54 protein-coding genes are annotated in these 56,499 nt (G+C 62.4%); 29 read left to right on the forward strand and 25 right to left on the reverse strand.

Features of this window, described 5'->3' with window-relative positions; translation table 11 throughout:
- Positions 1-91 precede the first annotated feature (91 nt).
- Entirely contained in the window at positions 92-1,438 is a 1,347-nt protein-coding gene (locus tag ASG79_RS03995) for a ParB/RepB/Spo0J family partition protein (RefSeq protein ID WP_056388627.1), read from the forward strand.
- Positions 1,439-1,764: 326 nt separating this feature from the next.
- Here the strand turns inward: ASG79_RS03995 and ASG79_RS04000 are convergent, their stop codons facing one another.
- Positions 1,765-1,992, reverse strand: a complete 228-nt coding sequence (locus ASG79_RS04000; RefSeq protein WP_056388633.1) for a DUF2188 domain-containing protein — start codon at positions 1,990-1,992, stop codon at positions 1,765-1,767.
- A 162-nt stretch (positions 1,993-2,154) separates the two neighbouring features.
- Complete coding sequence (locus tag ASG79_RS04005) at positions 2,155-2,769, reverse strand: helicase associated domain-containing protein (protein ID WP_235509727.1); 615 nt, start codon at positions 2,767-2,769, stop codon at positions 2,155-2,157.
- A 540-nt stretch (positions 2,770-3,309) separates the two neighbouring features.
- Here ASG79_RS04005 and ASG79_RS04010 point away from each other — a divergent pair.
- The 7 genes from ASG79_RS04010 (at position 3,310) to ASG79_RS04040 (ending at position 6,386) form a co-directional block, all read left to right on the forward strand.
- Positions 3,310-3,576, forward strand: a complete 267-nt coding sequence (locus tag ASG79_RS04010; RefSeq protein WP_056388636.1) for a glutaredoxin family protein — start codon at positions 3,310-3,312, stop codon at positions 3,574-3,576.
- Positions 3,577-3,581: 5 nt separating this feature from the next.
- The gene (locus tag ASG79_RS23800; protein WP_200953140.1) at positions 3,582-4,496 is read left to right on the forward strand and encodes a single-stranded DNA-binding protein; all 915 of its coding nucleotides are present in this window, start codon (positions 3,582-3,584) and stop codon (positions 4,494-4,496) included.
- Between the two features lie 58 nt (positions 4,497-4,554).
- Positions 4,555-5,160, forward strand: coding sequence for a DNA-binding protein (locus ASG79_RS04020; RefSeq protein ID WP_056388638.1), 606 nt, complete (start codon positions 4,555-4,557; stop codon positions 5,158-5,160).
- On the forward strand, positions 5,153-5,413 hold the full coding sequence (locus ASG79_RS04025; RefSeq protein ID WP_056388641.1) for a ParB family protein: 261 nt from the start codon (positions 5,153-5,155) through the stop codon (positions 5,411-5,413). Before ASG79_RS04020 ends, ASG79_RS04025 begins: the two co-directional genes overlap by 8 nt.
- Before the next feature lie 2 nt (positions 5,414-5,415).
- Positions 5,416-5,712, forward strand: a complete 297-nt coding sequence (locus ASG79_RS04030; RefSeq protein WP_056388642.1) for a helix-turn-helix domain-containing protein — start codon at positions 5,416-5,418, stop codon at positions 5,710-5,712.
- 49 nt (positions 5,713-5,761) lie between these two features.
- Positions 5,762-6,013 carry a DUF6225 family protein gene (locus ASG79_RS04035; RefSeq protein ID WP_056388643.1) on the forward strand — a complete coding sequence of 84 codons (252 nt, stop codon included), beginning with the start codon at positions 5,762-5,764 and terminating at the stop codon, positions 6,011-6,013.
- A 61-nt stretch (positions 6,014-6,074) separates the two neighbouring features.
- Entirely contained in the window at positions 6,075-6,386 is a 312-nt protein-coding gene (locus ASG79_RS04040) for a tudor domain-containing protein (protein ID WP_056388646.1), read from the forward strand.
- Positions 6,387-6,950: 564 nt separating this feature from the next.
- On the opposite strand, the gene ASG79_RS04045 is transcribed toward ASG79_RS04040, so the two are convergent.
- Entirely contained in the window at positions 6,951-7,256 is a 306-nt protein-coding gene (locus ASG79_RS04045) for a hypothetical protein (protein WP_056388648.1), read from the reverse strand.
- Positions 7,257-7,286: 30 nt separating this feature from the next.
- Positions 7,287-8,003: a hypothetical protein gene (locus ASG79_RS04050; protein WP_056388650.1), complete on the reverse strand. Its 717-nt coding sequence runs from the start codon at positions 8,001-8,003 to the stop codon at positions 7,287-7,289.
- 244 nt (positions 8,004-8,247) lie between these two features.
- On the opposite strand from ASG79_RS04050, the gene ASG79_RS04055 reads away from it, so the two are divergent.
- The 4 genes from ASG79_RS04055 to ASG79_RS04070 all read left to right on the forward strand — a co-directional run bounded on the left by ASG79_RS04055 (position 8,248) and on the right by ASG79_RS04070 (position 11,819).
- Positions 8,248-8,640: a MobC family plasmid mobilization relaxosome protein gene (locus ASG79_RS04055; protein ID WP_235509728.1), complete on the forward strand. Its 393-nt coding sequence runs from the start codon at positions 8,248-8,250 to the stop codon at positions 8,638-8,640.
- A 3-nt stretch (positions 8,641-8,643) separates the two neighbouring features.
- On the forward strand, positions 8,644-10,281 hold the full coding sequence (locus ASG79_RS04060; protein ID WP_056388654.1) for a relaxase/mobilization nuclease domain-containing protein: 1,638 nt from the start codon (positions 8,644-8,646) through the stop codon (positions 10,279-10,281).
- Between the two features lie 30 nt (positions 10,282-10,311).
- Positions 10,312-11,544 carry a hypothetical protein gene (locus ASG79_RS04065; RefSeq protein WP_056388656.1) on the forward strand — a complete coding sequence of 411 codons (1,233 nt, stop codon included), beginning with the start codon at positions 10,312-10,314 and terminating at the stop codon, positions 11,542-11,544.
- A gap of 68 nt (positions 11,545-11,612) precedes the next feature.
- Positions 11,613-11,819: a hypothetical protein gene (locus tag ASG79_RS04070; RefSeq protein ID WP_056388659.1), complete on the forward strand. Its 207-nt coding sequence runs from the start codon at positions 11,613-11,615 to the stop codon at positions 11,817-11,819.
- Positions 11,820-12,632: 813 nt separating this feature from the next.
- Here ASG79_RS04070 and ASG79_RS04075 read toward each other — a convergent pair.
- From ASG79_RS04075 to ASG79_RS04090, 4 genes are all read right to left on the reverse strand, one after another.
- Entirely contained in the window at positions 12,633-13,733 is a 1,101-nt protein-coding gene (locus ASG79_RS04075) for an ATP-binding protein (RefSeq protein ID WP_321165367.1), read from the reverse strand.
- 161 nt (positions 13,734-13,894) lie between these two features.
- Positions 13,895-14,797, reverse strand: a complete 903-nt coding sequence (locus ASG79_RS04080; protein ID WP_321165418.1) for a diguanylate cyclase — start codon at positions 14,795-14,797, stop codon at positions 13,895-13,897.
- Entirely contained in the window at positions 14,797-18,093 is a 3,297-nt protein-coding gene (locus tag ASG79_RS04085) for a PAS domain-containing hybrid sensor histidine kinase/response regulator (RefSeq protein ID WP_156400156.1), read from the reverse strand. Before ASG79_RS04085 ends, ASG79_RS04080 begins: the two co-directional genes overlap by 1 nt.
- A 375-nt stretch (positions 18,094-18,468) precedes the next feature.
- Positions 18,469-19,158: a hypothetical protein gene (locus ASG79_RS04090; RefSeq protein ID WP_056388661.1), complete on the reverse strand. Its 690-nt coding sequence runs from the start codon at positions 19,156-19,158 to the stop codon at positions 18,469-18,471.
- An 801-nt stretch (positions 19,159-19,959) separates the two neighbouring features.
- On the opposite strand from ASG79_RS04090, the gene ASG79_RS22970 reads away from it, so the two are divergent.
- Together ASG79_RS22970 and ASG79_RS04095 are read left to right on the forward strand one after the other, a co-directional pair.
- Positions 19,960-20,508, forward strand: a complete 549-nt coding sequence (locus ASG79_RS22970; protein ID WP_156400157.1) for a GNAT family N-acetyltransferase — start codon at positions 19,960-19,962, stop codon at positions 20,506-20,508.
- 879 nt (positions 20,509-21,387) lie between these two features.
- Positions 21,388-21,597 (forward strand): hypothetical protein, encoded by a 210-nt coding sequence (locus tag ASG79_RS04095; protein ID WP_056388663.1) that lies wholly within the window; start codon positions 21,388-21,390, stop codon positions 21,595-21,597.
- 227 nt (positions 21,598-21,824) lie between these two features.
- On the opposite strand, the gene ASG79_RS04100 is transcribed toward ASG79_RS04095, so the two are convergent.
- Positions 21,825-22,379 carry a hypothetical protein gene (locus ASG79_RS04100; RefSeq protein WP_056388665.1) on the reverse strand — a complete coding sequence of 185 codons (555 nt, stop codon included), beginning with the start codon at positions 22,377-22,379 and terminating at the stop codon, positions 21,825-21,827.
- A gap of 206 nt (positions 22,380-22,585) precedes the next feature.
- Positions 22,586-22,969: a hypothetical protein gene (locus ASG79_RS04105; RefSeq protein WP_056388667.1), complete on the reverse strand. Its 384-nt coding sequence runs from the start codon at positions 22,967-22,969 to the stop codon at positions 22,586-22,588.
- Positions 22,970-23,551: 582 nt separating this feature from the next.
- On the opposite strand from ASG79_RS04105, the gene ASG79_RS23420 reads away from it, so the two are divergent.
- Both ASG79_RS23420 and ASG79_RS04110 read left to right on the forward strand, forming a co-directional pair.
- Positions 23,552-23,698, forward strand: coding sequence for a lmo0937 family membrane protein (locus ASG79_RS23420; protein ID WP_110543403.1), 147 nt, complete (start codon positions 23,552-23,554; stop codon positions 23,696-23,698).
- 796 nt (positions 23,699-24,494) lie between these two features.
- Positions 24,495-25,169: a PAS and ANTAR domain-containing protein gene (locus tag ASG79_RS04110; protein ID WP_056388669.1), complete on the forward strand. Its 675-nt coding sequence runs from the start codon at positions 24,495-24,497 to the stop codon at positions 25,167-25,169.
- Positions 25,170-25,281: 112 nt separating this feature from the next.
- Here ASG79_RS04110 and ASG79_RS04115 read toward each other — a convergent pair whose 3' ends face one another.
- Entirely contained in the window at positions 25,282-25,632 is a 351-nt protein-coding gene (locus ASG79_RS04115; RefSeq protein ID WP_056388671.1) for a hypothetical protein, read from the reverse strand.
- Between the two features lie 509 nt (positions 25,633-26,141).
- On the opposite strand from ASG79_RS04115, the gene ASG79_RS04120 reads away from it, so the two are divergent.
- The 4 genes from ASG79_RS04120 to ASG79_RS04135 all read left to right on the forward strand — a co-directional run bounded on the left by ASG79_RS04120 (position 26,142) and on the right by ASG79_RS04135 (position 28,299).
- Positions 26,142-26,480: an ArsR/SmtB family transcription factor gene (locus ASG79_RS04120; RefSeq protein ID WP_056388673.1), complete on the forward strand. Its 339-nt coding sequence runs from the start codon at positions 26,142-26,144 to the stop codon at positions 26,478-26,480.
- A 1-nt stretch (position 26,481) separates the two neighbouring features.
- Complete coding sequence (locus ASG79_RS04125) at positions 26,482-27,126, forward strand: dihydrofolate reductase family protein (protein WP_056388675.1); 645 nt, start codon at positions 26,482-26,484, stop codon at positions 27,124-27,126.
- A 10-nt stretch (positions 27,127-27,136) separates the two neighbouring features.
- Positions 27,137-27,607 (forward strand): SRPBCC domain-containing protein, encoded by a 471-nt coding sequence (locus ASG79_RS04130; protein WP_056388677.1) that lies wholly within the window; start codon positions 27,137-27,139, stop codon positions 27,605-27,607.
- Positions 27,608-27,735: 128 nt separating this feature from the next.
- Positions 27,736-28,299, forward strand: a complete 564-nt coding sequence (locus ASG79_RS04135; RefSeq protein WP_056388678.1) for a GNAT family N-acetyltransferase — start codon at positions 27,736-27,738, stop codon at positions 28,297-28,299.
- Positions 28,300-28,722: 423 nt separating this feature from the next.
- On the opposite strand, the gene ASG79_RS04140 is transcribed toward ASG79_RS04135, so the two are convergent.
- On the reverse strand, positions 28,723-29,226 hold the full coding sequence (locus ASG79_RS04140) for a DUF1772 domain-containing protein (RefSeq protein WP_162256814.1): 504 nt from the start codon (positions 29,224-29,226) through the stop codon (positions 28,723-28,725).
- 421 nt (positions 29,227-29,647) lie between these two features.
- A complete protein-coding gene (locus tag ASG79_RS04145) occupies positions 29,648-30,544 on the reverse strand; it encodes a LysR family transcriptional regulator (RefSeq protein ID WP_056388682.1) in 897 nt (298 codons plus the stop codon).
- 415 nt (positions 30,545-30,959) lie between these two features.
- On the opposite strand from ASG79_RS04145, the gene ASG79_RS04150 reads away from it, so the two are divergent.
- From ASG79_RS04150 to ASG79_RS04170, 4 genes are all read left to right on the forward strand, one after another.
- Positions 30,960-32,282, forward strand: coding sequence for an MFS transporter (locus ASG79_RS04150; protein ID WP_056388684.1), 1,323 nt, complete (start codon positions 30,960-30,962; stop codon positions 32,280-32,282).
- 55 nt (positions 32,283-32,337) lie between these two features.
- Entirely contained in the window at positions 32,338-33,705 is a 1,368-nt protein-coding gene (locus ASG79_RS04155; protein WP_056388686.1) for a carboxylesterase family protein, read from the forward strand.
- Positions 33,706-33,726: 21 nt separating this feature from the next.
- Positions 33,727-34,818 carry a tartrate dehydrogenase gene (locus ASG79_RS04160; RefSeq protein ID WP_056388688.1) on the forward strand — a complete coding sequence of 364 codons (1,092 nt, stop codon included), beginning with the start codon at positions 33,727-33,729 and terminating at the stop codon, positions 34,816-34,818.
- A 2,127-nt stretch (positions 34,819-36,945) separates the two neighbouring features.
- A complete protein-coding gene (locus tag ASG79_RS04170; RefSeq protein ID WP_056388691.1) occupies positions 36,946-38,844 on the forward strand; it encodes a DUF262 domain-containing protein in 1,899 nt (632 codons plus the stop codon).
- 165 nt (positions 38,845-39,009) lie between these two features.
- Here the strand turns inward: ASG79_RS04170 and ASG79_RS04175 are convergent, their stop codons facing one another.
- On the reverse strand, positions 39,010-39,480 hold the full coding sequence (locus ASG79_RS04175) for a sensor histidine kinase (protein ID WP_056388867.1): 471 nt from the start codon (positions 39,478-39,480) through the stop codon (positions 39,010-39,012).
- A gap of 844 nt (positions 39,481-40,324) precedes the next feature.
- On the opposite strand from ASG79_RS04175, the gene ASG79_RS04180 reads away from it, so the two are divergent.
- From ASG79_RS04180 to ASG79_RS04190, 3 genes are all read left to right on the forward strand, one after another.
- Positions 40,325-41,071 (forward strand): EAL domain-containing protein, encoded by a 747-nt coding sequence (locus ASG79_RS04180; protein WP_162256815.1) that lies wholly within the window; start codon positions 40,325-40,327, stop codon positions 41,069-41,071.
- Positions 41,072-41,205: 134 nt separating this feature from the next.
- The gene (locus ASG79_RS04185) at positions 41,206-43,665 is read left to right on the forward strand and encodes an EAL domain-containing protein (protein WP_056388694.1); all 2,460 of its coding nucleotides are present in this window, start codon (positions 41,206-41,208) and stop codon (positions 43,663-43,665) included.
- Positions 43,666-43,695: 30 nt separating this feature from the next.
- Entirely contained in the window at positions 43,696-44,388 is a 693-nt protein-coding gene (locus tag ASG79_RS04190) for a hypothetical protein (RefSeq protein WP_056388697.1), read from the forward strand.
- 336 nt (positions 44,389-44,724) lie between these two features.
- Here ASG79_RS04190 and ASG79_RS04195 read toward each other — a convergent pair whose 3' ends face one another.
- On the reverse strand, positions 44,725-44,958 hold the full coding sequence (locus ASG79_RS04195; RefSeq protein ID WP_056388698.1) for a hypothetical protein: 234 nt from the start codon (positions 44,956-44,958) through the stop codon (positions 44,725-44,727).
- A 149-nt stretch (positions 44,959-45,107) separates the two neighbouring features.
- On the opposite strand from ASG79_RS04195, the gene ASG79_RS04200 reads away from it, so the two are divergent.
- A complete protein-coding gene (locus tag ASG79_RS04200; protein ID WP_056388700.1) occupies positions 45,108-45,587 on the forward strand; it encodes a hypothetical protein in 480 nt (159 codons plus the stop codon).
- Positions 45,588-45,652: 65 nt separating this feature from the next.
- Here ASG79_RS04200 and ASG79_RS04205 read toward each other — a convergent pair whose 3' ends face one another.
- From ASG79_RS04205 to ASG79_RS04225, 5 genes are all read right to left on the reverse strand, one after another.
- Positions 45,653-45,877, reverse strand: coding sequence for a histone-like nucleoid-structuring protein Lsr2 (locus ASG79_RS04205; RefSeq protein WP_056388702.1), 225 nt, complete (start codon positions 45,875-45,877; stop codon positions 45,653-45,655).
- Positions 45,878-45,987: 110 nt separating this feature from the next.
- The gene (locus ASG79_RS04210) at positions 45,988-46,440 is read right to left on the reverse strand and encodes an STAS/SEC14 domain-containing protein (RefSeq protein ID WP_056388704.1); all 453 of its coding nucleotides are present in this window, start codon (positions 46,438-46,440) and stop codon (positions 45,988-45,990) included.
- Positions 46,441-46,646: 206 nt separating this feature from the next.
- Positions 46,647-47,996, reverse strand: a complete 1,350-nt coding sequence (locus ASG79_RS04215) for an EAL domain-containing protein (RefSeq protein ID WP_056388706.1) — start codon at positions 47,994-47,996, stop codon at positions 46,647-46,649.
- A gap of 143 nt (positions 47,997-48,139) precedes the next feature.
- Positions 48,140-49,678, reverse strand: a complete 1,539-nt coding sequence (locus ASG79_RS04220) for a signal peptidase I (protein WP_056388707.1) — start codon at positions 49,676-49,678, stop codon at positions 48,140-48,142.
- Positions 49,679-49,773: 95 nt separating this feature from the next.
- Positions 49,774-50,154 (reverse strand): hypothetical protein, encoded by a 381-nt coding sequence (locus tag ASG79_RS04225; protein ID WP_056388709.1) that lies wholly within the window; start codon positions 50,152-50,154, stop codon positions 49,774-49,776.
- A gap of 397 nt (positions 50,155-50,551) precedes the next feature.
- Here ASG79_RS04225 and ASG79_RS04230 point away from each other — a divergent pair, with 397 nt between their 5' ends.
- Positions 50,552-51,013, forward strand: coding sequence for an Hpt domain-containing protein (locus ASG79_RS04230; RefSeq protein WP_235509729.1), 462 nt, complete (start codon positions 50,552-50,554; stop codon positions 51,011-51,013).
- A gap of 22 nt (positions 51,014-51,035) precedes the next feature.
- On the opposite strand, the gene ASG79_RS04235 is transcribed toward ASG79_RS04230, so the two are convergent.
- From ASG79_RS04235 to ASG79_RS04255, 5 genes are all read right to left on the reverse strand, one after another.
- On the reverse strand, positions 51,036-51,818 hold the full coding sequence (locus tag ASG79_RS04235) for a response regulator transcription factor (protein WP_056388870.1): 783 nt from the start codon (positions 51,816-51,818) through the stop codon (positions 51,036-51,038).
- A 736-nt stretch (positions 51,819-52,554) separates the two neighbouring features.
- Positions 52,555-52,986, reverse strand: coding sequence for an SRPBCC family protein (locus ASG79_RS04240; RefSeq protein WP_056388711.1), 432 nt, complete (start codon positions 52,984-52,986; stop codon positions 52,555-52,557).
- A gap of 535 nt (positions 52,987-53,521) precedes the next feature.
- Positions 53,522-54,229, reverse strand: coding sequence for a hypothetical protein (locus ASG79_RS04245; RefSeq protein WP_056388713.1), 708 nt, complete (start codon positions 54,227-54,229; stop codon positions 53,522-53,524).
- Positions 54,230-54,496: 267 nt separating this feature from the next.
- The gene (locus tag ASG79_RS04250) at positions 54,497-54,829 is read right to left on the reverse strand and encodes a YegP family protein (RefSeq protein ID WP_235509738.1); all 333 of its coding nucleotides are present in this window, start codon (positions 54,827-54,829) and stop codon (positions 54,497-54,499) included.
- A 533-nt stretch (positions 54,830-55,362) separates the two neighbouring features.
- Positions 55,363-56,070, reverse strand: coding sequence for a hypothetical protein (locus tag ASG79_RS04255; protein ID WP_056388717.1), 708 nt, complete (start codon positions 56,068-56,070; stop codon positions 55,363-55,365).
- Positions 56,071-56,499 lie beyond the last annotated feature (429 nt).

Genomic DNA, 56,499 nt, shown 5'->3' on the forward strand with positions numbered 1-56,499 from the left:
CCAGCAACCAAAAAACAACGGGGGGAGAAGGGGAGCTGGCCGGTCACCTAAGCCGCCCCACACCCCTCACGTCTCTGCAAGGACAAAAACCATGAACGCAGCACCCACGCTTGAAATGCTCGACCCGGCAACCCTCACCGTTGACATCAACGTCCGGAAGGACGCCGCCCTGACCGCTGACTTCATCGCCAGCATCAAGGAACACGGCGTGATGGAACCCGTGATCGCCCACCGCAAGGACGACGGCACCGTGCACGTCCTGATGGGTCAGCGCCGCACCCGCGCCGCCGTCGAAGCCGGACGGCCCCTGATCCCGGTCATGATCATCGACTCACCCGAGGAAGCCGAACGCATCGTCACGCAGGTAGTGGAGAACATTCAGCGGGCCGAACTGACCGAAGCCGACGAGGCCGACGCCTACCACCAGCTGTCCCTGATCGGTGTCTCGGCCGCCGCGATCGCCAAAAAGACCGGACGCACCAAGACCACCGTCGAATCCGCCCTGAAAGCCAAGTCCACCGACACCGGAGCCGCCGCCCTGGGCAAGGGATACACCATCGAAGAAGCCCTGATCCTCGCTGAGTTTGAGTCAGACGAGGAAGCGACCGCCGAGTTGGAGTCGGTCATCATGGACGAACCCGACATGCTCCTGCACGTCACCCAGCAGCTGCGCGACAAGCGCGACCGCGCCGCCGCGCTGGCCGCGCTCACCGCAGAGCTGGAAATAGCCGGAACCATCGTTGTTCCCGAATGCGGGTACGGGGAGGACAGCGAAACCCTCCGGGTCACGTCCCTGAAAAGGGCAGACGGGGAACCGGCGACCGCCGAGGACGGAAACGCCGTCTACATCGAGACGGACTATCGCGGCGAGCACTCCACCGTCGCCGTCGTCACCGGCTGGAAGGACCTGGGCTTCACGCTCCGCTACTACAGCGGCTACGGCACATCATCGGCCCCCAAAGGCCCCATGACCGAGGAGCAGAAGGCCGAACGGAAGACCCTGATAGAGAACAACAAGCTGATGCAGTCCGCAACTGTGGTCAGGCGTGAATGGGTCAAGAACCTGCTGGCGAAGAAGCAGGTCCCCAAGGGCTGGCAGTACTTCACCCTCCATGCGATCACCCACCACGCCGAAACCGCCAGCGGTTACGAGGGCAAGGTGGCCGCTGAAATGGTCGGGGCGAAGGTCGAAGAATCCAACCAGTGGGCGTGGAACCCGCTCAGGGACCACGTCGCCAAAACCACCGCACGCCCGGAGTTCGGACTGATTGCGCTGGTCTGCGCCGGGTATGAAAAGACCATCCAGAAAGACTCGTGGCGCTCACCGAGCCAAACCCACCGGGACTACCTGAATCAGCTGGTCGCATGGGGATACACCGCATCGGAGACTGAGCAGATCATCATCGACAGCGGCGAAAAGACCGAGAAGGCCGGATAGACCACGGTTCCTGTGCCGGGCGGCGGATCCCGAACCCCGCCCGGCACAGGCCCCAATCACCGAAGGAAGGCCAGGAACCTACCAGAGGTCGGGCGGTCCGCCGCCCAGGGCGAACCACAGCAACCACTCACCAGCGGCGGACCGCCGTCCTGCGCCGGCAACCAGGAACACAAAGCAGGAGCCGCGCTCCAGCAACGAGGCTGGGAAAGACCACGGCCATCACTTCAGTTAGACTGACCCTAGATTTCTTGCAGAGAAACCCGAAAGGAGCCGGCACATGCCGGCTCCTTTCCGGGTTAACAAGAGAACCCGAGTCTCAGCGCGATTCAGCCCGGGACGTTCCTCGGATCGTTGCCATAGCTGTTCTTCTCAGCGATCTGGCCGTCCTGATTCTTGATGACGTGCTCGACCTTGTCCGCTTTCGCGGCGTCGCGGCCGGCGGCCACCGCCTCGTCCTTGGTGCCGTAGCCGGCCCCGAAGGCGCGGCCAGTGCCTTCGCGCTTGTTCTTCCACGCACCGTCTTCGTAGTACGTCTCGATGTCACCCTGAGCCATTTCACACTCCCTCTGCCGTTCGGTTCCAAGACACCTGCTGCGCAAGCGCGGATAGCGAAAAACCCCGCAGGACGTTCATCGTCGTGCGGGGCCTTCCTGGCAACCACTCCGCCTGATGGGGGACAGGCGGAGAAGCTGACACCAACCTAAGAGAAAGCATGCTTAGTTTTCAAGCGAGGGAGGTTTTGGGCGGCCGCCCCGCCGGGGCCGGCCCTGCCGCCAGCCCGGCAACTCCGCGTCCAGCCTTGCCTGCCTGGCAGGGGCCAACGTGCCTTGGCGGTAGGCGATTCTTTGGCCGTGGATCCACACCCCAAGGACACGCTCCTGCTCGGTGCCGGCCTTCTTATGCAGCGGCCAGTCCTTGCCCTCCGCGCGGTAGGCGATGAGTTCGACCAGGCGCTGATTCCACAGCGCTTCGCGTCTTTCTTTTTGCCGGCGCGGTGCGTCCCAGCCTGGGATTTCCTCGAGCCGGGTTTTGACGGTGGGGGAGAGGGTGCCGTTGTCGGCGTCCTGGCGCCTGCGCCCAAGCCAGGAGCTCAGGGCCCGCTCCCGCGCGGACTTCGCCCTGGGGTTGGGCAGCCGGCCTTCGGCCCGATACAGGGCAATAACGTCCTCGAGGTTTTGCAGGCTCCGGCTGTCCATCTTCGCCGGAGGGCGCGGCGCCGCACGTCGATGCTCGGCCCGGAGGGACGGTTCTTCCCGGGCAGCGATCTGCAGGTGATACCGGACCGTGGACTCCGCGGCCGCCGACAACGACGCGATCCTGGAAGCAGGCATGCCCGCCCGATACATCTGCACCCACTCCGCGTCCGGTGCATCACGCCGCGCCCCGCCCATACACCAACACCCCCCGCTTCCCCTGCCTGGGACCTCCGGCCCTCACACACACCTCACCGTAGGCTACCCACAGCCGGGCATCCCGCCCGGCCGGACACCTTCCCCATGGGCCCACACTGACGCTGCCGGGACACCCAAACACCAGGGCACGCATTCCTCCAGCAGGGACGCCACCTATTCACATCGCCCATTACCCAAGGACCCGTACGTCACCACAGCCGGCACGAGCCTTCCAAGGCGCATGGGGGCTGCCGCCGTCGGAGCCTGCGGGGATGACCACAGTCGCCAGCGGCGGGACTCGCCATCCGCAACCGAAATCGGCGGCAGGGGGAATTGCACATTTGCGCGTAAAAAGGTTCCCCAAAAAGCCTAAGAATAAGCGGCAAAACCTCTATTCATTCAGTTGAATGATTGCTAAAATTGAGGTAGCAAGTCAGCCAGACGAACGAAACTTATTTGATACGAAACCAGGTGCTGAAAATGACTGCAACACCGGCCGCTTACACGGTCTACACCAAGCCCAACTGCCCGAACTGCGAGAAGACGAAGGACTACTTCGACGCCAAAGGCATCACCTACACGACCGTGGACATCACCGAAGTCCCGGCAGCACTGGAGTACATCACCGCCGAACTCGGCTACTCCCAGGCGCCCGTCGTCGTGAACAACGCGGACGACGAGGACCACTGGTCCGGCCTGCGCCGCGACAAGCTTGTCCAGGCGGCCATGAGTCACAAGGCAGCGTGAGGACCGTGACCACCCCGCGCCCGGTCATCGGGTACAAACTCAGCCCACGGATCCCCTTGGAGGTGGACCTGTTCCGCCAGGTCAACCCCAGCGGCAGGATCCACCCCGACATTGTGGACCCCTACGTTATAGAACCCGCCATTGTGGAACCCCTCATTGAGGACCTGCACGACGGCTTCTACGCCGTCCCGGACAAGGGAGTGGATGACCGGTACCTGGAGACGATCAGCCGTGCCCCGCTCGGGGAGGGCGGGCTCTGCGACGCGCACACTGCGAACCAGTACCAACCCAACGACCTGACCCACGACGAACCGGGTGGGACCGAACCTCAGAACGAACCCACAACACATACCGAGAACATCACCAGCACACGAGGAAAAGGAACCATCATGGCCGGCGAAACCACGATTACTGTCATTGGAAACCTGACATCAGATCCAGAGCTGCGCTTCACTCCGAGTGGGTCTGCCGTAGCGAACTTCACCATCGCTTCAACGCCCAGGACCTTCGACCGTCAGTCTAATGAGTGGAAGGACGGCGAGACGCTTTTCCTTCGGGCCAGTGTGTGGCGGGAAGCGGCTGAGAACGTGGCCGAGTCCCTGGCCAAGGGCATGCGCGTGATTGTCACGGGCCGGCTGAAGTCCCGTTCCTACGAGACCAAGGAAGGCGAGAAGCGCACCGTGATCGAGCTCGAAGTGGACGAGATCGGCCCCTCCCTCCGGTCGGCCAACGCCAAGGTCAACCGTACCCAGCGCGGCAGCGGCCAGGGCGGACAGGCGGGTGGTGGCTTGGGCAACCATGCCAGCCCGGCAGGACGACCTGCCGGGCAGGACGACCCGTGGGCGACCCCGGTGAGCAGCAACGCCGGCAGCGGCTGGGGCACCGGCCCGGACTCCGAGCCGCCCTTGCTAAAGCGTTGAAAAGTCGTAGTAGGAGTAGTAACGTTACTACTCCTACTACTTGCATGGAGATGCCGCCATGATCACGAGTGTGAAAGACCGCGTGTTTGCTGCCGCCGAGCAGATCAGCGCCGAGCGCCGCCCGACCGTCTCCACGGTCCGTGCCGCTGCGGGTGTCAGCAACGCGGACGCTACCCGGTACCTGAAGGAATGGAACGAGGAGAAGCTCGCTGCCGGGGGGCGGGTGGCCGCGACGCCGCCCGCCTTGCTCGAACAGGCGACGCGGCTCGCGGCAGGCTGCTGGGCGGAGGCCTCCGCCCAGGCCGCCGAACAGCATGCCGCCGTCGAGACGGTCTGGGTGCAGGAACGTAAGGACAAAGATCAGGAAATCTCCGAACTGGTGGCGGACCTGGACAAGGCCGCCGTTGAGAAGGAATCCGCGGCCGCGGAATTCCAAGCCCGCATCACCGCCTTGGAGTCCGGGGTGAAGGCTTTGGAGCAGCGGCTGGCCGCTCTGGGCTCGGAGCTCGAAGAAGCACGTGCGTCAGAACGGGCTGCCGCTGGCGCGGCATCGGAGGCGGAGAAGAAGCTCGCCAGCGCCGAGGCGCGCAGCGCCACTCTGGAGAAGGTACACAACGCGTTGTTGCAACGCGTCGCCCCGGAGGGCAAGGCTCCCGGTGCCTAAGAAGAGCAAATCCTTTTCGCCCTACTTCACTGAATCCGACGCCGACCAGGTGCGCGCGGCCGTCCAGGAAGCCGGCCATCTCGAGGGGTACGCGTCCATCACCGATCTGATCGAGGCGGCGACGCTGCGGGAAGTGAAGCGGTTGCAGCGCAAGTACAACGGCGGCAGGAAATGGCCGGGGGTCCCCGCGGGGGAACTCCGCCCCGGGCAGCGCACCCGCGAAGAAATCCGTCACCGGAACGAGGGCAAGTAAGCATGCCTAAGTGGAGCGAGGACATCGAGCAGATGCCAGCACTTGAACCGGAACATACGAGGTTCCCGCGGCTGCTGACGCTCGCCCAGGTCAGGGAGATCCTGAACGTGGGCATGCCAACCGTATACGCTTTGGTTTCATCGGGGGAGCTGCGCGCCCTGCAACTTAGTGGAGGCCGCCGCATGTGGCGTGTCAGTGAGGATGACCTGGAGGCCTACCTGGAGCGCTGCTACCTGGAGACCCAGGAACGCATCGCCGCCGGAACCATCAAGGCTGAAGCCCTCGACGGCGAGGACTGAGGCAATGGTCATCGCCTTGGCTGTCAGTGCCAGGTGAAAGGATCTGACAATGGACTTCGAACACGCCGTTCAGGCCTGGACCGTAGGGCGGTTGCGTGATGCCCTCGCTGGGCTGCCGGACGACCTGCCAATCATCGTCGACGTCGCCGAGGAACCGGGTGGCGATACCGTTCAGGAGCAGGTTGTCGTCCATGCTGGCTTTGGTCACGGTGTCGATGGCCGGGGGGAGCCGTTCGTTGGAAGGGATTTTCGGATCGGCTGCGAGTTCCCATCGGGAACCTATCTGCAACCCGACCGATAACGGCCACCTGGCGACAGAGTCTTCCCGGCCTAACAACAACGGATCGGAGCAGCGACAAGCCATGAGCGACAACGAGACGAACTACGTAGCTGGCCTTGCAACTCGCTGGGCTGGAACCGACCCCATGGAGCAGTGGGTGAATGCGGCCCCCGAGGGCGGGCGAACACCGCTTGAGGAGACCATCCGCGAGTACCTGGGTAGCCACAACCCGTTCCCTGACGAGAGCGCCGTTGAAGTTTTGCGGGGCGATGGGTCCAGCTGGGAGCAGGCTGTCATCGTTGAACGCGTTGGCGTGGACGAGTGGACCGTGGAGTACAAGGACGGCGAGCAAGCATGGCGCGACCATCACGAGCTGCGGCCGGCGGCCCGGTAGGATCCGGCCATCCCGGCCGGCGATGTCCCTGCCGACGGTTAGAGGATCCAGGCCCAAAGCAGCATGAAGGCCGGCACCCGATGGGGTGTCGGCCTCTTCGTCGTAGCGGATGTTTGTGATGACGGCCTATGCGGTTGGTGCCCTTGCTTGGATCACGCGGGCAAGCGGTACCAGGTGGTGATGAGCGCCGCCCTGCAGCTTGTGGTTGTCACGCAGGTGACCCCGGCTGGAGCCCCCTGCGTGCCTTAGAAGCCCGCTCACTGATCACGATTCCGTCGCTGCCCAACCTCGCCCCGCGTGGACGGTGTGTGTCGTCCCTGCTGAAAGAAACCTGACCCCCGCGGCAGGTAGGCCGGCAACGCCGGTCTTGGTCCATGGGGAAGGGCTCCGTTGGTGAGTTCAGCGGTCCCAGGCTGTGCACATTCGCCCGATCGCGGTGGTGACATTTGCGCTCATGGTGTCCTGGCGGTTGTGTGCAGTCGGTCAGGTGGGTCCCGTCGTCCATCATGTGTGCGGGAAAAGCAGCGGAGTGGGTGGGCTTTTGCCGTGCCCGTGTGCGAGGGGCTAGTTGTTGTCCTGGGCGCTGCTTGGCGCGGAAGGTACGGCTGCGTCGGCGGTCTTGGTTTGGGCCTTGCGCCGGCGTCCTGCGGCGGCTGGTTCCAGCCCAAGTTTCTTGAGTTCTTCGGGGCTCCAGCCGTCGCGGGTTGCTTTGACGTAGGCGCGCTTGTCGTCCCGTTCGGCGGCCGCGAGCTGTTCTTTCAGGTCGGATACGCGCTGGCGTGCGTGGACGAGTTCTTCGACGGACTTGATGCGGGTGTTGAGGAGTTCGCGTGCCTGGTTTTTGGTGGCTTCGATGTTGATGGTAGCCATGCTGGTTCTGTTCCTTTTCAGGTGGTGTGGTTAGCGATCGAAGGCGTGGCCGACGCTTGCGCCGGCAGGGGCACGATGGCTTTCGGCTGCAACAGCGGGCGTTGTGCTGCGGACCGCTTCGGCTGCCGGATGCGGGAAGGAGAGCTGGGCTGTCTTCATCGCCTTTTGGTGTTCCGGGGAGAGCAGTTCGGGTTGGCCGAACTGGTCGATTTCCTCGAGCACTTCCGGGATTGAGGTTCGCTGGTAGGCCCGCAACAGGTCTGCCCGGGTGGGGATCTCCTGGGCGACCAGGTGGGCGATGTCCTCGACGTGCGGGTGAAGCGCCGGCGGAACCATATTGCGGACTGATTCGGTCACGTCCGGCAGTATGGCCGCCTGGAAGTCGGTCAGAACCCTGGGTTCCTCGGTGCCCAGATATGCGGGCTCATCCCCGTACACGGGTGGACGTTCGGCGAGGGGAGTCGGCAGGAAGACATGCGCGTTAAGGTGCTGTCCGTCCTGGCGAATGAAGGCGGTAGACCCAGTTGCCTCTCGGAGGTGCCGTTCTGCAACCTGATCCACGAGGTAGCCGACGAATTCGAGCGATTCGTCGGACTGCAGACGGTGTGCTGCCGCCTGCAGGTGAAAGCGCGGATTCGGCGTATCGACGGCGAGGTCGATGACGATCTTTCCGGCGAAGAATGAATCGGGTTCGTAGGTGATGCTGCCTGCTGAAAACTGGTCCGTTCCTTGAATGTCCTGACGCATTGTCTCCCCCTGAGCGTGTGTCGTACGGTCCTTCGACCCTAGCCCGTCATCCGGGCCGGTCCGATGCAACACGCCGACAGACCGCCCAACGGCGGAGCAAGCTATACATTTACACGGGTGTAAATGGCGTGTCGCTCACAGCCCGGTGGTTGTTCGCTTGACACACTGGTCGTGTGGTCCCCGGTTTCGGGGTCGCTGCGCTGGGCTTTTGAACCGCTGAGCCGTTGAGGGATTGGGGGAGTGCGTGTCTGAAGAGGATGAGAAGCCGCGCTCCAGGCTGTCGAGGCGGCGCCGCGCGAATTCCCCGGCGGGGACGAAGAAGCGCCGGGATGTGTGGGTGACCGCGGAGGAGGAAGCGGCCCTGGTTGCCCGGGCGGCGGGGGAGAAGGTCACGGTCCCAAACCTGCTGCTTACGGCTGCCTTGTCGGAATCGTCGGAGACCCCGACGCAGCGGAAAGCTGCGATGGCTGAACTGATGGCGATCCATACGTTGTTGGCACGGGTGTCGAACAACGTGAACCAGATCGCCCGGCACGCAAACGCCGGCGATGAGTTCCCGCAGGATGCCAAGGCTGTGCTGGCGTATGTGCGTGAGGTGGCGATGCGGATTGACCGGACCATTGAGGGGTTGATGTAGGGAATGATTCCGAACATCACCCGCGGCTCGAGGATGGCCGGCTTGATGGTGTACCTGGCGTCGACGGATGCGGATAAGACGAAGAACGCGCACGCCGACCCGCACTTGGTCGCCGGTGATGCGGCGATCATGGCCTGGTACGACGACGGTGTCCTGGATAAGGACGATGCGGCGGCGATCGCGAAGCATCTGGATCAGCCGCGGAGGGTGTTCGGTGTCGAGGTGTTGCAGAAGGATTTCCGCTGGGACCCGGTGACGAAGGAACGGGTGCCGAACGGGCACAAGCACGCGGACGTGTGGCACTGCTCGTTGAGCCTCCGCGCTGAAGAAGGCGCCCTGACGGATCAGCAGTGGGGCGACATCGCGAACGACTTCGTGGACGCGATGGGCTTCACCGAAGCCAGCGGCAAAGCCCAGTGCCGGTGGGTCGCGATCAACCACGGCACGAGCGAGAACGGCAACCACCACATCCACATCGCTGTGTCCCTGGTGCGGGAAGACGGCACCAAGGCCTCCACTCACGGTGACTACAAGCGTGCTCAGCAGACCTGTCGGCAACTGGAAAGCAAGTACGGGCTCGAAGAGCTCTCCAGTGTGCACGCCACGCGCGGGTATGACCGGGCCGAGAAGGCCACCGCCGCACGGGACGAACGGGAAATGCACCGTGCCTCCCTGGCCAGGAAGGTGCGTGCCAGCGCCACGGCGTCGGGCAGCGAAGCGGAGTTCATCCGCCGCGCCAGAGACACCGGCCTGCTGGTGCGTCCCCGGTATGTGAAGAACACCACCGACGTCATCGTCGGCTACTCCGTAGCCGAGCGCCCGAAGCCGGGGGAGCGGCCGATCTGGTTCGGCGGCGGCACCCTCGCTACCGATCTCCGCCTCGGCCAGTTACGGCAGGAATGGACAGACACCCCGCAGGCCGCGATGGAGGCAGCTGCCGAGTGGAACGCCGCCGCACGGAACAAACGCAAAGCCAACCCCCGCGGCCCGGAGAAGGCCACACCGGACCCGCAGCTCTGGGTTGACTACACCCGGAACGCCACCGTCCTGGCGGACGAGCTTCGCAAGATCCCGCGAGATGATCACGCTACCTGGGCCAAGGCAGCACGCGATGTTTCCGGCGCCTTCGCAGCCTGGTCTTACAGGCTCGAACCGACCCCCGGGCCACTGGCCGCAACAGCAGCCGAACTGTCCCGCACTGCCCAGCTCCGCGCCCCGCGGCAACACGGCAAACCCGTCGCTCTGCCGTCCATTGCCGGTACCGCCATGTTGTTCATGGCAGCCTCGAGCAAGAACAAGACAGCAGCGCAGACAGCCCTCATGGTGCAGCTGATCAACACCGCGTTTGCGGTATACGAAATGCACGCCCAGTCCGGCCGTACCCGCGAAGCCCAACGCATCCGGGCAGTAGTCGAAAACCAGCTGGCCCCGTTCACCGCAACCATGCCCAAGACCGTTCCGGTAGGAGCAGAACAGGAACCCGCCCGCGAGGCTGTGACCCCGCCTCGTGCGGTTGATATTGCACGCCGCGGCGTGGCTCCAATTCGTCCCGGTTCGGCGGTGCCCACAACACCCACGCCGTCCACACCAGCGAAGACCTATCAGCCCAACCGGGGGACCGGGCCGGGACTCGACCGATAAAAATGACACAACTAGTGCAAGGGGACCACCATGAGTGAATCAGACGGCATCGACGACTTTCTCGACAACGGAATGCGGCAATCCCTGATGGTCGCCTCGCGTATTGCCGAGACGCTGGCCCGCCGCCGGCAGGAAGCCCAGCGACAGCAGGAACACCTCGACTCCCAGGCTGCACGGGAAGCCCAGGCGCGCCTCGCGGCTGAACGCAGCTCAGCCCGTGCGGTCCTCGCAGCTGTCCAGAAAGATGAGTGGTGGGACAGCGCGCAGCCGGCCGACATCGCCACGGCACACGCCGTCGCTGAAGGATGGAAAGACCACGACCCCACCGCCCTTGAAGCCTCCGCGAGGATCCGCGAAGAAGTCCTCGCCCGATACGGCATCGACACACACGACGTCGGCACGGACACCGCCTACCTCGAATCGGGAATCGCGACCATCGCAACCGAGCAGGCCGGGCTGGACGAGCTGGCACGCAGCCAGCAAGAAGCACGGAAAGCCGCCGCCGAATACGAGAAAGCCATGCAACTGATCTCGGCTGCACAGGCGGAAGAACTTCGAGCCCAGGCGACAAAGCTGGCACCCGAAATGGAGCGCCACCACGTACCCGTCGAGTACCTGGCAAACCCCGAGCTGACACAGGCCCTGCAGCGCGCCCACAACGCGAAAACACCCAAAGCTGCTGCGGCTGCAGACACCGACATCAAAGAGCGGCTGTTCCTCATAGGCAAGGACGGCATCAACGGCCCCGACATCGAGCAGCTGCGCAAAGAAACCACCGCCAACATCAACGGTGCCAGCGAATCCCACTTCAACGATCCCCGGTTCGTGAAAGCAGCCAAAGAGATGCACGAAGCCAAGCTCTTGGCCGAGGGCGGATTCCCGGGCTCCGAATTTGCATCAACGGAACAACGGTATGAGCGGGCCGAAAAGGAACTCTTCGCCCGCCTCGACGGCGTCGGCCGCGAAATCGAAAACCGCGTCACAGGCAACGACAGCACTCGCCTTACCGATCAGGGACTCAAAGCAGAAACCGCATCAGCTGCCGGCTACGGATCAGCCGAACACCACACAAAATTCGCCGAGTCCCTGGAGGAAACCGGGGCCAGCGACGCGCAGATCCGCGGCCGGCTCACCGCGGCACGCAGCGAGGGGACGCACCCCGGCGCTGCCATCACCATCGGCAAGGGTGCGACGAGGGCACGCAAAACCCGGACGGGTGCAGCCCTCGGCACGGAGCGGGCGAAAAACGGTCTAAGCCGCTGACGGCGGCACCACCAATGACGGGCGGCCCAGGCGGCTCCGCCGAAACCCACCCGGCAAGCGAGGAACCCATGACAGACGAGCCCGATATCCCAAAACGCCCACAGATCTACGAGAGCGATCAGGAGGTCATCGAACAGGCCATCAGGTTGCTGGCGGAGTTGGACGATGCCCCGCTGAATCAGATGACCCCTCTGTACTATCAACACGGGTTCGAGGAATTACGGATGTTGGTCGGCGATCTGCTCCGGATCCTTCGACGCAATCCCGCGGAGTGAGCCAGCCCAGTTGCAGCTGCGGGCCGATGTGAACGCCGTTTGTCCAGGAAGTGTCCGGGCAAACAGCTGCCCGGAGCCTGTGGCGGTGACAGCAGAGACGCGCGACGTGCTCACCTTCGACGCTGGAGACTGCGTCCATGCCCGTTGGGCCAAGTTGGAGCCGGGCCTGCGCCTAAGGCCGGGGCTCCGGGCCATCGGTTCGGGCGCAACGTTTGGCATGACGGTTTGCAACGCGGATACTCGACGATTCACTTCACCGCCCGACTGACCTCGGCCGCTGTGCGCGCGGAGTGGGGCCAGCCAAGAATTCACTGTGGCGGGCCGACGGTGGGGCCCACCGAAGTTGATGGATGACCCAGCCGCCGGCCCTTCCCCACATCAAGACCCCACCCCCCAATCGGCGGGAACTTGGTTCAAGGCTAGGACCGGTTACCAAACGGCAGCCCCTGTTAGGCACAATGTTCGCTCAAGACTGTCCCAACCCCGGCCCTGCTATTTTCCGGGGGAGCATGCCCCTGAGCGACGGCCATCAGGTTACTCCAGGCAGCTTTCGGGTGGGAGTACGCGCATTTGTACCGGTTCCTCGCCAGCGACCCGCTTGCGCCCCGGCGCCCCATCGTGAGGACATATGGAAGCCGTGGCAGACCCGTCGCGCCCCGGACCACGGCGAACACGCCTCATGGGTGGCCGGTATGACCGGTTCCGACTCGCCTTTGGAGCCGGCGTTCCTGGACATTCCTGCGCTGAACCCGTGTGCTGGCCGGGGAGTTCTGACTCTGGTCCCGGGGCCTGCACTGTTCCGGTTGGGTGGTTTTAGTCGGCGTTGAGCTTGCGCAGGTACTGGCGAAGGCCTGGTATCGCGAAGTCGATTTTGCCGTGGCCGGCTGGTTCGACCAGGCCTGCGGCCAGCAGGCGTGAGCGGTAATTGGCAATGAGGTTGGTCTTCGCTTTGAGGCGCTGTCCGATGTCGCCAGCGATGGACGGTCCGTCATCTTGGGCCATGGCGCGCAGGAAATCGAGGTCCTTTCCGGACGCGGTTGAGAGGGCGGCTTCGATGACGGTGCGGGCGTTGCGCCGGTGTGCGGCCTGTACCGCCCGGTCCGCCTCGGCAGCGGTCACTGCGCCGTTGTTGTTCTCGGCTTCGCGCCAGAGGAAGTAACCGACGAGCTGGATCAGGAAGGGGTAGCCGCCGGTAGAGGCGGCTGCTTCCTGGACGAGATGCGGCGGTATGTCGAAACCGGCCGCGGCAAAAATGGAGGTGAAGGATCTTTCGACGTCGCGGATGCCCGCTGCGTGGAGGTCTATTTTGTCGGCCCGGCGCAGGAACGTCGCAACGCCTTCGTTGAGCAGGTCCGATACCGCGGCGGGCAGTCCGGCGAAGACCAAACCGATCGGCAGCCGGTCCTGAATGAAGTGTTGAACGCTCGCTGCCAACTGCGCCAGTTCGTTGCGGTCCGCGGCGTGAATCTCATCCACTGTGATGATCAGGCCGGTGTTTCTGTCGTTGAGGAGTTGGAGAAGTTCTTCGCCGAGCCTGCGCCATGCCACCTGGCGTTCGGGTGCCAACTGGGTGGTGATGCTGAAGCCTGCCGCGCCGATGGCGGTTATGCGCCGGTTCTGCGGGCCGCTGCCAAGTTCCTCGGTCAGAGTGCGCATCGCCTCGCCGATGCGGCCCATGAAGCCTTCCGTTGCGGTCTCGGCGATGACTGCCCAGCCTTCCTGGCGGGCGGCGTCGTGGGCTGCCCCGAGCATCACCGTCTTGCCGATCCCGCGGGCGCCGGTGAAGATGGTGAGCAGGCCCGGGGCGCCCGAGCCAAGCCGGAGGCCGTACTGGAATTCGTCAAGGAGGCCTGCCCGGCCGACGATCTCCGGTGGAGTCGCTCCCGCCGAGGGTCTGAATGGATTTTCAATCACAGACCCATCCTATGAGTTTCTGTGAGTTTTGTGAGTTAGGCGGCCCCGGTGAATCCTGTGAGTTTTGTGAGTATCGTTCTCGGGTGAAGCGCCGGGCGGTCCACAATGCGATGTTGGCACCGCAATCCGCGGGAGTGCGTGGGGCGCGGTGCGCACGCGGTTTAGGGTGTGATTTCTACCCGGTTCCGGCCGGTTGCTTTCGCGGCGTAGAGGGCCGCGTCGGCCTCACGCAGAACGTTGTCGGCCTCGGCGTGATAGTCGGCGAAGGCTGAAATACCTGCGCTGAGTGTCAGGTGGCCGGTCGGGTCTCCGGAATGGGTGATGTTCAGCGTCTGGACCGCGTGAAGCGCCCTTTCCAGCATTTCCTTGGCTCCTTGTAGCGTTTGCCTTGGCAGGATGAGCAGGAATTCCTCGCCACCGTACCGGTACACGCCGTCGCTGGCGCGCGCGACTGTGGCGAGGGCGGCACCAACGGCCTGCAGGGCGAAGTCGCCTGCCTGGTGCCCGTAGATGTCGTTGTAGCTTTTGAAGTTGTCCACGTCGCGCATGGCGAGGCAATATTCCTCGCCGTACCGGAGGCTGCGTGCGTGCAGTTGTTGGAGGTCTTCGGTGAGCTTAAGGCGGTTGCTCAGGCCAGTCAGAGGATCGGTGCGGGCTTGGTGGGAGAGCATCGTCCGATAGTGTGCCAGGTCGGCGTGGAGTGTGGTCACGCGCTGTGCCACGAGCAGCCGGGTATGCAGGACGAAGGGGTCCAGCGGCTTGGTGACGTAGTCGTCGGCGCCGGCCTCGAGGCCGGCGAGGACGTCGTCCCGGGATCCTTGCGACGTAAGGAGCATGATGTAGGTGTACAGGTCGGTGGTCCGTGCCCGGATGGCGCGGCACAGCGCTAGTCCGTCCAGGCCGGGCATCATCCAGTCCGTGACCACCACGTCCGGCTGGTGTTCCAGAAACAGGGCCCACGCCTCATCGCCGTCACTGGCGGTGAGGCAGCTATGGCCGGAGCGTTCGACGGCGGCCTTAGCCACCATCAGCGAGCCCGGGTCGTCATCTGCCACCAGGACCATCATGGGGCGACGTCCAGGGCACGATCGAGTTCGATATCCACCTGCTCAAGCTCCGTTTCCAACCTGCGGACCAGCTCCGCAGCGTCGTCGTACTGCCCGGCCGATCCCAGAGTTTCCAGGTCGCCGCACAGGGCCGCAGCTGCAGTGGCTCCGATGTTGGCCGCGGCACCCCGCAGGGCGTGTGCGGCCCTGGTCACTGCGGGACCGTTGTTGTCGTTGATTGCTCTGTCCAGAGCGGCAAGCCGGTGCGGGACATCTTTCCGGAAGGCTTCTGCCGCCGCGGGCAGCAGGCCCAGCCCGTCCACCGGTCCGAGGTCTCGAAGGATGGCCAGACGGCCCTGGTCGAGCCCCGCCCGTGGGGACGTTTGGTCACTGGCGGTCCGGCGGCCGGTTACGGCCAGGGGTTCCCCGGGCACGAAACGTGTTGGCTGATCGGGGACCCACCGGGCCAGCACTGTTTCGAGGTCCGTGGCGTCAACGGGTTTGGAGAGGTAGTCGTCCATGCCGGCGGCGAGGCAGCGTTCCCGGTCCCCGTCCAGGGCCCCGGCGGTCATGGCGATAATGGGCAGCCGGCTGCTCGTGTTCTCGCGGCTCCGGATGATCCTGGTGGCCTCGAACCCGTCCATGACCGGCATATGGCAGTCCATCAGGACGGCGTCATACCGCGTATTTTCGGTGCGGGCCACGGCTTCAACGCCGTTGGCGACGACGTCCGCGGCGTAGCCCAACATCGTCACTGTTGCGCGGGCTACGAGCTGGTTGACTTCGTTGTCCTCGACGATCAGGAGTCGGCCGAGGATATGCCCTGGGCTCGCGGGCCTGGTGGCTGGCCGCTCACGCAACGCCGCACTTGTCATGGCCGTGAGCCTCTCGGCCGGGGTGCGTTGTTCGCTGGTGGACATCAGGCGGATCAGGCGGTTGTAGAACTCGGAACTGCGGACAGGTTTCATCAGCCATTCCCGGACGCCGGCTTCGGCAATTGTTGCGCCGCTGATCTGCATGGTGGAGGTGAGCATGATCAGTTCCATGGTTGCCAGGGTGGGGTTGGCCTTGATGGAGCGGGCCAGGTCCAGGCCGTTGGTTTCGGGCATGCAGAGATCCAGTACCGCAAGGTCGAAGGGTTCTCCCCGTTCTGCCGCTTCGCGGGCCCTGGCCAGGGCGGTCCGGGCGTCGGGCGCGGCGTCAGGTTGCAGCCGCCAGCCGCGTAATTGCGATTCCAGTACCAGTCGGTTGGTGGCGTTGTCGTCGACCACCAGTACCCGCAGCCCGGTGAGAATTTCGGCGGTCGGTAGGGGATTGGTCGACGGCGGTGCCACCGGCAGGGGGATACGGAACCAGAAGGTGCTCCCTTGACCGGGGGTGCTTCTCATCCCGATCTCACCGTTCATCGCTTCCGTTAGGCGGCTGCAGATTGCCAGACCCAGTCCGGTGCCGCCGTAGCGGCGGGTTGTTGAGGCGTCGGCTTGGGAGAACGATTCGAATAACCGGGCATGCTGTGCGGGTTCGATGCCGATTCCCGTGTCCCGGACTTCGAAGTAGACCATGGCGGCGGACCCGGGCCCGGTATCGCGTGTTTCGGCCTTTATTCGAATGGCCACCTCGCCGGCAGCGGTGAACTTCACAGCATTGGAGGCCAGGTTCAGCAGGACCTGGCGGATCCGGCCTGAATCCCCGATCAGTCTGCCGGGCAGGTCAGGCTCACAATAGGCGATGAGCTCCAACCCTTTGGTTTGTGCCGGCTCTGCCAGCAGCCCCGCGACTTCCTCGACCAGAACCCGGGGATCGAATGGACGCAAGTCCAGATCCACCTTGCCGGCCTCCAGCTTGGAAAAGTCCAGGATGTCATTGATCAAGGCCAACAGGGCGTCACCTGCGCCTTTGACCCCTTGCGCATACTGCTTCTGTGTGTCATCCAAAGGGGTTTCGAGCAAGAGTGCGGTCAGTCCCACCACACCGTTCATCGGCGTGCGGATTTCATGGCTCATGGTGGCAAGGAATTCGGATTTGAGCCTGCTGGCTTCCAACGCGGCTGCCCTGGCGGCCTTCAGTTCGTCCTCGGCGGCCCGGCGGAGCGTTATGTCCCTGGCGATGACTGCGATGCCGCCAAGGTTCCCGTCTTTATTGATCGGTGAGACTGTCAGGGACACCGGTATGAGCGTCCCATCCTTTCTCACATGTTCGGTCTCGAAGTTCACCGCGGCGCCGCTTTCCCTCAGCCGTTCGAATATCTCCTCGGTCCCATCGGAGCCGCCCGGAGCCACGAGGATGCGCCCGTCGCGGCCGAGGGCCTCCTCGGCAAGGTACCCGTACTGCAGCTGAGCCCCGGGATTCCAACTGGTAATGATGCCCTCCGGAGTGGTGCTGAAGATGGCGTCCGTGGAGGAATTCACGATCGCGCCCAAGCCCTCCAGCTCGGCAGTACGGACGGCCACTTCCTCCTCCAGTCCGGTGGCAAGAGTGATGTTCTGAACAACGATCAGCACCTGCCGGACGAGGATGAGGACGACCGTTATCCTGGCTACCACCAGCAGGAAGGTATTCATTTCCTGGACGTGCGGTCCGGCAACGACAACCAGCGCCGCCAGGATCGGCGCGTAGGGGAGCAGTTCCAGGGCCAGGGCGAACGCCTTGCGCTCAGGCTGCGGGTTTTCCGCGTACGGCAGCAATGGTGCAAGCGCGATCAGGAGGAAGGCGCCAATCCACCCCAGGGCAAGGGGCGATCCCGTGACGCCCGTGACGCCGTCGAACGTGAGCCTGACGTAGGTGCTGTCGGTGATGGTCAGGGCGAGCAGCCCGCTGCCGAAGCACAACCAGGGGAGCCGTTCGCCCGGTTGCCGGCGCATGGCCAAGACCAAGACCAGGGACGTGATGACCACGTCTACGACGGGGTATGCGACGCTGACCAGCACGGTCAGGACGTCGCCTTCAGAGCTCAGGGCCGGCCCGAGCGCCGTGTACCAGCTGATCGCCAAGACCGAGCCGGCAATCACCGAGGCATCGAGTGCCGACCTGACCCAACCCACCTGGGCGGTGTCAGCCGGCCGCTTGAAGCTGAACAGCGCGGCGGCGGCAGGGATTGAATACGCAAGGAAGAGTACGTCGGCAACCGAGGGAAACGGATATGTGTTGTTGTTGGCGAGCCCGAAGTAAGTCCACAGCGCCTGCCCCGCGGCCCACGTAAACGCGGCCACAGCCAGGAGGGACCACGCCCGTGCATTCTCACCACGCCGACCGGCCCTGCTGCAACTGATGCCAGCCACCACGGCGGCCGCGAGGATGAGGAAGTCGCCGGTCACCCTGGCGGCCGCGGTTCCGTTATTCCAAACGAAATACAATGCCAGCGCAGCCAGCAGTACGACAGCACATCCCGCGAGCCAAGCGAGTCTGGTCCTGCTTCGGCCGACCGGTCGAGGAAGTTCGAGGCGACCGTTCTGAGACACGTTGAGCCCTCCCAATTGGGCGCCTCGCACCCGCAAGAACTCGAGACCCGGGCCGCCCGAACACCCGGACGGAGACGCACACCCAAAATATATCCCTACGACCTCAACGCCGAGGGCACCATGCCCGTAGGCGCGCAGAGAGGGCGGTCTTCTCTTCGGGCAGCGGGTGAGTGCACTTCGTGGCCCTTGTGGTGGTGAAGCCTGGGATTAGGGGGGCACCACCCTGGGCGGTTATAGGCCAAGCAGGGAGACGGCGTGGGCGATGACCAACGCCAGCAGCACAAAGCCGCCGAAGGCTTCCAACCCCATAAGTCCCTTGGCCCGGGCTGAAAGCGGCATCGTATCCGTGGGGCTGAACGCCATGGAGTTGGACAGCGAGAAGTACAGATAATCAATGAACGCAGCCGTCCAGCCGGTTTTGACCGAAGATCTGGCCGCAACTTCCTTGACAGCGTCGTGGTCTTCATCTTGCGGGAAGCGGAAGTCTGCTCTGGGCAGGTGGGGACGCGGAGTGTGTCGGCGGGATACGGGTCCGCCGCGGTCCAGTTCCCAATAGACCAAGGCAAAAGCGATCACGTTCGTTACCCATACCTGAAGTGCGGCGAGCAAAAGGGTGGGGCCGTTGCTGTTGGTTGTCGTCAGGGCAATGACCAGCTGAACCAAGGCAGCCTCGTTGGCCACGACCAGGAGGAGTGCCTGGCCAATGGAAAGAATTCTGGACCAGCGAGTTTCGCGGGTGAGCCGCCGAGGATTCAGGACCACCAACGGAATCAAGAGGCCAAGGCCGACCACCACGACGACGTACCGAACGCCCGGCAGGAATGTCGTCGGCAGCGTCCCGTATAAGCCCAGCGCAGCGAGGAGGCCAATCACGGCGGGCCAGCGATGCTCGGCTCGGCTCTGCATTTCGACTGAGATCATGATCAGGAGTCTAGGCTCGGTTGCCCCGTCGGCGCCGTTCAGATCATCGACTGTGCGCCGCGTCGGCTTAGCGTCAGCACCCGGGGGTGCGGGGCTTGAACCACCCGTGAGTCGGCCGCCCTCTGCACGAGTGTTCCGCGACACACCGGGGAGGGCTTTTGCTCCCAGAAAGTCCACGGGTGTGCACCCCCACGAACCTCACCAGGATGGAGCCGGCCGCTGCGGACTGCACGCTGTCAGTTCGTCCAATCTTTCGGTGACAGCCAGATCCCCGTGGCAGAAGTCGTCACAGGCCCGGCCAAACCCCTTGCACCGTCCACCCCCACACCTGGTAAAGGCGGCGACAACCGGTCCCGGCCCGGCAATGGTGTGCGGGTAAGTAGTCTGCCGCAACACCGCACGGCTGCACTCCAGACCCCGCAAAGACTCCGCAGCCTTGTCCATGGCGTCCCTGGAGTTCGTGCCCGCAACCGTGAACCAGCCAGCTCCGTGGTCGGTCCCGTACTCAAGAAGGAACGGCATGGAGGAAAGCATTCCGCACCAAACCAGCTTCAGACAGGGCCGGTGGTCCCTCTGGGTCGACCGCACCGATACACTTCCCACCCAGGTGGCGAACTGGGGCAGCAGTCCGGCACCTGAAGTAACCCATCCTGACCCTGGACTTAGTCGACGTTCTCCTGAGAGGCTGGCCGACGTGACCTGCTCGGCAGGACCCAGCGAAACCGCCACCAGACCGGGCTGTTGCCTCTGCCGCGGGACCAGCTGGCCTGGTGCTGGCGGGGCGATTGTTAGTGTGGCCTGGTGACAACACTTGCACTTCGTTGGACTACCGAACTCTCCGCTCGTGACTACGCCGATATGGCGGTTCTATTCGACAGTGAATATTCGGAAGACTGGGGTTCCTGGAATCCGACGCGAGGCTACGGTTACGCGCGAGGTGAGCTGCATTGCTTCGCACGTGTCGGTGGCAAACTCGTTGGATATGCTGCCTCAGCACGCCGCTTCATAGGTGTAGGCAATGATGAGGTTCTCGTCGCAGGCGTGGGTGGTGTCCTGACAGCGGCCGAGGCACGTGGCCAAGGGGTCGGGCGCGAGGTTCTTTTTAGGCTGCAAGAAGCTATGCGTGGTTTGGCTCCTGCCGATTTCGGTTTACTCGGATGCCGTGAAGGGATCGTGCCTTTCTATCAGTCGTGCCGCTTCACGCTTATTGAATCTCGCATTCGAGATGTTTCGCCACGCGATGCCATGAGCGTGATTGAGAGTGCTGGTCCGACCTTGATCTGCGAGGGGACCAAGCCGGTCGAGGCTTGGCCCGACGGAATTGTTGATCTGCGAGGCTTGCCTTGGTAAGCCGTGTGGCAACGACTTTGCCGGGCATCAGAGTCCTAATTGCTGCGTTTTCATAGGGGCGGTGAGGTACTCCCTAAGCGAGCCGCGGGCGCACGTGTTCTGGCGGTAGTGCCCGGGGCGTCCGTGCCGCAGCGAGAACAGTGGTAGTCCTGTGTGGTAACTGCGCAATCGACACAGACCGGTTGACCGCCGTGGGCGGCTGGCCGACCGGGAAGCATGCGCTCTGTTCGGCAGTCAGGGCGAGACACGTGCGTGCGCACGGGGACGGTGAAGCAGGCCACGCAGATCCTGCCTCCAGGCCAGCTGGCGCGGTGCCGGCTGGCGCCCCGTGAGCAGGTGTTGCAAGTGAATTTCTCTGCGGTGCGGGGTCGGCCGCGGACGGTGCGCAATGCAGTTTCGGGCGCTCGAGCCATGCCGCCTCGCCTGTCTGGGTGGAACTTGCAATACTGCGTCGAGGACCTCACGTCCGAAAGGAACTTTTCGCACGCCTCGAAGGCGTCGGCCGCGACATCGAAAACCGTGTCATCGGCAACGACAGCAGCCGGTTAAAGGATCAAGGACTGATAGCCGAAAGCACGGCGGCCGCCGACTATGGTTCAGCCGAACACCATGAGAGGTTTGCCGAGTCCTTGGAAAACACCGGGGCCAGCGAAATCCAGATCAGCGGCCGCCTGGCCGCGGCCCGCAGTGAAGGCACGCACCCCAGCGCCGCGGTCTCCGTGGGGCAAGCGTGCGGCGAAGGCCCGCAAGTCCCGTCCGGGTGCAGCCGTCGGCTCCGAGCGGGCAAAGAACGGTCTCAGCCGTTGACGCCAGGGATTCCATGCCAGGCCGGGCACAGCCGCCGACTCCAACGGACCCGACCTGGCAAGCGAGGATCGCATGACTGATGACCAGACCGACAATCCTGACTGCCACCATATCTACGGGAGCGACCATGAGGTTATTGAAGAGGCCATCAGGTTGCTGGCCGATTTGGATGACACGCCTCTGCACCAGATGACTCCGCTGTATTACCAGCACGGGTTCGAGGAGTTACGGATGTTGGCCGGCGATCTTCTGCGGATCCTCGGACACAACCTTGAGAGCTGAGTCAGGGCAGAGCTGATATCAGCGGGCGCCCAAGCCAGGACAGTTTGGGGATGCCGCTGCGTTGCCGAGGCTTTCGCGATCGATCAGGGGAGTTTGTCCAAAGTTCTTTGGACTACCCGGCGCAGCTGGGGGAGGACCGGAGTGAATTCCCGTTGTCCAGGGAGTCTTGCCGATTGAGGTGTCGGGAGACCGGTCCACGAGCGGGAACGGTTGAGAGGGAGTGGGCGCTACCGGCATTCCAGCCCGTAGAGGGACAGCACATAGTTCAGATCAGCGTCGTCGCGGTGGATCTCAGTTTCGGCTTCAATCAGCACCGGGTCAGGGCCGAGCATGTCGTCCTGCCGCCGCAGCCAGTAGGCCCAGCAGAGGCCCCCGCCATACTTTGAATGTGCCCGGACGCCGGCGGCGTAGTTCCCGTCATCAAGAACCTGCTCACGCAGCCATTCGGCCATCGCCGTGGTCGCGCTGCGGTTCTCCCCGGCGAGTGTCCCCAGTGTGATCGTGCCGATGCCGAAGGCATCATCCAGCTGCTGCCCAAGGTGGCGGTTCAGGGCGGCGATCGATTCGGCTGCTGTCAGGTCGATCCACCGTGTCGGGCTGGGGATTTGCAGTGTGTACATGAGGCGCCCGTCCCGCCAGTTGGCCGGCAGCCAGCCGGGGACCATGTTCCCGTTCCTGGTCCAGTCATCCTGGATCATCTTCCGAGCCGTCTCGACGGTGATGCCGAACTGGCCGGCGGCGAAGGTGACGGCGTCTCGGAAGTCCTTCCCGACCCTGGCCATGGCCAAGGTCTCCGCGTACGCGGTGCGCCGATCCCCGGCCAGATATACGGTGCTGCCGGGGGTATCGAAGCGCGACCAGGAGGAACGGTCAATCGTCCCCGAGCTTCGGGGCAGGGGATTCAGGGGCCCGTAAGACGATTTCGCGATGCGGTAACCCCTGACCGGACCTGTCACATACGCCAGACCGGTACTGCCACAAACTCCCGTCAACCCGGGAACCTGTCTTCAGTCATGGCTGTCGCGGCGGCGATAACGTCCTTGGCCCGCATGTCCTTGATGGCCTCGATGGGTGAGATCTCGTCCAGCCAGGGATTGGCGCCGACAAACCACAGCCTGGCCACGTGCTCACCTTCCACGCTGGAGACCGCGGTCCACGCCCGGTGGGCAAGCTGCAGCCGGGCCTGCGCTTCGGGGCGAGGCTCCGGTCCGTCGGTCCGCGCCCATCGGTAACTGATTTTGGGGTCCTTGCTGCCCGCCAACGCCGCCACCAGTGTTGCTCCGAGCGCGCTGTTAAGCTGGCGGACGATTTCCCGGATCCCTAGACGGGCAGTCCCACCGTGAGCAGCACCAACATCAATCGAAATACTCACGACGCTTCACCTCACTTCCGGAACTATTAGACTACCAAAAATCCACTATAAATCCACGGCATGTCTGTCGGGACATGGGTCCCGAATTCAACGCCGGCACATTCAACCCCAACAACCGGACACGTGGACCTCTAAGCGGCGGTTCCGCAGGGAGCGTGGGGGGTCCTGGCATGGAACGTCAGTGAGTTCGTGTCGACCGGCAGGGAACGCTCCGCGCAGTTCACTGAAGTGGCGGCGGAATTCGCGGCCCGGGTCGTTGGATTTATCTGGGACGGCTGCCCGTCACGGGCAGTCCGGGAATGGTTAACTCAACGCCACGCGCGCCGGAGAAGAGGCGTGTACCCGGACCGGTCGCCACCTGCGAAACACCAGCCTCCGCCGTTGGGCTGCATGCGATGCGCCGATGGCCGGGGTCGGAAATTCCGACCAAGAAGTCGACACGAATCCGGAGGCGCATCGAAACACGCCAGTTGCAATAAGCATGCTTAGTATTAGGCTGACATTGTTCGAACCCCAACCGCCAACCTGGGCACCCGGATCGCGGGACCAAGAGTTCGGTAGTAACAACTGAAGGAGACTCCCATGTTGCTTTGGATCGCCATCATCATCGCCGTCCTCTGGCTGCTTGGTCTGCTGGCCAACATCGGCGGAGGACTGATTCACATCCTTTTGGTAGTTGCTGTGATCGTCCTGATTATCCACTTCGTCCGGGGCAGGTCCCGCGTCTGAAACCTTGGCGATTGCCACGAGAGCCCGCATCAACGATGCGGGCTTTCCTGTTGGATGGAAAATCGCCCGTGCCAAGAACTCCCTCCACCACGCGCCAAGCGTACCCGGCGGCCCAGGACCTACGGTGACGTGGGGCGCCTACAGGCGCGCTGTGGCACAGCTGGCCCCGACTCCCAAAGGCCGCCGACGTCGCTGCCGTTGTGGGACGGGAGGCCACCCTCCTGGCCCCAACACGATCCGAACTCATTAACGTGGGCCTGCTCTGTACGCCCGTCCACGGCTTCGCAGGCTTCACGGTCCCGCACTGTGACGACTTCATGCTGCAGACCGTGCCGGTGCCTGAAGTCCCCGGTGCAAAAAGGCCGCACAAAACCCAAGAAAGGCGGGTGGTTGAGATCGGCCTGACGCATGATCCAACTGACACGCCACATTCGTGCCGGATGGGCCGTCCGCCCGGCACGAATGTGCGGGCTGTTGGCGTAACAATGCGTTTCAGCGCGGCTCCAAGGCTGCTGGAGAGTCCCACCAAACACCCGCTTCGTGCTTAGCGGCTGCCCACACTTTCCCTCCTCCTGCTAGCCCCAGTCAACCGGAAAGGCCTATACCGTGCGCCGTTTGGGTGCCGGCCCAGCGCACCCGCCGCCAGACGTGCTCACAGCATCAATTCGTAACCGAGTGACCCAAGCTCACGAGCCAGCAGCCTAAAGTTTGAAAGAGTATTCGCAGGTGGAGCGGCGTTGATATCGTTGTGAGGCGGTGCGGTCGACTTGCTGATGCCAAGGAGAGTGACTTGTCTATGTCCGAGGACCGGGTCTCGTACGGCTTTCCCCTTCCTGAGGGTGAGGTGTGCCCGACGGGGTCATTCAGGCTGTCATTAGGCACCGGTCGGAGTGAGTGGTCCGAGGGCCTGTATCGCATCCACGGCTACACCAGGGGTGAGGTCGTCCCCACCACGGAGCTCGTTCTCGCTCACAAGCATCCCGATGACCGGGACGCGGCCTGTCAATTCATTCAGACCCTTGCTCGCGACGGCGGTCAGGGCTCCAACTTTCACCGAATCATCGATGGCAAGGGCCGTGAACACCGCGTCCTGACCGTCGCGGAGGCCGACCGGGACGGGACCGGGAAGGTGGCGGCCATCCATGGCCTGACCATCGACCTGACGCGGGCAATGGCCATCGAGAGCGGCCAGGCCGCTGCGGCCGCCTTGGCGAACGCATACGCGACCCGCGGCCTCATCGAACAAGCCAAGGGTATGATCATGGGCTATTTCAATGTCGGCGCCGTCGAGGCCTTTGACCGGCTCGCCGGGCATAGCCAACACGCGAACATCAAAGTGTCTGCCCTCGCCGCGCAGCTCGTTGCCGCCGCGGATCAAGGACACCTCCACGACGTCCTGCGCGGCTGGCCGCCCACGCTGGCCCCACGGCAGCAAGGATCGGGCCCAGCCACCACGCGGAAACCCCAATGATTGCGTGAGGTGGGCCTCTGCAGTCTGGGCCGCGACGGTGCGCCTTTGCTGAGCGGCCGGCACGATAGGGGTATTGACGCTAGCTGTTCCGGAAAGGTTCTTGCCGTAGGACTCAGGATACGGTCGAAGTCCCAGCCCGTTTGGTCGCGGTGGCTGGCGCGGGCTCGACGTTTGTCCGCGCCAGCAGTGCCTCGACCACCTCGGCAACCAAGTCTTCCTTGTCCCGGCGCTTGGCGTCCTCGAGTTGCGCGACCTCGACGCGCGCGGCCTGCCAGGCCGACCAATGGCCGGAGACCAAGGCCCAGAGGGAGAGTGCCGAGACGTAAACCACCGAATCGAGCCACCCCATCAGCAGCGAAATAGGGATCATCAGGATCCAAAAAATAGCCAGCCAGCCGTTGACGCGGCGCATGAAAACGGGGTCTCCCTGAACCATCGCCCACAGACTCTTGATGGGGCCCACGCATCCTCCTGGGTGAGTTGAGGGCGGAGCGCTCCGCCTCCGGGACCGTACCTGCGAAGGCTGGGTGGAAGCTGGGAATCGGGCGTATGCCGTCCCCAAGATGTCATTCGGGGTTCGGACCCTCCGGCGGTCACCGGGGGAGCGCGGGGATTGTCCTACTTCTCGGGTGGGCGGCGTCCGTGTTCCTCATTGGGCTGACGACCTGACCGGACGCTTCGCTCGTGTCCCTGGGCCGCCAAGGCCCAACGCGTTGACGTGCGGAGCGGCAGACATCGCTCATCCTGGCCCGACAAATAGGCCTCCGATTGCCGGCCGGTGGGAGCACGGTCGACATTGCCGGCTCGATGCGTTCGCCTGGTCAATTCGTGCGTCGCTTTGTCGGCCAGCAAGGCCGGCCTTCTTTTCTATCTCCGAAATCGGAACCCTGGATTGACGACGGGAACGCTGCTGAAAGCCGTGTTGGGTGGATCGATTGACAACCTCCTTCTCCGTCACAAATACTTAGGTTTGTGCCTAAGTATTATGCCGAGCTTGACTCCGTGCTCCGCGCTCTCGCGGATCCCACGCGCCGGGCCGTCGTGGAGCGATTGGCGAAGTCCCCGGCGGTAGTTTCCGAACTCGCGGAACCGTTCGAGATGGCGTTGCCGTCGCTCATGCAGCACTTGCGCGTCCTGGAGGACGCGGGATTGGTCACGTCGGAGAAACACGGTCGTGTCCGCACTGTGAGCCTGCGCCCGGGCGCCCTCGACGTGCTGCACCTGTGGCTCGGCGAGCAGCGCACACCGGCAGAACACCAAGCTGATCGGCTAGGCATCCACCTCACCCTCACTCACCCGAAGGACATCTGATATGACCCGTGTTCGTATGGCCCTGTTCACCTCATTGGACGGATATTCGCCAGCTGACCCGACGCCTGACAATCCGATGGGCAGGGACTGGGGGCGCCTGACGGAGGCGTACACCGCGACCCGGACGTTCCGGGAGAAGGTATTCGGTGACACCAGCGGAGCTGGAACGACCGGTGTGGATGATCGGTACGCGAACTCGTTCTTCGAGGGTGTCGGCGCGGAGATCATGGGAGCGGGCATGTTCGGGCTCCACGCTTTTCCAAATGACCCGGACTGGAAAGGCTGGTGGGGTGGCAAACCGCCGTTCGGTACCCCGGTCTACGTCCTTACCCACACCGCGCCGCGCCCGTCGATCCCGATGGAGGGCGGGACAACGTTCCACTTCCGCAGCACCGCGCTGGAGGACGTGCTCGCAGAAGCGGCCAAGGCCGCCGGTGACCTGGACGTTCGCGTGGGCGGTGGCTACGGGACTGCCCGCGACTTCCTGCGCGCGGGCCTGGTGGACGACCTGCATCTCACCGTGGCCCCGATCTTCCTCGGCGGGGGCAACCGGCTCTGGGATGACCTTCGCGCCTTCGAGTTGACTCACCAGGTGAGGACGGAAGTCGCCGAAAGCGGCACGATCCACATCACCCTGACACGATAGGAACCTACCCATGACGATCAAACGGCGACTCGCACGCTCCGGTTTTACCCTGACCCGCGACTACCCGGCATCTGTCGAACGCGTCTGGGGCGCGTTCGCTGACGAGAAGCAGAAGCTGGCCTGGTGGGGCGGCGGCGACAGCATGGAGGCCCGGGAGTGGGCCTTCGACTTCCGCGTTGGCGGAAGGGACGTCGCAGAAGGCAAATTTCACGACGGTCCAGTCTCCCGCTATGAGGCCACATACACCGACATCGTCGAGCACAACCGCATCGTCACGACATACGACATGTGGCTCGACGGCATCCACGCCTCGACATCGGTGGCGTCCTTGGAGTTCGACCCGATCGAGAACGGCACCAGATTCACCCACGCCGAGCACGGCGTGTTCTTCGACCAGTTCTGGGCTGACAACGGCATCCGGGAGAAAGGAACCCGTGGCCTGCTCGAGGCCCTGGGCAACTACCTCCTCTTGGGTGCCTAGCGCAGCGGCCGCTCACGCGCCCCACCACGGGAGACCGGTCCATGGCGGTTATAAAGTCGCCGCACACGTCTGAGAAAATTACCTCCCCAGTGGCAACCACGACCACGGGCAGATCCTCTGGAGAAACTATGTTTGAAACAGTCGTGCGAGGCGGGGTGGCCTTGAAGCCGCTTGAGACATGGCACGCCGGCGACTTTGCCGAGCATATGAGCAGGGCCAAAGAGCATATCCGGCCGTGGGTCGGACCGGCCTTCATCACCGACACTGTCGACGGTGCCCGCGCCACCCTCCACCGTTATGCCACAGCCACAGCGAATGATGGCGCGCGGATCTATGGGCTCTGGGACGAAGGAAAGATCGTTGGAGGCGTAATGTTTGTCGCGTTTGACCCCATCTGGGGCATCTGCGAGATCGGCTGCTGGCTTGAACCCGATGCTGTCGGCGGCGGACTCATCACCCGATCCGTCGAACTGCTCATGGAATGGGCCTTCCTAGAGCGGGGGATGTCCCGCGTTGAATGGCGGTGCCGCACCGACAACGACCGCAGCATCGCTGTCGCGCAACGACTGCGCATGCGCTCGGAGGGCGTTCTTCGCAGCAGCTGGGTCTACGACGGAAATCGGTACGACAAGGAAGTATTTTCAATACTCCGCGCCGAATGGATCAGCACAAGACCTGATACCACCCCCTAACAGACGCCGCCCCGGCGACGGGGCCGTGCGCCTGAGCATATGGTCCCGCAACTGGCTGACGATGAACTGCTGACTCTTCTCTCAACGGTGCAACGGCATCCAGGGACGGGTGAGACGCCAGCCTTCCGCCTTGTTGTATACCGCAACGACTGGGCCACCACCGAGGACAGATTCGTTGTTGGGCGTGTACCGGACGACAGCACTGGTGCAGTCCAGTCCCCGGAGAGCACTTTTCGCTTTAGTCAAAGCATCGTTGACGCTGATACCTTCCACCGCCAACCACCCAGTACTCTTGTCGGTCACGTATTCGAGAAAGAACGGCATAAACCGAAGCATGACCGCCACATCGTATTTGGAATAGAGCCGGAGTACCCTCTGGCGCCACGACTCTCCGGGCTATCACTTCCTTCTTGCTTCAGGCGTTCACGGGTTCCGCAGGCGATCCGTTCGGGCATGATGGATGGCGGCCAAGGCGACGGCGCTGGCTATGAGCCTGACCGCGTGAATTCTGTACCACCGCTGCAGCAAAGGTCGGCGCTGGTCTTCGCCTGGCGGCAGGGGGCTGAAGAACAGCTTAGGGTTGAGGAACCGGAGCACGTAGGCGGTAGCAGCAGCCCCCGTTGCCGAGCTGGCGGCCGCCACGATCAGTGGGACCCTGGTGCTTGGCCGGTCCCATCCGGCCACGAGGGCACCGAATGCGGCAGGAGCGTTGATCGGTGCGATCGGTGCGTAGTAGCGGCCGGGGCTGCCCGCTCCAAAGGGGGACCGGGGGAGTTCACTGCTGGCCTCGGACGAGGCTAGCCGATGCGGGACTTTGACGAGGACCTCGTAGAGGTTACCGAAGAACCAGTGCGCATGAGTGAACTCTGCGACATCCAGCAGTCGATCAGCGAAAACAACGCGGCGAAGATGAGAGTCATCATTCATGCCCATAATCTACGCTTCCGTGGGCGAGTAGAGGACGACCGTCCCGGCCCATTGAGATCGCAGTTTGCTGGGCCAACCAAGAGCCCCTCCGGCTGCAGCCCAGCAGCACGAGCCTATTCGATGTGCGTTGCTGGCTGTTCGAACCCGCAACTACCTAGGCCCACCACGCGCATCTTCCTCCTCAACCTGGGATGGACTTGGCAGTTGCCCAACCCCTGTCTCAGGTCAGATTAAGTTCTAAGAGCCATCCGTGGGCATGTCCGGGAAAGGGCTTGTCGGCCCTAGTCTGACGCGAATCCCACCCAAAACTGACGTCAGGTTTGGGTGTACACGATCTGATGCATTTGCTGGCTCAGTCAGTAGGTGCAGGGACGCGAAAAAGCAGAGTCTTCCTTCTATCTTGGTGTCGTGGCAGAGGAGCCTATTCCGGGTGTTGGCCGTTAGGCTGCTTGCGTTGTCTCCATTCCCACTCGTCAGTCATCCATTGGCGTAGGTCTCGGGCTAGTCTCCGCAGCTCATCGGATGCGTAGTGGTTGGCGTCCCAGGACGCGTGCTGGACGATTTCCAGCGGTTTGTCCTGGGCGTAGGCGGGAAGGCTTTGCAGGCCGAATCGTGCAGGCTCTGTCACGAGGGCGTATCCGTGTCCGTTGGCGGCCAAGGCTTGGGCTATCGTCCCTGTTGATGCTTCGCGGATCATGAGCGGGGCGTCAAAGCCGGCCATTGCCCGAGTCACCACGATCTGCACACCGCTTCGAGGGACAATCACCCATTCGTCCTTCAGGCTTTCCAGATCGACCTGTAAGGCCGTGCCGAAGGGAGCGTTTGAACGTGGCTGGCCCTGAACCAGGACGGGGATGGTTGCCACCGCAAGCTGGGCCCGGTGGCTAGGGGGAGTTAGCGAGCTCACGGCCATGTCTACTTCGCGGTTGAGCACACCATCTAATTCGCTGGCGAGCAAGATCTCCAGGTCGACGATAGGCGCGTCTCTTGCAGCCATGAAAGAAACAAGGATGTCAGCGGTGGAATGAGGGCAGGCGACGCGGAACGAGGGTATCCCTCGAAACCGTGACCTGATGATTCCTTCTGCTCGCTCGAAGCGGGAAAGGACATCCTCGCCGAGTTCAAGCAGGATCTGACCGGCAGCGGTGGTCATCATGCCGGCAGGTGTGCGGTGAAACAGACGGACTGCCAGTTCGGTTTCGAGGCGACTGATCTGTTTGGAGACCGCTGGCTGGGTGACGGACATGGCGGTGGCTGCGGCGCTGACTGAACCCAGGCGTGCGACTGTTTCGAAGCATTCCAGTGCTCTTCTATCCATTCATTCAGGTTATATGGATCGGGGACGAAGGACGTAGGAATCTGTTGTGGACGAGAAGCTGCACCACTGTGCGGAAGGCCGACCGATGTTGATGCGTCCATCCTGCTTAGGAGGCCGGACTGACTTTGCCGCGGCCCGGATGAAATTTGGGCTGGCACCGTGTCGGTGATGGTGGGGCGTTGTTGGACCCTCGGGGACGGGGGAGCGAGGGACTCGGTGGGAAAAGGCCTCCAGCAAGCTATTCCAACTGGTTATAGGGCTCCCACCTATTTTTCATTAGACAGTTATCGAGGCGGAAGGAAAAATTGAGGTAATCAATCACCGGTACGGGTAACACGGGCCGGGAGCATGTCCAAGGGTCGCTTCACAGTCAGGGCCTGCTACTTCAATGGCAAATTCAGTAAAGGGAGAGACGATGACGTCTACCGAAAGCACTACGGTCGCATTATCTAACGTTGAGCGGCAACGTGAAGTACGCCGCGTCGTGCAGTCCAGCTTCTTGGGAAGCGTCCTTGAATTCTATGATTTCCTGCTTTACGGCGTCGCTGCCGCGCTCGTCTTCGGTCCCGTGTTCTTCTCCAACCTGCCTTCGACGGTTGCGACGGTTGCTTCCCTGGGGACCTTCGCCGCGGGTTACTTGGCCCGGCCGATCGGCGGCATCATTTTCGGGCATTTTGGTGACCGGGTTGGCCGCAAGAGTATGTTGCTCTGGTCCCTGTCCATCATGGGAGCCGCCTCCTTCCTCGTGGGTCTTGTGCCACCGGAGTCGGTAATAGGTCCATGGGGTGCAGTGATTCTCGTCGTTCTGCGGCTCATGCAGGGTGTTGCTTTGGGCGGCGAGTGGGGCGGTGCCACGCTTATGGCGCTCGAACATGCGGACCCCAAGAAGCGGGGTTTCATGGCTGCCTTCGTCAATGCCGGCGCTCCGGCAGGCGGCATTATTGGCACACTCATGATGGGGCTTTTCTCTGCGATTCTCACCGAGGACGAATTCCTGTCCTGGGGCTGGCGCGTCCCCTTCCTGTTTTCCGCCCTCATGCTTGCTGTCGGCCTCTACGTTCGCCTGAGGGTCTCTGAAAGCCCCCTTTTCCTCGCTGCGGCCAATCAAAAAGAGGCCAAAGTCAGTTCTGAGGTTCCCATCATGGCGATTCTGCGGGCGCCCCGCACAGTGCTTGTCGTGGCCCTGGCCTGCGTCGCAAGCTTCGCGCTGCAGTCTGCGATTACAACGTTCGGCCTTTCCTATGCCGTTGATCAAGGGTCGGCTCGAGAAGATGTCTTGTTCGGCTTTACCATCGGCCAGATTGCGGCGATTGTCCTTATCCTCGCCTACGCAAAACTCTCCGACCGCATTGGCCGTCGACCCGTCATGATCTTCGGGTGTATCGCCTCCATTGTCCTGATATACCCCATGTTTGAATTGCTCAAGGCTGGTGGCATCTTATTCACAGCCCTCGCATTCGTCGTGTTCTGCGTTGGCCAGAATGCGATCTACGGTCCTATGGGCGCCTTCATCTCTGAGCAATTCGCCACGCACAGCCGGTATACCGGTGCTTCGGTGGGATACCAGCTGGCCAGCCTGGTCGGTGGAGGCTTCACCCCAACGGTAGTGGCGTCCCTCTATGCTGCATCAGACAGGTCCGTCATGCCGGTGCTCATCCTGATAGCGGCGATATCCGCGATCAGCGCAGTGTTCCTGTGGCTCTCACAGGAAACCCGCACCCGGGACCTGACCAAATGACGCAGCCAACAAGGAATGCTTCACGCTGCCCGGCAAACGGAAGCGTGCAAGGAAAATGAAGTTCGTCATGACCGAGGCGTACGACAGAACCGACGCGCGGGGACCCGTTCCCGCTAAAGTCGCAGCTTTCTACGGCATCCGATACGCAACGTTGACAGGCGGCCGGCGGTTCTCGGCGCCGGTGCCCGTCCTGGGCGACGAACAGCTCGAAGCCGGGTACCTTACGGACGTCCCAATATTTCCGGGCCAAGGGAGCGGACTTGAAGATGTGCTTGGACGGGGTGACGCAGAAAACCTGCAGTCCGAAGAGGCCTTCTTCCTGAACGTCTGGGCGCCCGACGGCGCTGACGGACTGCCCGTGGTGGTCTTCCTGCACGGCGGTGCGTGGATGAGCGGGGGCGGCTCTGTCCAGTGGTACAACGGGCGGCATCTTGCAGCGGGCGGCCTCGTCGTCGTGACCGTGAACTACCGGCTAGGTCCGATAGCTCACCTGGCGCCTCCCGCCGAGAGCGGACGGCCTACACCCAGCCGGCCGGTTCAGGACCTGCTCACCGCATTGCAATGGGTTCAGGACAACATCGCCAGGTTTGGAGGGAACCCTGATCGAGTCACCTTGGCTGGCCAATCAGCGGGAGGCTGGTACGCCCATCTCCTGAGCGTTCTGCCCGAAGCGCGGGGCCTGTTCGAAAGACTAGCTCTCTGGAGCATGGGTACCCGTACTCCCAGGTCGACGGCCCTCCAAACCCGCATTTACGAGGCCGCGAACCGGATACTGACACCATTGACGACCGGGAACGCTCCACCGCTCGAACTCCTGCAGGCGGGGGAGAGGGCACTCAGGACGGTTCTGCCCCCCGCACCCTTCGGTCACGCACCAGCGGGATACCTGCCCCATGTCACGGACAACGTTCCCCCGGATCTTCTCGATCCGATCGCCTCGGCGAAACATTGCAGTGCCAAGGCCGTATATGCCCGATTCACTGCAGAAGAAACGGGATCGTTTTTCCACAATGTGCCGGTACTCCGACATGCCGATCACGCGCGCGTTGAGCAATGGCTGGAAAGCCTGCCTGAGGGGCCCCTTCCCAACGCTGTTGTTGGCGATGCCTCATTTCAACAGAAGTCACCATACGAAAAGATCGTCGCCGCATCATCCTGGATTCAATACAAGGCCACCCCGACCGCACTTGTGAACGCATACAACGTCGCTGGTAAGCCTGCACAGATTGATGAGTTCACCTACCGGGGAGCTGTAGACGGCCAGCTCAGCGGCCACTGCATTGACCTTCCCTTTCAGTTCGGAACATTCGAGGAATGGGCCGACGCGCCAATGATGAAAAGCTGCAACACCGACACCTTCGATGCACTGTCCACCCATCTCATCGGCGGCCTCACAGCCTTCGCGTCCACTCAAATGCCATAACCCCAACCAAGGAAACTCCTCATGACTCAAACCCATAAAATTGCCGTGATCGCCGGAGACGGAATCGGACAGGAAGTTGTCCCGGAGGGGATCCGGGCACTGGAAGCCGCGGCAGAGGCCTTTGACTTCAAGCTGCAGACCACCACCTTTGACTTTGCCAACGGCGATTACTACCTCAAGCACGGGAAGATGCTTCCCGATAACTGGATCGACCAACTCAGTGGCTTCGATTCCATCTTCTTCGGCGCTGTCGGCTCCCCGGAAACCGTTCCGGATCACATCTCACTGTGGGGAAGTCTCCTGCAGTTCCGGCGCCACTTCGACCAATACGTCAACCTGCGGCCCGTCAAACTGCTAGCCGGAGTCAAAAGCCCCCTCGCTGACCGGGTACCCGGAGAAATTGATTTCTATGTCGTCAGAGAAAACACAGAGGGCGAATACTCCAGCATCGGAGGCAGGATGTTCGAAGGAACGGACCGGGAAACGGTCCTCCAGGAGACAGTCATGACCAGGACCGGCGTGGACCGCATCCTCACGTACGCATTCGACCTCGCCGCCAGCCGCCCCAAAAAGCACCTGACATCCGCCACCAAGAGCAATGGCATTTCGATCACCATGCCGTATTGGGACGAGAGGGTTAAAGCGATGTCACAGAAGTTCCCCAGCGTCAAGACCGATACCTACCACATCGACATCCTTACGGCGAACTTCGTACTGCACCCCGAAAGGTTCGATGTGGTCGTGGCCAGCAACCTCTTCGGGGACATCCTCTCTGACCTGGGCCCCGCCTGCACAGGAACGATCGGGATCGCGCCCAGCGGCAACATCAATCCCGAACGACGCTTTCCGAGCCTTTTCGAACCAGTCCACGGCTCAGCCCCAGACATCGCCGGCAAGGGCATCGCGAACCCCATCGGCCAAATCTGGAGTGCAGCCATGATGCTCCAACACCTTGGCGAGGAGGCCGCAGCCGCCACAGTCGTGCGGGCCTTCGAGAACGTCCTGGCCAGAGAAGACCAATCCCTCACCCCCGACCTTGGCGGCAGCGGAACCACCAAACTCCTCGGGAAAACCATTACGGAAGAAATCCGGGCGGTAGCCGCCTCCCATTGACAATGCCCTAACACTCACCCCCACCGACTTCTCTCATGATGTCTCCCGGGGAAGCCCTGCCAGAGAGTCTCGGCATTCCCCAACCCGCCCCGCAGCCCGCAAGGTCAAGTAGTTCTCTTTGGCCGAACCGGCCGGAATTAATGGGCTGGTTATGCTGGGGATCCTCGGATAAAGGGGGCAGGGTGACCGTAGGGTCACCCTCCCCCCTTCTCTAAACGCTGCCATGCGGTCCCGCGCCCGGCCGTAGGGCTACCAACTGCGGTCGACCCATTCCAAGACTTGGCCTTCGACGCGAACTACCCGATTCTCTGTCCAACCACCTACGCCTCCAGACCGCGTCCTGTCAGGTTGAGTTCTGGACATGTCAGAAGACGGTCAGGATCTTCCGGACACTGCTCGTCAGGTTAGGGTGTTCCCTAACTGGACGTGATCTCGACAAGCGAACCAAGGTTTCCGGGCTTGAAGCTTCCTTTCAAGACAGCCGGCTTCCTTTCAAGACAGCCGAGTGGACCGGCAGCTCAGATTTTGCTCCGCTACGGGCGGTGCTCCATTTGAAGGAATCAGCTGAGGGCCAGTGCGGGGTGACCATTAGCGCGGCAAAGGAGCTGGGCCATTTTTCGCTGCGACTTAGACCGCTGACCTGCCCGTATTCGAGCCTTGGAGGGCTGTCTTGAAAAGACTCCTCGATTTCGTCCTGGTTAGACACGCGGCGATGCTACTTCGCCTCAGTCAAGGTAGTGCATTAGCCGGTTGGCCGGTAATCGTTCCGAAGCCGTTGTCCTTCAATGCTGGTGGTTGTGACTGGCGATCCGCAGGCAAGCTGGAGTCGCCAGTCGGCGTAGTAGAGCGTGTGCTCGTTGCGGCCCATCCCCGAGTACCAATACTCCACCTCAGAAATACTGCTTACGTACTGGTTTTCTGACCTGAATGAGTAGCCCATGCTTTCGCCGGGTCCGAGGGTGAGTTCAGACGGTCTGGGCTGGCCAGGCGGGGGCACGTAATCATAGTCCCCGAACCTTTGGATGAACCGGGGCTCGCCTCGGACGTTTAACCCTTCAACGTCCGGGATGTCCCTGTCCCAGAAAGTGATAGCGGCATCCATGCCGTTATGAACGGCACCGCGACCGGATACGGTAACGAATTCCGGCAAAGTGCCAGAAGTGAAATCCACCTGGGTCAGGCCTCCGGTAACAGAGCCTGTCGGGCACTGCATTGGCCCTAGTGATGGTGCAGGTGCTGGCCTCGCCGGTGCAGGAACGGTGGCAGGGACTGGCTGCTGCGCAGCTGGCAGCGCGGGTAATGGATCGGGAACCTGAATAAAGCTAGGCGCCGGCACGGGGGCATGAGTTTCGGCAGCGGTTGCCGTTGCCGTTGCCGCTGCGGGAGCTGGTTGTGATTTTGGGGCTGAGGCGGCCGAGAAAGGGACCGGTTTGGTTACGACAGCGGTTGAGGGTGCCCGGATGGACTCCACCACTCCCGCGAAAACTGCCCCCGATGCAATCGCTACACCTATTACCGACAGGACAACGACAAGCATGGTCCGCCTTGATCCGGCCGCACCCCCAGACTCCATAGCGAAAGTCTAGGGCCGTTAGTCCGGCCCGACCATCCCCTCGCGGGCTAAACGAAGAGCCAAATAACGACGTGAAAAAGCTGCCACTTATCGCTGAGGGCCACAGACCGACCCGCCTCCCTGGTTCCCGAATCGGCGTTGTCTGGGAATCTTCCATTTTCGAGAGCATGCCGAACACGGGATGGGCACGTCAGAGCTTTCACCCATCTCACGCCTATGCCCGAATAAAGCAACGTTGACGACTTCCGGCTCTTATTCACAGACACGTACGATCGCAATCCTCGGAGCTCAATCCAGATGCTGCCTAATGGGTTTACTCCTTGACATCGACGTGCTGGCCTTACTCCTCACTGAGTCTGGTCTTAGCACTTGGACCCGCTTTCCGGGACGGCTACGTCGCCGCTATGTCTTTAGAAGACTGCTTGCTGGCGTTAGGTGTCGTTTCGACGGAGAAGGGCCAACAAAAAGTACGCTGACAAGCGGAGGGCACACTGCCCTGGGCGTCCGTCATAAGTGAAGCGGGCGTTAAGAGACAAGCATGGGGGAGAGCTGACTTGGAAATTCAGCCGGAAAAAGAGAACTTGGATAGAACGTTCTCGCAAACAGTCTTCAACATCGACTTCTACCAACGAAGCTACAAGTGGGGGTCAGAACCCGTTCGCCGACTCCTTGACGATGTCTTTTTTCAGTTTGATGAAGCCTGGGCCAAAAATTCCTCTCTTGAACCCACTGTAGAAAACGTGGTGGACAGGTACCCCTGGTACTACCTCAATACCTACGTAACCAACAGGGTGGACGGCAGAGTATACGTGGTCGATGGCCAGCAGAGACTCACCACCTTGACGCTAGTACTCATCAAGCTATTCCACCTTGCGCGCCGCCTTGAGTCTTCCCACCAACACTGGATCGAAAGCAAGATTGTCGGACACTCCGGTTCCGGCCGGAAGTTCTGGATGAATCACGCCGGACACTTGCCAGTCCTCCACGCCCTGTACGAGGGAACCGACCCCCATCTCATCGACACCGCTTCCGGGGTGACAGCTGAGAACATGGTGACGAATTACCGGATCATCAGCACTCAGCTAGACAACAGACTCACCGAGGTCACTCAATTCAACACCTTCGTGATCTTCTTCCTGCAGCGCCTTGTTCTCGTAAATCTGGACGTTGAGTCAACGCATGTCCCCATGGTCTTCGAAGTCATCAACGACCGCGGCGTGAAACTGAAGCCCCACGAGATCCTCAAGGGAAAGCTGCTCGGGCAAATCGAGAAGATCGAACTGTCCCGCCTAGGACTTAACGAACTCTGGGACACCCGCGTCGAAGCGCTCTCGACGTACGGCGATGACACTGTCGATGACTTCTTTCGAGCATGGCTCAAAGGTAGATATGCCGACAGCCGTTCCACAGGACGGCGGTTTGACGGCGACTACCACCGCGAAATGTTCAAGCAGGACCTGAACAAGATCCTGAACCTCGAACACAGTCCCGCCGACGTCAAAAAGTTCCTGACCGAAGACTTCGACTACTACTCGGCCCTGTATCTGCGGGTGCAAAGCTACGCCCGGACCCCTGTTGAAGGATTTGATGCAGCATATTTCAACGGCTCCGCAATCAACAAAATTGATTCCCAGTCATCTCTCATCCTCGCGGCCTGTTCGGTAAACGACCCGGAAGAGGACGAGAAGATTGTCGCGGTAACTGAAGGTATCGACAGGATGTCGACTCTCCTCCGCCTCCAAGGCGCTTACAGCTCCAACGAGTTCCTGGACCGGATGTTCTTGGTAGCCGCGGAACTGCGAGACAAGACGGCCAGCGAGATCCCCAAAGTATTCGAAGTTCACCTTGCAGCGGAGATCGGGCTACGCCGAGGAATCGAGAACCCCGGTGCATTCAACCGCCAACTCTTCAACACAATGACAGTGGACCGGCTCGGTAGCCGATTTACACGGTACTTCTTCGCTCGAGTCGAAAAATTTATCGCTGCTGGCATGAAGAAGGAAATGAAGCATTCAATTGAGGACCTGGTCACGAAGACAGGACCCAAGAACGGATTTCACATCGAGCACATCCTGTCCTACAACTCAGAAAACAGGGCATTGTTCGACGGAGACGACGAGCGTTTCGAGGCCGAGCGCGCCCGGCTCGGCGGCATCCTTCTCCTTAGGGGGCGGGACAACATCTCTAGCAACAACGAACCGTACTCCCACAAACTCCGGTCATACTCCAATAGCCTTTACTGGAACGAAACACTGCGCGAGGACACCTACAAGAGCAAGAAGGATTTCACCGACTTCATCACCCTGACAGGTCTCAAACTGCATGCGATATCGGAGTTCGGACCAGCGGCGCTGCACGAAAGACATTCGCTCCTGGGGGACATCGTTGAACTATTGTGGCCGGTCCAAACACGCACGGACACCGGAGCAATCCCTCTGAGTTCCCCGGAATAAACCTGCTACGTCGATAACCGGTGAACAAAATGGCCAGGGCTGGGCGACGCACGGTCTCAGCAAGCAACTCACGGATTGGATGAGGGTGAACTTGTGGAGGCATGGGCATGTCCGCACCTGACCCACTGGACAGCGCCAGTTTCCGGTCGCCGCTTGAAGACATAGTTAGTCCAGCGGGAGTGTGACCGCGATGCGGAAGCCGTTGCCGGGGCTGGAATCGATGGTGATGGTGCCGCCGGCTTCGTGTACGGCGATGGACATCAGACGGAGCCCGAACCCGCGGTTCCGGTTGCCGGTTGCAGTGCTGTTGAAGCCGTTGCCGTTGTCGGTGATGGTCAGGCGGATGCCGTGGTAGACGGCGGCGAGCCGGATAGTGATTTCGGCGGCCTGGGCGAACTTGAGGGTGTTGCTGAGTGCTTCCTGGGCGGCGTGGTAGAGCAGGGCTGCGGCGGTCGCCGTTATTTCGATGCCATGATGCGGTGTGTCCCATCGGATCGCGGTTCCCTGTTGGCGAAGGGGGTCCGTTAGTCGGTCGATGCAGCCGGCGACGCCCAGGGCATGGAGGTCCAGGGGGCGGTGGTCGGTGATGATGCCGTCGATGACAGATACTTCATCCAGGGTTGGTGCTTGAGACATAGCCGTTCCTGCTTCCGCTGCTTTTTCCGTTGTCGGTGCGGCCATGACCTGGCTGGCTGCCGTGGCCTGGCTGTTGTGTCGATAGTGCAGGGTCAGCATCAAGGGTTCCGGTGCTTTTCCATAGCTCCCGTGCAGGGTTTGGGCAGGATTTAACAAGACTGCCCGACGGCTGATTTCGTACTCCGAGTCGATTATTCGACCGGATGGCTTTGGGGCAAGTGAAGCTGGCTCGGTGGGCACTTGAGGACGCTATCTTCGGTCCTTACCAAACGGATGGTGGATCGCTGCTCCAAGGCTGGTCGTCCCGGGCCGTTGGGCCGGTGCTCGCTGCTTGATATCAGTCCGCTTGCTTTACTTGTTCCACCGCAAACGGAAATTCGATTCTTTCTGGTTGTATTCTTTGTTCAGGCTGAGGCTGCACTTTCCGCGCTGTTGGGGAGAATGGCGGTTAAGGCCTGGTGCCGGGCTCAGCCGGCACTTCCAGTCAAAAAAGGAATAGCCGATGTCTAGGGATGAGTTTCCTCTCCTAGCGGTCACCGGCGCAGAGGACACACCGGGTCCTGGGGGACCTGCTTTTCCGCCCCAGGCGGTGGGGGGAAGTTCTCTGCGGTCGCAGGTGATGGAGCTGATCAACGATGTCCTCTCCGACCCTGCTCCCGAGACTGAATGGGCCAGACGTCAGCTGCGGACACTTCTGGCCTCATATCCGGATAATCCCGAGCGGGCGTTTCTTGAGCATCTGATCGGGACACGGAAGCAGGGCGCCGGGCAGCGCCTCCCCGCGGGCGGCGCGGGGAGTACTCCAGCAGGTCGTCCTGTTGGGCAGGGCGCCCAGGACAGCGGAATGACGAAGAGGATCGAGTCGGTTCTGGGCAGCAGGTTGTTGCTGACGGCGTTCCAGCCAGTCCATAGATTGCCGGAAGGTGGAGTCGTCGGGGTTGAAGCCCTTACGCGTTTTGTCAGCAGCGATGGCGCCGACGCTGACACCTGGTTCCGGGACGCGGAGAGCGTGGGTCTTGGCGTCGAGCTGGAGGTCGCGGCATTGGAGTGCGCTGTGTCCGCGGCGGGGGAGATCCCTTCGCATCTCTTCGTCGCGTTCAACCTGACTCCGACGGCGGTGACGGAGAGCCGCACCCAGGACCTGCTGCAGAATTCCGGGCTGGCGATGGACAGGATTGTTGTCGAACTCCGGGGCCAAACAGATGATACGCAATGGGAACGTGTTATCCGGTCGTTGAAACCGTTCCGCAGAATCGGGTTGCGGGTAGCGGTTGATGGGTCCGGCCCGGGCTTCACCCCGGTCGAGCGGATTCTTGCCCTTCGACCGGACATCATCAAACTCGACCGGACATTCCTTGATGGGATCCTCGAAGGGCCAGAGCCTGATGAGCCGGTCGTGATAGGTCTTGCCCGGGAGGTTGGAGCGGTCCTGGCGGCCGAAGGCATCGAAACGGAAACTGAGCTTGCAGCGGTCATTGATGCTGGCTTGACTGCAGGGCAGGGCTATCTGATGGGCCGGCCGTCCGTGCATCCGCTGGACTGGTCGTCATGGATTATTCAACCGACTGTGGGGGTCAACGTTGAGCCATAGCAGCAGCACGGAGTGGTGCTCGATCCTTGATTGGCTGGAACTGGCCGCGGCCGGATGAACCCGGCTCGTCACATACTTCAGCAACTGAAGCGCAGAACGGGTGGGCCGGATCGAGGACAAACTCGGGGGTATCAATGGAGGGGCAAGGACGGGATGACCTGCTGACGCAGTCGCTGCTGCTCGATGAGATCGGCCAGTCTGTGATCGGGATGGACAGCAGGTGGCGGGTCACGTACTGGAACCGCGCCTCGGAGCGTTTGTATGGTTTTGCTGCCTCCGAGGTGCTGGGGAAGACGCCCATTGATCTGGGTATCATCGGTCATTTCCAGACCCTGGAGCCGGGGCCGACGGGGGAGGAGATCGCCGGGCAAATCGCCGGTGGCAAGGACTGGTCGGGGGAATTCTGGGTGCGGGACCGGGCCGGCAGGGAGTTCCCGGTCCATGGGACGATCAGCCCGATCAGGGCCCGGCACACTGTGCCGGTGGACATAGTGGCCATTTCCAAGGACATCACTGACCGGAAACACACGGAGGCTGTTCTGCGCCGCCTCTCGGCGATGGTGGAGTCCTCCGGGGACGCCATTATCAGTGCGGATATGGATGGAAAGATCACCAGCTGGAACGCGGGCGCTGTCAGGATGCTGGGCTGGAGTGCGGCAGAAGCCGTCGGGCGGGCCCCGGACCTTTTCACAACCCGGGCGCCGGAGGATACCAACGAGCGAGTGGCTGAACGGATCCGCAGCGGCGCTTTCGTCCCGGGCCTGGAAGCGCGATGGCGGCGGAAGGATGGGTCGGTCATCGACGTCGAGCTGACGGTGTCACCGGTCTACGGCCAGGACGGGAAGCTGGCCGGAGCCTCCGGAATCGCCAGGGACGTCACAGAAATCAAACGGTTGCAGTCAGAAGCTGCCGCGGAACGCCGCCGGCTGCTGGCAGCCCAGGAGATGGCCCATGTGGGAAGCCTCGAGTACTCGCCCTCGACAGGAGCGACGTGGCATTCGGAGGAGTTCGCCCGCATCGTGGGCCTGGGGCCGGGTGAATCTCCATCATGGGAATGGATGCTGGACCGGACCCACCGGGAGGACCGGGACGGGGTCCGGCAGATGTGGCGGAGACTGTACGCGGGTTCGGGTTTCGAGGACATCGAATACCGGCTCCTCCTGCCCGATGGCGGCCAGCGGTGGCTGCATTCGAGAATTCGAAGCGTGAACGGTCCGGACGGGAAACCCCTGCAGTTCCTCGACACGGTGCTGGACGTTACCGAGCGTAAGAACGCCGAGCAGGTCCTGGAGTGGCAGGCCCGCCACGACGCCCTGACGGGCCTTCCCAACAGGTACCTGATCACCGAGGTACTGCAGGGTTTCCTGGACCGCGGTTCCCGGCCGGTGGTGATGTTTGTCGATATCGACCGGTTCAAACTGGTCAATGACGGCATCGGCCATGGTGGTGGGGACAGGATCCTGATGCTCTTGAGCGAACGCCTGCTCGGGGCAGTCAGGGCCGGGGATACCGTGGGCCGCTTCGGCGGCGATGAATTCATCATCGTCTGCGAGAACATGGGTATGCGGGCCGCCAAGGTCCTCGCCGGGCGGATCCGTGAATGCATCAGGGCGCCGTTCGAGGTCGAGGAGCGGCAGATTTTCCTGAACGTCAGTGTCGGCATCGCGCTGGCCGGACCTGAGGACACGGCACAGTCCATGCTCGGCGGCGCTGACACCGCAATGTACCGGGCGAAATCGGCCGGTGGGGACGCCTCCGTGGTGTACCACGAGAGGATGACCCGACGGGCGAGCGGGCGCCTGGATCTGGAATCGGATCTGCGGCTGGCCCTGGACAGGGGAGAGATGTGCCTGCACTACCAGCCGATCATGGACCTGGACGCGGGGGCGCCGCTGGGGTTCGAGGCGCTCCTGCGGTGGAAGCACCCCGACCACGGCGTCATACCCCCGGAAACGTTCATCCCTATCGCCGAGGAGACCGGCCTGATCATGCCGATTGGAGCCTGGGTCCTTCAGGAGTCGCTGCGCCAGGTTCAGCAATGGCATCACCAGGTGGAGGGGGCAGAAGATCTCACGGCAGCGGTGAACATTTCCGGACGCCAGCTGGTAGCCAAGGATTTCCCGGACGTCGTCGAGGCAGCAATCCAGGCATCCGGCATTGATCCGGAAGCCGTTCATTTGGAGATCACGGAAACAGTCCTCATGGATGAACCGGACTTGCCCAGGGAAACCCTGCAACGTCTTTCCCGCCTGGGCGTTGGTCTTTCCATCGATGACTTCGGCACGGGCTATTCCTCCCTGAGCTACCTGAAATGGCTCACAGCGAAGACGTTAAAAATCGACCGCGTCTTCATTCGGGAACTGGGCGTGGACCCGCACGGCGGCACCGTCATCGAGCTCGTCCTGGGCATGGCGAAGAGCCTCAAACTCGACGTCATCGCCGAAGGCGTTGAAACCCCCGCCCAGCTCAACGAACTGCGGCGGCTGGGCGTCACCCGTGCCCAGGGGTACCTCTGGAGCAAACCGATCCCGTCAGAACGCGTCCCCGCCTGGTTAAACGGCAGGTTACGTAAACCGGCGCAACAGCCGGGATAACACCAGGTCCCCACTCCATGAAGAGGAGCAGTGATCGCCTTGACGATCCCCCGGCCGCCCATGGCGGTCCTGCCCGACACACCCGACACGAGATTACTGGTCGACCTGACCAGCTACGCCAGCGATCTGTCGGAAGCCTCCCACGCCCTTGACTGCGCCCTGCACGCCGGTGAAGGGTCGGAGTTATGGATGCCCCTTACCTCCCATGCCGTGACCGCCTACGTCCGGCCCTTCATCCTCTCCAATGTCCGGAAGCGTCTTGATGAAATGCCGGGCATTGCGCCGATGCCGGCCGCTCTCCAACCCATTCACCGCGTCATCCGGGAGTATCGAAACACGACCATCGCGCATTCCCAATCGAATTTGAGCCTGCCGCTGCCCGTGGCATTTCTGGACAGCCAGGGAAAAGGCGCTGATGTCGCGGGTTGGTCCCTCAGTCATACGATGCCAATGGCCCTGGCTGAGCAGTTCGCGGACCTCATCGCCGCGGTCGAAGACATGCTCGACCTGGCAACGCAACCGGTTCTGGAGCGTTTACGTTCCTGGTTGAAGGACCAAACGCCGGAAAAAATCAACGGCTGGCCGTTTCCCGAAATTCTTCAGGCTGCCGACACGGATTTCACAGCTTCAGAGCGAAGACGACGAACACCGCGCTTCACAACCTATTGGCGCAGTGAACAGCAGCATGACGAGGACCCGGCCTGCCAAAACCCGTTGCCCTGACCATCCGCCGTGGCGGGCAATCACCGAGCATCGACAACGGTATTCCGTGCCGGAGAATTCCATTGGGGAAGCCCGCCGATGGGGGATCGACGGGCTTCCCAATAGCACAGTATGACCGCTTCATTTGGCTGTCGAATAGACAATCAAAAAGGAGAAACGGCGGCAAAAAGAACGAATGTTCAACCGTGCGATTGAAGTGCCGCGTCTGCTCAACGGCGCTTATTTCCAATCCTTACGTGCGTACCTCAAGTTTTCATCAAGATGCGCGCAGGAAGGCACGAGGGTTGGAATTTCGTCATCCTAGAAATGCGCCGGTGGGAATTTGGGGGCTCTTTTTTAGCTGGAGAATGCTGACGCCCAGGCGCTGATGTCAGCGTCTGTGAAGGTGATAGCAGGCAGCTGTGCCTGGAGTGCCGCCCTTAGCCGGGCTTCAACAACAAACCGCGGCATCCCCTCCGTCGCGCCCCGGACATCTTCGATGACCCGCTCTACGCGGAGCAGAAGACTGTTCAGCACCGCGTTGGCGGCATCATCATCATCGGGGGCAGCGCGGGGAAGCTCTGCTTCCATGATCAGCTCCTTCCGAGTGTGGCAGCAGACCGTGGGTCCGGACCGGCGGGGGAGGCCCGTGAGAATATGGTAGCGGCCGGACGGCAGCCGCCGGCAGGGGCGTGCCCGCGTGTGCCGTCCCGTGACTGTTGGGAATTAAGGGTGTGGCATTGACTAACGACGTGGAGGCTTGGCGGCTGGATCCTGCCACCCTTCGTGAAGTTGTCCTCGACCGGGCCATGATCGAGAGCCGGCTTGATGACGGCTGCCCGGCACTTGAACGGGTGTGGATTCTGTCCGTGCTGGGACGCGATCAGGAAGCCGTGGCTGAAGGCAGGCTTTTGTTGGCCCATTCCCGGGACCGGTTCAGGCCCCTGCTGGTTCTCGCGCATGCCTACCAGCGCCAGTACAGATGGCATAAGGCCGCGAAGCTGCACGAAGAAGCCCTGCGGATGGCCGGCACTGCCCCGCGTGAAGCCCTGGTCCGTCATCAGATCGGTCGACGGCTTTTCGACGAAGCCAGATACCGCGACGCCGCGGCGGAGTTCGAGTGGGCACATGATCTCTACCGCACCGCCGGGCGGATACGGCTGGCAGAGGCATCGCATCAGGCGATGTGCCGCGCCCGCCAACTTGCCCAACAGTCCTGACCCAAGGCCGTGTCCCGGGCCTCGGGGAGGCTACGACGGGGCCAGCCGGTCATTGATGGTTTCTCTTAGCTGCGCAGTACCCGCCTGGCAGCCCGGACCTGCCGACGGATTGTGGAGGTTTCCTTCCGGGCGACCTGGAGGTATGGGAGGAGGCCGGCACGCAATTGATCCGCGTGGGTACTGCTGAGGTCGATTTCGTAGGAGCGGCCATCGAGGCTGAACTGCACGGTCTCGGCTGCCTCACTGCCATCGAGATCGTCTACAAGGGTGCTGATGATTCTGGTTGCCACCTGAAGACCCTACCAGCGATGCCGGCACGAAACGGTGGTGGCTTCGTTTGGCCGCGGTGGCCCGAGCCGCAGCCGCAACCGTGGTCAGCTTCGGCCCTCATCCGCAGTCCTTACCGCCCCGGGCCGGGTTTCCTTGGGCGTGGGGCCTTCTTCTGGTCCTGTCCGGGCTGCGCCGCGGCGCAGGCGTGGTTACCGGCCGGTTCGGTCAACCAGGTGAGGGCTTCATTGACGGAGCTGAAGAACCTGGTGGGGGTGGCAGGTTTGTGCCGGGCTGTGTAGAAGACGGCGATCACTTCATGGACCGGGGAGTCCCCGACGATTGCTGTTCTGCCGAGGGGCCATTCGGTGGCGAAGACAGAACCGGCGTGGGGAGTGAGGCCTTTAATCCCGGTCATTTCGACGAGGATCGGCAGTTCCTGCCCGTTGGTGAGTTCACGTGCCCGGGTGAGCATTGCTCTGGCAGCAGCCTCACTGATCAGGATTCCCGGGGCCCAGCGGACCCGCAGGACCCTCCCATACAGGTCCACGGCACCGAGGTGGTCATCGTGCAGGCCTTGTCTCATCTATCTCCCCTTACGGACCGCCAGGCGCGTGACGGACGGGCGGGCAAAGCCGGTTCTGGAAGCAGGCAAAGGGTGGGTATGAAAAACCCGCCCACGGGGGACGGGCGGGTCCCTCGAGAACTTTAGACAGACCGGCAGCAAATAGCGAAACGACGGCACTCTTTCCCTCGAACAATCCGGGACTGACCCAGCGAATTGCCGATCGGTCAGAGATGGTTGTCGGCATCGCCGGCTGGTCCTTCCCGCCAGCCTGCCCAGTCCGAGGGGTGCAGTGTTGGGCGCCCGAGGAAGTATCCCTGGGCTGAGGTGATGCCGGCCCGGGTGACCGTAAGCAGTTCGGCGATGGTTTCAATTCCTTCGGCCAGGACCTGTGCGCCGGTTTGTTGGGCGAAACTGACCATGGCGGCGCCCAGTGCCCGTTGTCTCTGGTCGCTGTCGATTCCGGCGATCAGTGTCCGGTCGAGCTTGATGATGTCCGGGCTCAGCTGCAGGATATGGCGCATTGAAGCGAAGCCTGATCCTGCGTCATCTACCGCTATCCGCACCCCGTCACTGCGCAGGGGCGCCAGTGATGCCAGGAGTTGCGCGTAGTCGGTGACGGGGTGCCGTTCGGTCAGTTCGAGCACTATGCGCTCAAGAGCCAGGCCCGAGCGGCGCAGCAACGCCGGCAGCCGCGGATCCAGGCACGTCTCGGGTGCGAGGTTGAACGAAACGTAGAGGTGGCTGGGAAGCGTGGCGCTCTTGCCGAGGGCTGCGGCCAGTACGGCGAGTTCAAGATCCTGGCCGAGCCCGACACCGGCCGCTTCATTGAACCAGTGCTCCGGGCTTCTGCCGTCGTCGCTGGGGAACCGGGCCAGCGCTTCAACCCCGGTCATGGCCCCGCTGGTCAGGTCATGGATGGGCTGGAACGCGGTGAGGATCAACCCGTCGGCGACGGTACTGCTGATCCGTTCCCGCAGCCGCTGCGCCACCTGTGCTTCTGCATCCGGGGCGGGCAGCAGCCGGCTGGTCCCTTCGAAGCGCTGACCGGTCCCCTCCCATGACGGGCAGGACTTGCCGGACATCTCCATGAGGACCGGGGTGCCGTTGCGGTGCCTGCAGCAAACGGTGACGGCGGACCAGACCGGACTGTCGTTAAGGGCGCTGGCGACTGCTTCACGTGCCGTGGACAAGTGGTCGTCGGTGATGATCAGGCTGAAAGGCCTTCCGAGCAATTCGGATGGTTCGTAGCCGAGCAGAGCGGCGCTGGCCCTGCTGCAGAACGTGAAGGTGCCGCTAGCGTCCACGGCCCACAGCCATTCCTGGCTCGTGTCCAGCACGGTGTCCATCAGGCTTGAGGTGACGTTGTTCCGGTTCCGTTCCTCACAGTGCACACGGGCGCTGCGCGCGGCGGCCCAGCCGGCGACCAGGATCATGCCCGCGGCCAGGGAGGCGAGCACGCCGGTCAGGACAGCCTGTTCCTGGACGCGGGGAACCAGGACATGCAGCCAGGCCGTGAGGGCCAGGACGAAGGCTGCCTGCGCGGCGAGCACACACAGCAGAAGGCGGCTGCCCATGAATACCCGCAGGCCTGACCTGCCCCCTGCCCGTCCGTTGTCCCACTCCCGCTCCACAGCCCGGGAAGTTTTTCGGCCCTCAGGCGCCGGTGATGAAGCGGTGGTGAGGAGGCCCCCGTGTGATGGCTTTCCGGAGACGGTGGTCATGCCTGTGTGTCGGCCGGTTGGGGCTGGGGTTCGACCTGGGCAGGCTCTGAGCCTGCCCGGTAACGGTAGGTGATGTTCTCGTCCTGGACCACGAAGGTTTCCACCCCGCTGCGGGACCAGTGAAGGACCAGCAGGCCATAGCGTTCGGCCAGTTTCGCCAGGGTCGGGAACGTCGTGACATCGATGACGGGCCTACCCTGGGGCGCCGGCATCGGGTGGACCCGCACCAGCAACGCTGCGTAGCGGCGGCGGATCGCCGTCGCCTCGTCCGCGGGGGTGGTCCGTCGGGCGAAAATCAGGATGATGATTCCCGTGGCCAGGGCGGCGAGCAGGAACACGGCCGAGATGATGCGGGCGGCGGCCGCGGTAACCGCGAGCCCACTGACACCGACCATGCGGGGCACCATCGCGGTGTGTTCCTGGGTGGCCGAATCCGTGACGGACAAGGTCCCGGGGCCGCCGGCGAGGGTGAGCTGGAGGGGTGTGAGTTCGAGTTTGAGTTCCGGCCGGAATTCTGCGCCCTCCACTGTCTTAACGGCCGGGGTCAGGGCGACGGAGACCGGCCCGGCCGGAAGACCAGTGACCGCTGAGGCGGCCTGGGCTTTGGCGTCGAGGCTTGCCAGGTCCAACCGGACAGTGCCCTCATAGTCGCTGCCGTCAATCGTGACCGGACCGCTCAGAGGGAGCGTGGAATGCCAGCCTCCCGGGGTGGAAAGCTCCGCTGTCACGGTCACGGTTCCCGGCTCGCCGTGATAGCTGTATCCGACATCGACAGTCCTGGCGAGTTTCCGGAAGACCGGGTCCGGTGACTTGGCCGTGGTCCCGTCGTAGGCCGCGCTTTGGCCGACGTCCGCGGTGTAGGAGAAGTTCATCCGTGTGCCGCTCTTGACCTGTGAGCTGGCTGTTTCCTCCAGGGGACCGGACCAGGCCAGGGCGCCGAGGGTAACGCCGGCGACGCCGAAGACCGCCGCAAGTGCGGTCGGGATGCGCAGTGAGGGCGGCAGGCCGCCCAAGCCGTGCCGGGCCGGGGGGCGGGTGCTGATGTGGCGGGACATGGATGCTCTCCTTCGTTTGCGGCGGCGCCGTGTTGTTGCCGCGCCCCCGCCGGCCAGCAGCGCGAAGGCCAGCAGCCCCAGGACCGGGGGACTGGTCAGGGTTTCCAGCCACAACCCGCCCTGCGGGATATGAACCAGGGCCCCCCCGACCAGGTCAGCGGCGGGCGGGGTGATGGGGTCAACGGACTGGTTGTTGTCGCCCTTGAAAACGAAGGCGGAGTCGTTGCCGCCGATAATGCGGTGCAGCGCCACCTCGTCCCGGCCCGGAAGGTTATACGCGGCGATATCGCCGACCGCATAGGAAGAGGCCCGGGCGATGATGACCAGATCACCCTGGTGGTAGAGCGGGTTCATGCTCACGCCATGGGTGATGACGATCCCGGCCTGGCCCGTGGCCAGAACAACCCCCACACACACCGCAAGAACCGCGACCACTGCGAGGACGGCGGTGCGGAGGCGGTGCGTCAGCCGCTGTGCCAAGGCGAAACCCCTCTCGGGAACGGGCGGGAATGGTTCTTAGAGAAAAGGGGTGAGTGGCCGGCACCCCAGCGGGCCGGCCACCCACCCGGTCAGAACTAGCTGACGGTGACGGCCGCGCTGTCGACGCCGCTCTGGGATCCCGAGGTGGTGCAGACCGAGATGTTGGTCACGGCGTCGATGGCGGTGCAGGTGAAGGCTGCCGGTGTACCGCCTGTGAGAGACAGGGCGGGAGTTTTGCCGTCAACACCCGGCGCGAAGGTCAGCGTGACCTGGTTCACGGACGTCTTGCTGGCATCGGTGAAACCGTACTCCAGGCCGGTCAGGGTGGCACCAGTGACGGTCTGGTTGACTGTGCCGCCTACGAACTGGCTCGGACCGGCGGCGTTGACGAGGCCGGCACCGGTGAAGGCGGAGCCGGCAGCGAGGGCCAGGCCGGTAACGGACAGGGCGGTGACGATCTTTGCAGAAGTGCGCATGATTTCTCTTTCAGGTAGGAAGCCCGGCAGCCCCTGAGCGGGCTCCGCGGCGGTTGCAACCCCAGGTACAACTGGATGCCGCTGCCGATAGACACGGACCGAAACTTCGTCTGCGTCACATCGACATTTCGAAGCTAACAGTGGCAAAACCCTAAAAATCCTTTCCTTGGATTAACTTCGGGGAACCCTTGGATAAGTGGGATTAACCAATGCAAACAGGGCAGCAATGCCCAAAAGCTTGGGGAAACCCCGGCCGGGCTGCCGCTCTCCCCGCGACCGGGTCGGCTCAACGGATACCCCGCGCTCTCGGCCGGGCGCGCTCAAGGCAGCGCCAATGTTTGCGCAGGATCCGCCGAAGACAGGGCTTTGCGATCTCGAGGGGACGTAGCTTTAAGGCATGGTCATTTCAGCATCACCACAGGGGCCGCCGGGCGGTGACAAATCAACAGGGGCGACAACCGAAGCCCGGACAGCGGCTAGGGCTGTGCAAGCCGGCGATACCCGTCACGTGCCGCTGGTGGATCCAGTGGTGCTGCAGGATCTCGAAGACGAGCTCGGGCAGCCGGACCTGGTCACGAATTTCGCGAAGGACTATGTGCGGCTGTGGGAACAGCGGGAGCGCCGGCTCATTGCATCACTTGCGAATCAGGATCGTGCCGCAGCGCTGGATGCTGTCATCAGCCTGAAGGTCTCTTCCACTATGGTGGGGGCGCTGCGCCTGGCAGGTCTGGCGCAGGCTCTGGAGTCCGCGGTTCGCAGGGGCGACCTTGGTGGAGGCTTCTTCCCGGAGTTGATTTCCGCCCATGGGTGGGCGACGGTTAATGAACTTCGGGCACAGTATCTCCAGCACCGCGGATAGAGCTTGTCATAACTGAACGGCCTCAGGCGGGCGAGTCCGGAAGCCGCCGGGCGGCCAGCCGGTAACCGGCGCCGCGGACCGTTTGCAGCCACCGGGGCGATTCTGGATCGTCCTTGAGTTTCCGGCGAAGATTACCGATATGAACCTCGACAGCGCGCTCGTCCGAGTCGCTGATATAAGCGTCCTTGGGGTAGTTGTCCCCCCGGACGGCGCGAACGAGGTCAGTGCGTGAGAGGACGGCACCGGAAGCCCGTAGCAGTTCATGCAAAAGATCGAATTCGCTCCGCGTCAATTGCAGTGATTCTCCGTCCAGCATGGTGATACGCGTCCTGGGATTCAATGACAAGCCGTTATGAGCGAGGAGCGTGCCCCCCGTAACAGCCAAGGGCACCGGCGGCAGGCTCTGTGGACTTTCGTCATGCTCAGTATTTCCGGTCCTTGGTCTGCGCATCATCGCCGTGACACGTGCCCGCATTTCCCGGGGCCGGAACGGCTTGGTGATGTAATCGTCCGCCCCGCCCTGAAGAGCGGCAAGGATGTCGGGCTCGTCATCCCTCCCGGTGAGCATTACTACATAGGCATTGCTGAACTGGCGGATCCTGCGCAGGACTTCGAAACCGTCAATGTCAGGCAGGCCCACATCCAGGGTCACCACATCCGGTTGCTTCTCCCGGACCATTTCCACGCCCTGACGGCCCTCGGCAGCAGTGTGCACGACAAAGCCGGATTGAAGGAACACCCCTTCCACCAGATTGCGCAGATCCAGGTCATCTTCAATGACAACAACCACACCCAGGTCGCCCACGGCCCCCCCGTTTCGTCTGAATCCGTGCCCGCCCAGCGCCGACCGGTGTTCAAACCCAATCCCTAAGGTACAAGGAATAGCCAGAAATATTGACTCAATCTTGAGGATCCTCACGGCAGACCTTGAGCTTGACTATGTAAATTTCTCCTCTTCACGTTAGGATCAGCGAAAACCTGGCCTATGAAAGGCACCTTTCTTGGATTTCGTCCGCTATTTAGCCGGCCTGCTGGTCTTCCTAGGGTCATCGTTTGTCATCGCTTTTACCGCCTACCTGATCCTGATGTGGCGTACGAAGCGAAGAGATGCTGCGCTCTCAGGCCGGCAGCAATAGGCGATGCCCTACATCGACATAAACCCTCATCGACAACGACCGAAATGGCTGGGCTACGTCGTACTGGTCGTCTTGGCAGTCCTGACCGCTGTGGTCATCATTGTGGCCCTCGCCGCGAATGGTTGAGCGGTACCACTTCCGGTTCGAGACCGGGCGTCAGCTCACGAGCGGCCCCCAACTGGGCCGGGCCCGGGCAAGCGTCAAAGCGAGGGCTAAAAGCCTTCGTTTACCCTGCCGTAAATTCGGCCTTTCCTCGCTGTTTTCGCGAGAATCAGGCGCCCGCGAGGTTTAGCTACTAAAATCGGGGGTGAGTCGAATCCTTTCGAAGAAGCTGCTTGTTTCTAGCGGAAAGAGTCGATTCCGTTACATCAGAGTTGTAGGGCTGGAACTTCCGGATAGTGACTGTCAGGATTCCAGCGTTCGCTTCAGGTTCTGGACAAAGGCCTTGTTTCGGCGCGGAACCAGGAATGCCATCATGGGTGTCATGAGGATCTTGAGTCCGCTGGGTCGCATCTCGACCCTTCGTGTGAACCGAGCGCCCTCCCCGGCCGGCTCCACCGTGTAGGTGATCCATGGCTGCAGTCCGGCGAAGTCAGCTCGATATTCAACGCGCGCACCGGGCTCGACCTGAAGTGCCGTGAACGTGCCGTCGGTCTTGCCCATGAAGGGCTTGAACTTCAGGGCGTAGGTCTTACCGACGACCGGTAGCGGATCCGTCTCGGGAGGCACCCTGGCGATGTCAACATGCCAGTTCGGTTCATTGCGGAGGTCCGCGACATATTGGAAGACCTCGGCCGCCGTCCGGGCGATGACGACGCTCTCTGCAGATTTGACCATTGCTCCTCCTCCCGCAGAAGCCGGACGAGAGCCTGCCTCCAGGCTAATGTGACTCCATCGTACGACTTAGGAGGGCGCTGGAGTACGGGTTTGTAATAGGACAGTCAGGGCAGCTGTCGAGACGCGGATCACGACAGCAAAGGCACATATAACTCGTACATACGGCAAGGCCCTTGGACAACCTGTTCCGGCGGGGGTCACGCTGAATATTCCACCTGGGTGGCTGAAATAACTGGATCCGATGAGCCTTTTGACCCTGCTTGCATGACACCGCCGCCCTCAACCGAGCCCCGGCTGGGCAGTTCTGACTTCCGGGATCTGGGGCAACGCCATGAAATGGTGCCAAAGGAAATGGCCCCTTCTGCAGCCGCTCCCTCGCCGATTTTCGAGAGCCGATAATTGCGATTTCGTCAAGCCAGGGGAGTGGGCCTAAAGCTGTCAGCGATGGTCGAAAGTGAGCCATTTAGCATCGAACATCACCCACTTTTGCTTGGGCCGCGCATGTACTGGCGCCTCAGGCTAACCGTGGGTCGGGCTAGGGTGTGACCAGGGTTGACGCGGGTGCAGTGAGCGAAACCTCCCGGAAGTTTCGTAGGACTCTGGCTGTTTCGTGAGCGTTCCAATTCTTGCCGTCGAAGTTTCTTCTGAACTCTATGAGGGCGTGCAGGAGCTGGGCAGCCGCAGAGTTTAGGAGCGTCTCATACCCCGCTGCCGGAAGCATGATCTGTTCGCCTGAGGGATACCGGCGCACAGCAAGGCCATTGAGAACAGACCTCCAGTATCCCAACTCTTGCCAGAGCGCCTGGTCTTCTTCGGCTTGGAGTTCGAATCGCCATTTCTCTAAGCCATTGGTGATCGGTGCACACGTCTCAACCAACCGGCGCACGTCCCCTATCGAGGCTTGAAACGCGTGCACCGAATCAATTAGCTGGGCCCGAGCGGCAAGCTCCCGTTCTTTTGACGCCTGCGCCGCCTGTTGTTCCGCCTGCTGCATAATGCCGTCCGCCTGAGCGTCGAGCTGTTTTTCCAGCGCATTCCTCTGGGCTTCGAGCTGCGCCTCGAGTCCTTCGGACTGGGCCATGATTTGGGCACTAAATTGGCGGCGCTGCGTTTTCAAAGTGCGCTTCAGGACCCAAACCGCGATCAGCCCACTGAAGATCGCGCCCAATATTCCACTCAGTAGGTCACCCCATTGGTGGTGTGAAATCCAGAGGAAAGGGTCGGGAAGGAGGTTCGTAAGCATCACGCCGAGAATACTCCATGCTTCCCGTGGTCCTCACGGAATGCCAGAGCAGGCGTGAAGACTAGGGGCCACTGAAGGCTGGTTCTGAAATCCAGATCCTTTACGAGGTCCGCTCAAGTAACGGTGCTTCCCCAGGGATCTCGTCCTAAATGACGGTCCTGAACAAACCGCTACTTTAGGCCCCTCCCCACCGGACCTTAAAGAGCCGATAGTGGATATTATGTAAAGCTGGCGCGGAGAGGGGTCGGAAAAACCCCTCCCCGGCGCTCAGGAAAGGTTGTGGATTGCCCCCGCCCAGCGCGGACCGGAGACGGCCCGGCGGACCGCCCTGGCCCGCCCGTGGAAGTCGATCTTGGGCATCCGCGCGGATTCGTCAGTCTGGCCACCAGGATCACTCCAGGCTGCTGGCGGTGCGGCACTGCTGGTCGTTGTGCAGTGGTCGGTGATCAGGCCCATGCCGGCGTACTCCCGCACGGCGGAGATGCCGGCAACGGCATCTGTCTTGGTCTCGAAGGGTTTGGATACTGCCATGACGGTGCCATCTGGTGCTGTCAGCCGGAACCTGAACGCCGATTCCGCGTCGATAAATAGTTCGAACATTCCTGCCACTGCGATCCTTTCGTCTGCGGGATCCTGAGGCCGCATCTTTGCCGCCCCGACAGGCACGAGGCATCGTTGCCTCCGTCTTCCATGATGGATCCCGCGTCCAAATCTTCATCAATTCAGCATGCGTTCCTCGAGTCTCCCGTGGGAACGTCTGCCGGCGCAAGGATTTGCCCGGCATCCAACCGAAGTGATCCCCCGCTCTCAAGTTCAGCCCAGGGGCAATAGCGCATGCAAAAACCCGCTGGCTGATAGCGGTTGTTATGTAAAGCTGGAGCTGAGAGGGACTTCCCCGCAGGCCCCCAGCGACGCCCTCGAACTACCCCTCAGAACTGGTCAATAACAGCCATTCGCCAAGGGTCAGGCGCATCTGCCGGGAATTGGCGAAGCTCCAGTCAAATAGCGGTTGACCGGAGCTCCGGTCCATTATGTGCCGGTAAACCTGAGGGTTACCTGTGAAGCCGGAGAGACGGAATCTCCATTTGTCGCCGTTTCAACAACCGTGGCAGACCGTGGGGATTCGCGGGTCTTCAGCGCACGTAAGGCGGGACCGAGGCGTCGTTGAAGGGCTCGAACCAGTCCTCGATCTTCATGGGCACCAAGCCCAGTTGCATGTTCAGCTCGACGTCGCCTTCGAAGCCGTCCATAGCGTTCTGGTAGAGCATCTCACTGTCCGTGTCTTCGAGCATGTTCCTTTCCAGCATCCCCCGCCATTCATCCGGAAGGTCCAGGTCGTACAGGTCCTGGATGATCTCGACCTGGTCAAAAAGGCAGCGGAGCGCCAGTTCCTGGGCGACACAGGAAGGGCGCGTCCATCCGCGGCTCAGAGCCCCGGTCATATCCGCGGCGATGACGAGGAATTGCTGGGTGAACCGGACGTCGTATTGATTCGCCTGCCGGGGTGGAAGTCCGGACAGGACGAAGGTGTTGGCGATGTCCTGTCGGTCGATCCGGTCCAGCTTCAGCAGGCCGTTGAGATCCTCGAAGAGCTGGTCGATCAGGACGGCGGAGGCCTCCCAGAGGGCGCCGGCCAGCAGTTTTGCCTGGAACAGGCTTTGGTCGCGCTGCTCAGGCGTGATTGAACTGGTCCATTCGAGGTCCTCAGCGTCCAGTCGGTTCCGCTGGTCCTCGCTCAGGTCCTCGAGCCGGGGTTCGAAGCCCAGCTGCTCCAGGCTGAGGCCGGTCAATTCCTCGCCGACGTGGAGCGCGTGCTCGATGTAGTTCTCTTCCCCGGTCATGGCCCCGATGCTACCGCCTCCCCTGGGCCCGTCTTGCTTCTGGTTGAGGGTCGGCCAATCGTGGCAAGAGTTTCACCACTTTCACCAGTTTCACCCGAGGAGTCCACCGTGCAGAACCCCTTCAAGTCGACAGCCGGGGCACGCCTCCCGAGTTGGTCGAGGGCAGGGCTGCTGGACGAGTTCGAGTACTGCCTGCAGCAGGGTTCCGGAGCGCCTGGGCTCTTGACCATCATCAGCGGCCCCAGGGGCACGGCAAGACGGTCATGTTGAGCTATCGGCAATGGCGAAGCTCCGGTCAAATAGCGGTTGACCTGAGCTTCGGTTCAATAGTGCCCCCGCAACCTGAGAAGAGGTTGGGAGCTGGCAGCCCATACGCTCACCACCGCCGCTCGGGCACGTAAGCATAAAAAGTTATGAGGCGGTATAACA

It is taken from the genome of Arthrobacter sp. Soil761, from assembly GCF_001428325.1.
Taxonomy (GTDB): domain Bacteria; phylum Actinomycetota; class Actinomycetes; order Actinomycetales; family Micrococcaceae; genus Arthrobacter.

What these genes read in the sequence shown, in the direction of transcription:
- ASG79_RS03995 (WP_056388627.1), top strand. Translation starts at nt 92, where the DNA reads ATGAACGCAGCACCCACGCTTGAAATGCTCGACCCGGCAACCCTCACC.
- ASG79_RS04000 (WP_056388633.1), bottom strand. Translation starts at nt 1,992, where the DNA reads ATGGCTCAGGGTGACATCGAGACGTACTACGAAGACGGTGCGTGGAAG.
- ASG79_RS04005 (WP_235509727.1), bottom strand. Translation starts at nt 2,769, where the DNA reads ATGCCTGCTTCCAGGATCGCGTCGTTGTCGGCGGCCGCGGAGTCCACG.
- ASG79_RS04010 (WP_056388636.1), top strand. Translation starts at nt 3,310, where the DNA reads ATGACTGCAACACCGGCCGCTTACACGGTCTACACCAAGCCCAACTGC.
- ASG79_RS04020 (WP_056388638.1), top strand. Translation starts at nt 4,555, where the DNA reads ATGATCACGAGTGTGAAAGACCGCGTGTTTGCTGCCGCCGAGCAGATC.
- ASG79_RS04030 (WP_056388642.1), top strand. Translation starts at nt 5,416, where the DNA reads ATGCCTAAGTGGAGCGAGGACATCGAGCAGATGCCAGCACTTGAACCG.
- ASG79_RS04035 (WP_056388643.1), top strand. Translation starts at nt 5,762, where the DNA reads ATGGACTTCGAACACGCCGTTCAGGCCTGGACCGTAGGGCGGTTGCGT.
- ASG79_RS04040 (WP_056388646.1), top strand. Translation starts at nt 6,075, where the DNA reads ATGAGCGACAACGAGACGAACTACGTAGCTGGCCTTGCAACTCGCTGG.
- ASG79_RS04045 (WP_056388648.1), bottom strand. Translation starts at nt 7,256, where the DNA reads ATGGCTACCATCAACATCGAAGCCACCAAAAACCAGGCACGCGAACTC.
- ASG79_RS04050 (WP_056388650.1), bottom strand. Translation starts at nt 8,003, where the DNA reads ATGCGTCAGGACATTCAAGGAACGGACCAGTTTTCAGCAGGCAGCATC.
- ASG79_RS04060 (WP_056388654.1), top strand. Translation starts at nt 8,644, where the DNA reads ATGATTCCGAACATCACCCGCGGCTCGAGGATGGCCGGCTTGATGGTG.
- ASG79_RS04065 (WP_056388656.1), top strand. Translation starts at nt 10,312, where the DNA reads ATGAGTGAATCAGACGGCATCGACGACTTTCTCGACAACGGAATGCGG.
- ASG79_RS04070 (WP_056388659.1), top strand. Translation starts at nt 11,613, where the DNA reads ATGACAGACGAGCCCGATATCCCAAAACGCCCACAGATCTACGAGAGC.
- ASG79_RS04080 (WP_321165418.1), bottom strand. Translation starts at nt 14,797, where the DNA reads ATGGTCCTGGTGGCAGATGACGACCCGGGCTCGCTGATGGTGGCTAAG.
- ASG79_RS04090 (WP_056388661.1), bottom strand. Translation starts at nt 19,158, where the DNA reads ATGATCTCAGTCGAAATGCAGAGCCGAGCCGAGCATCGCTGGCCCGCC.
- ASG79_RS04095 (WP_056388663.1), top strand. Translation starts at nt 21,388, where the DNA reads ATGACTGATGACCAGACCGACAATCCTGACTGCCACCATATCTACGGG.
- ASG79_RS04100 (WP_056388665.1), bottom strand. Translation starts at nt 22,379, where the DNA reads ATGGCCAGGGTCGGGAAGGACTTCCGAGACGCCGTCACCTTCGCCGCC.
- ASG79_RS23420 (WP_110543403.1), top strand. Translation starts at nt 23,552, where the DNA reads ATGTTGCTTTGGATCGCCATCATCATCGCCGTCCTCTGGCTGCTTGGT.
- ASG79_RS04110 (WP_056388669.1), top strand. Translation starts at nt 24,495, where the DNA reads ATGTCCGAGGACCGGGTCTCGTACGGCTTTCCCCTTCCTGAGGGTGAG.
- ASG79_RS04125 (WP_056388675.1), top strand. Translation starts at nt 26,482, where the DNA reads ATGACCCGTGTTCGTATGGCCCTGTTCACCTCATTGGACGGATATTCG.
- ASG79_RS04130 (WP_056388677.1), top strand. Translation starts at nt 27,137, where the DNA reads ATGACGATCAAACGGCGACTCGCACGCTCCGGTTTTACCCTGACCCGC.
- ASG79_RS04135 (WP_056388678.1), top strand. Translation starts at nt 27,736, where the DNA reads ATGTTTGAAACAGTCGTGCGAGGCGGGGTGGCCTTGAAGCCGCTTGAG.
- ASG79_RS04140 (WP_162256814.1), bottom strand. Translation starts at nt 29,226, where the DNA reads ATGAATGATGACTCTCATCTTCGCCGCGTTGTTTTCGCTGATCGACTG.
- ASG79_RS04145 (WP_056388682.1), bottom strand. Translation starts at nt 30,544, where the DNA reads ATGGATAGAAGAGCACTGGAATGCTTCGAAACAGTCGCACGCCTGGGT.
- ASG79_RS04150 (WP_056388684.1), top strand. Translation starts at nt 30,960, where the DNA reads ATGACGTCTACCGAAAGCACTACGGTCGCATTATCTAACGTTGAGCGG.
- ASG79_RS04155 (WP_056388686.1), top strand. Translation starts at nt 32,338, where the DNA reads ATGAAGTTCGTCATGACCGAGGCGTACGACAGAACCGACGCGCGGGGA.
- ASG79_RS04160 (WP_056388688.1), top strand. Translation starts at nt 33,727, where the DNA reads ATGACTCAAACCCATAAAATTGCCGTGATCGCCGGAGACGGAATCGGA.
- ASG79_RS04175 (WP_056388867.1), bottom strand. Translation starts at nt 39,480, where the DNA reads ATGTCTCAAGCACCAACCCTGGATGAAGTATCTGTCATCGACGGCATC.
- ASG79_RS04180 (WP_162256815.1), top strand. Translation starts at nt 40,325, where the DNA reads ATGACGAAGAGGATCGAGTCGGTTCTGGGCAGCAGGTTGTTGCTGACG.
- ASG79_RS04185 (WP_056388694.1), top strand. Translation starts at nt 41,206, where the DNA reads ATGGAGGGGCAAGGACGGGATGACCTGCTGACGCAGTCGCTGCTGCTC.
- ASG79_RS04195 (WP_056388698.1), bottom strand. Translation starts at nt 44,958, where the DNA reads ATGGAAGCAGAGCTTCCCCGCGCTGCCCCCGATGATGATGATGCCGCC.
- ASG79_RS04210 (WP_056388704.1), bottom strand. Translation starts at nt 46,440, where the DNA reads ATGAGACAAGGCCTGCACGATGACCACCTCGGTGCCGTGGACCTGTAT.
- ASG79_RS04215 (WP_056388706.1), bottom strand. Translation starts at nt 47,996, where the DNA reads ATGGGCAGCCGCCTTCTGCTGTGTGTGCTCGCCGCGCAGGCAGCCTTC.
- ASG79_RS04225 (WP_056388709.1), bottom strand. Translation starts at nt 50,154, where the DNA reads ATGCGCACTTCTGCAAAGATCGTCACCGCCCTGTCCGTTACCGGCCTG.
- ASG79_RS04230 (WP_235509729.1), top strand. Translation starts at nt 50,552, where the DNA reads ATGGTCATTTCAGCATCACCACAGGGGCCGCCGGGCGGTGACAAATCA.
- ASG79_RS04240 (WP_056388711.1), bottom strand. Translation starts at nt 52,986, where the DNA reads ATGGTCAAATCTGCAGAGAGCGTCGTCATCGCCCGGACGGCGGCCGAG.
- ASG79_RS04245 (WP_056388713.1), bottom strand. Translation starts at nt 54,229, where the DNA reads ATGCTTACGAACCTCCTTCCCGACCCTTTCCTCTGGATTTCACACCAC.
- ASG79_RS04250 (WP_235509738.1), bottom strand. Translation starts at nt 54,829, where the DNA reads ATGTTCGAACTATTTATCGACGCGGAATCGGCGTTCAGGTTCCGGCTG.
- ASG79_RS04255 (WP_056388717.1), bottom strand. Translation starts at nt 56,070, where the DNA reads ATGACCGGGGAAGAGAACTACATCGAGCACGCGCTCCACGTCGGCGAG.